The 55,457-nt window shown below is 70.6% G+C and carries 54 protein-coding genes, 1 tRNA gene, 1 pseudogene and 1 riboswitch (1 of these 57 running past the window's edge); of the genes and pseudogenes, 37 read left to right on the forward strand and 19 right to left on the reverse strand.

Going from position 1 to position 55,457, the window contains the following annotated elements; genetic code table 11:
• Positions 1-25 precede the first annotated feature (25 nt).
• From shc to IE136_RS06440, 6 genes are all read left to right on the forward strand, one after another.
• Positions 26-2,050 carry a squalene--hopene cyclase gene (gene shc, locus IE136_RS06415; protein WP_373309030.1) on the forward strand — a complete coding sequence of 675 codons (2,025 nt, stop codon included), beginning with the start codon at positions 26-28 and terminating at the stop codon, positions 2,048-2,050.
• Complete coding sequence (locus tag IE136_RS06420) at positions 2,050-2,703, forward strand: phosphorylase family protein (protein WP_158992284.1); 654 nt, start codon at positions 2,050-2,052, stop codon at positions 2,701-2,703. The genes shc and IE136_RS06420 overlap by 1 nt, the downstream gene beginning before the upstream one ends.
• Before the next feature lie 7 nt (positions 2,704-2,710).
• Positions 2,711-3,733: an adenosyl-hopene transferase HpnH gene (gene hpnH / locus IE136_RS06425; protein WP_158992286.1), complete on the forward strand. Its 1,023-nt coding sequence runs from the start codon at positions 2,711-2,713 to the stop codon at positions 3,731-3,733.
• Positions 3,734-3,952: 219 nt separating this feature from the next.
• Positions 3,953-5,338 carry an aspartate aminotransferase family protein gene (locus IE136_RS06430; protein ID WP_189599776.1) on the forward strand — a complete coding sequence of 462 codons (1,386 nt, stop codon included), beginning with the start codon at positions 3,953-3,955 and terminating at the stop codon, positions 5,336-5,338.
• Positions 5,339-5,410: 72 nt separating this feature from the next.
• Entirely contained in the window at positions 5,411-6,091 is a 681-nt protein-coding gene (locus tag IE136_RS06435; protein WP_158992290.1) for an XRE family transcriptional regulator, read from the forward strand.
• A gap of 52 nt (positions 6,092-6,143) precedes the next feature.
• Positions 6,144-6,299 carry a DUF6126 family protein gene (locus IE136_RS06440; RefSeq protein WP_189599777.1) on the forward strand — a complete coding sequence of 52 codons (156 nt, stop codon included), beginning with the start codon at positions 6,144-6,146 and terminating at the stop codon, positions 6,297-6,299.
• A gap of 17 nt (positions 6,300-6,316) precedes the next feature.
• Here the strand turns inward: IE136_RS06440 and IE136_RS06445 are convergent, their stop codons facing one another.
• Positions 6,317-7,129, reverse strand: a complete 813-nt coding sequence (locus tag IE136_RS06445; protein ID WP_158992292.1) for a tyrosine-protein phosphatase — start codon at positions 7,127-7,129, stop codon at positions 6,317-6,319.
• A 388-nt stretch (positions 7,130-7,517) separates the two neighbouring features.
• Positions 7,518-7,680, forward strand: a riboswitch (cyclic di-AMP (ydaO/yuaA leader).
• 2 nt (positions 7,681-7,682) lie between these two features.
• Between IE136_RS06445 and IE136_RS06450 the strand changes: the two genes are divergently transcribed.
• Together IE136_RS06450 and IE136_RS06455 are read left to right on the forward strand one after the other, a co-directional pair.
• The gene (locus IE136_RS06450) at positions 7,683-8,645 is read left to right on the forward strand and encodes a M23 family metallopeptidase (protein ID WP_189599778.1); all 963 of its coding nucleotides are present in this window, start codon (positions 7,683-7,685) and stop codon (positions 8,643-8,645) included.
• A 149-nt stretch (positions 8,646-8,794) separates the two neighbouring features.
• Positions 8,795-9,589: an SGNH/GDSL hydrolase family protein gene (locus IE136_RS06455; RefSeq protein ID WP_158992294.1), complete on the forward strand. Its 795-nt coding sequence runs from the start codon at positions 8,795-8,797 to the stop codon at positions 9,587-9,589.
• Positions 9,590-9,618: 29 nt separating this feature from the next.
• Here IE136_RS06455 and IE136_RS06460 read toward each other — a convergent pair whose 3' ends face one another.
• From IE136_RS06460 to IE136_RS06480, 5 genes are read right to left on the reverse strand one after another with little or no spacing between them, the layout of a single operon-like run.
• Entirely contained in the window at positions 9,619-10,488 is an 870-nt protein-coding gene (locus IE136_RS06460; RefSeq protein ID WP_189599779.1) for an STM4011 family radical SAM protein, read from the reverse strand.
• Positions 10,489-10,498: 10 nt separating this feature from the next.
• Positions 10,499-11,836: an STM4012 family radical SAM protein gene (locus IE136_RS06465; protein WP_189599780.1), complete on the reverse strand. Its 1,338-nt coding sequence runs from the start codon at positions 11,834-11,836 to the stop codon at positions 10,499-10,501.
• Positions 11,833-12,654, reverse strand: coding sequence for an STM4013/SEN3800 family hydrolase (locus IE136_RS06470; protein ID WP_189600004.1), 822 nt, complete (start codon positions 12,652-12,654; stop codon positions 11,833-11,835). The genes IE136_RS06465 and IE136_RS06470 overlap by 4 nt, the downstream gene beginning before the upstream one ends.
• A 20-nt stretch (positions 12,655-12,674) precedes the next feature.
• A complete protein-coding gene (locus IE136_RS06475) occupies positions 12,675-13,865 on the reverse strand; it encodes an STM4014 family protein (protein ID WP_189599781.1) in 1,191 nt (396 codons plus the stop codon).
• Positions 13,862-14,821, reverse strand: a complete 960-nt coding sequence (locus tag IE136_RS06480; RefSeq protein WP_189599782.1) for an STM4015 family protein — start codon at positions 14,819-14,821, stop codon at positions 13,862-13,864. The genes IE136_RS06475 and IE136_RS06480 overlap by 4 nt, the downstream gene beginning before the upstream one ends.
• Before the next feature lie 166 nt (positions 14,822-14,987).
• Between IE136_RS06480 and IE136_RS06485 the strand changes: the two genes are divergently transcribed.
• The 3 genes from IE136_RS06485 (at position 14,988) to IE136_RS06495 (ending at position 17,320) form a co-directional block, all read left to right on the forward strand.
• The gene (locus tag IE136_RS06485; RefSeq protein WP_158992302.1) at positions 14,988-15,314 is read left to right on the forward strand and encodes a DUF8820 family protein; all 327 of its coding nucleotides are present in this window, start codon (positions 14,988-14,990) and stop codon (positions 15,312-15,314) included.
• 11 nt (positions 15,315-15,325) lie between these two features.
• On the forward strand, positions 15,326-16,378 hold the full coding sequence (locus tag IE136_RS06490; protein ID WP_158992304.1) for a DUF6745 domain-containing protein: 1,053 nt from the start codon (positions 15,326-15,328) through the stop codon (positions 16,376-16,378).
• Positions 16,379-16,477: 99 nt separating this feature from the next.
• Positions 16,478-17,320, forward strand: coding sequence for an SIMPL domain-containing protein (locus IE136_RS06495; protein ID WP_229818668.1), 843 nt, complete (start codon positions 16,478-16,480; stop codon positions 17,318-17,320).
• 94 nt (positions 17,321-17,414) lie between these two features.
• On the opposite strand, the gene IE136_RS06500 is transcribed toward IE136_RS06495, so the two are convergent.
• Positions 17,415-18,068 carry a TetR/AcrR family transcriptional regulator gene (locus tag IE136_RS06500; protein WP_158992306.1) on the reverse strand — a complete coding sequence of 218 codons (654 nt, stop codon included), beginning with the start codon at positions 18,066-18,068 and terminating at the stop codon, positions 17,415-17,417.
• Positions 18,069-18,579: 511 nt separating this feature from the next.
• Here IE136_RS06500 and IE136_RS06505 point away from each other — a divergent pair.
• Complete coding sequence (locus IE136_RS06505) at positions 18,580-19,851, forward strand: MBL fold metallo-hydrolase (protein ID WP_189599783.1); 1,272 nt, start codon at positions 18,580-18,582, stop codon at positions 19,849-19,851.
• Between the two features lie 170 nt (positions 19,852-20,021).
• On the opposite strand, the gene IE136_RS06510 is transcribed toward IE136_RS06505, so the two are convergent.
• The gene (locus tag IE136_RS06510; protein WP_158992308.1) at positions 20,022-20,225 is read right to left on the reverse strand and encodes a DUF2795 domain-containing protein; all 204 of its coding nucleotides are present in this window, start codon (positions 20,223-20,225) and stop codon (positions 20,022-20,024) included.
• A 513-nt stretch (positions 20,226-20,738) separates the two neighbouring features.
• Here IE136_RS06510 and IE136_RS06515 point away from each other — a divergent pair.
• From IE136_RS06515 to IE136_RS06535, 5 genes are read left to right on the forward strand one after another with little or no spacing between them, the layout of a single operon-like run.
• A complete protein-coding gene (locus IE136_RS06515) occupies positions 20,739-22,724 on the forward strand; it encodes a sensor histidine kinase (RefSeq protein ID WP_189599784.1) in 1,986 nt (661 codons plus the stop codon).
• Between the two features lie 7 nt (positions 22,725-22,731).
• Positions 22,732-23,166 (forward strand): roadblock/LC7 domain-containing protein, encoded by a 435-nt coding sequence (locus IE136_RS06520; RefSeq protein WP_158992312.1) that lies wholly within the window; start codon positions 22,732-22,734, stop codon positions 23,164-23,166.
• A gap of 2 nt (positions 23,167-23,168) precedes the next feature.
• Positions 23,169-23,540 carry a DUF742 domain-containing protein gene (locus IE136_RS06525; RefSeq protein ID WP_158994885.1) on the forward strand — a complete coding sequence of 124 codons (372 nt, stop codon included), beginning with the start codon at positions 23,169-23,171 and terminating at the stop codon, positions 23,538-23,540.
• Complete coding sequence (locus IE136_RS06530) at positions 23,518-24,141, forward strand: GTP-binding protein (RefSeq protein ID WP_158992314.1); 624 nt, start codon at positions 23,518-23,520, stop codon at positions 24,139-24,141. The genes IE136_RS06525 and IE136_RS06530 overlap by 23 nt, the downstream gene beginning before the upstream one ends.
• Positions 24,138-24,707, forward strand: coding sequence for a GAF domain-containing protein (locus IE136_RS06535; protein WP_158992316.1), 570 nt, complete (start codon positions 24,138-24,140; stop codon positions 24,705-24,707). Before IE136_RS06530 ends, IE136_RS06535 begins: the two co-directional genes overlap by 4 nt.
• A gap of 253 nt (positions 24,708-24,960) precedes the next feature.
• Here IE136_RS06535 and IE136_RS06540 read toward each other — a convergent pair whose 3' ends face one another.
• From IE136_RS06540 to IE136_RS06550, 3 genes are all read right to left on the reverse strand, one after another.
• Positions 24,961-26,160, reverse strand: a complete 1,200-nt coding sequence (locus IE136_RS06540) for an acyl-CoA dehydrogenase family protein (protein WP_158992318.1) — start codon at positions 26,158-26,160, stop codon at positions 24,961-24,963.
• Between the two features lie 525 nt (positions 26,161-26,685).
• On the reverse strand, positions 26,686-27,579 hold the full coding sequence (locus IE136_RS06545; RefSeq protein ID WP_189599785.1) for a transketolase family protein: 894 nt from the start codon (positions 27,577-27,579) through the stop codon (positions 26,686-26,688).
• Between the two features lie 89 nt (positions 27,580-27,668).
• Positions 27,669-28,415 carry a thiamine pyrophosphate-binding protein gene (locus tag IE136_RS06550; RefSeq protein WP_158992322.1) on the reverse strand — a complete coding sequence of 249 codons (747 nt, stop codon included), beginning with the start codon at positions 28,413-28,415 and terminating at the stop codon, positions 27,669-27,671.
• 127 nt (positions 28,416-28,542) lie between these two features.
• Here IE136_RS06550 and IE136_RS06555 point away from each other — a divergent pair.
• A tRNA-Pro gene (locus IE136_RS06555) sits at positions 28,543-28,616 on the forward strand.
• Between the two features lie 98 nt (positions 28,617-28,714).
• On the opposite strand, the gene IE136_RS06560 is transcribed toward IE136_RS06555, so the two are convergent.
• Entirely contained in the window at positions 28,715-29,947 is a 1,233-nt protein-coding gene (locus IE136_RS06560) for a tyrosine-type recombinase/integrase (protein ID WP_229818669.1), read from the reverse strand.
• Position 29,948: 1 nt separating this feature from the next.
• A complete protein-coding gene (locus IE136_RS06565) occupies positions 29,949-30,200 on the reverse strand; it encodes a helix-turn-helix transcriptional regulator (protein ID WP_189599786.1) in 252 nt (83 codons plus the stop codon).
• Between the two features lie 670 nt (positions 30,201-30,870).
• Between IE136_RS06565 and IE136_RS06570 the strand changes: the two genes are divergently transcribed.
• Positions 30,871-31,731, forward strand: coding sequence for a DUF5655 domain-containing protein (locus IE136_RS06570; RefSeq protein ID WP_189599787.1), 861 nt, complete (start codon positions 30,871-30,873; stop codon positions 31,729-31,731).
• Positions 31,732-31,883: 152 nt separating this feature from the next.
• Here IE136_RS06570 and IE136_RS06575 read toward each other — a convergent pair whose 3' ends face one another.
• Complete coding sequence (locus tag IE136_RS06575) at positions 31,884-32,303, reverse strand: PPOX class F420-dependent oxidoreductase (protein WP_229818670.1); 420 nt, start codon at positions 32,301-32,303, stop codon at positions 31,884-31,886.
• A gap of 281 nt (positions 32,304-32,584) precedes the next feature.
• Here IE136_RS06575 and IE136_RS35375 point away from each other — a divergent pair.
• Both IE136_RS35375 and IE136_RS06580 read left to right on the forward strand, forming a co-directional pair.
• Positions 32,585-32,938 (forward strand): annotated as a pseudogene (locus IE136_RS35375) (sensor histidine kinase); the annotation flags it as partial.
• Between the two features lie 273 nt (positions 32,939-33,211).
• Complete coding sequence (locus tag IE136_RS06580; RefSeq protein ID WP_189599789.1) at positions 33,212-35,296, forward strand: SpoIIE family protein phosphatase; 2,085 nt, start codon at positions 33,212-33,214, stop codon at positions 35,294-35,296.
• A gap of 237 nt (positions 35,297-35,533) precedes the next feature.
• Here the strand turns inward: IE136_RS06580 and IE136_RS06585 are convergent, their stop codons facing one another.
• Complete coding sequence (locus tag IE136_RS06585; protein WP_189600006.1) at positions 35,534-35,983, reverse strand: Fur family transcriptional regulator; 450 nt, start codon at positions 35,981-35,983, stop codon at positions 35,534-35,536.
• A gap of 438 nt (positions 35,984-36,421) precedes the next feature.
• On the opposite strand from IE136_RS06585, the gene IE136_RS06590 reads away from it, so the two are divergent.
• From IE136_RS06590 to IE136_RS36680, 4 genes are all read left to right on the forward strand, one after another.
• Positions 36,422-37,720 carry a tyrosinase family protein gene (locus IE136_RS06590; RefSeq protein ID WP_189599790.1) on the forward strand — a complete coding sequence of 433 codons (1,299 nt, stop codon included), beginning with the start codon at positions 36,422-36,424 and terminating at the stop codon, positions 37,718-37,720.
• The gene (locus tag IE136_RS06595; RefSeq protein WP_189599791.1) at positions 37,720-38,223 is read left to right on the forward strand and encodes a hypothetical protein; all 504 of its coding nucleotides are present in this window, start codon (positions 37,720-37,722) and stop codon (positions 38,221-38,223) included. Before IE136_RS06590 ends, IE136_RS06595 begins: the two co-directional genes overlap by 1 nt.
• 108 nt (positions 38,224-38,331) lie before the next feature.
• Positions 38,332-38,661 carry a hypothetical protein gene (locus IE136_RS06600; RefSeq protein ID WP_189599792.1) on the forward strand — a complete coding sequence of 110 codons (330 nt, stop codon included), beginning with the start codon at positions 38,332-38,334 and terminating at the stop codon, positions 38,659-38,661.
• Between the two features lie 472 nt (positions 38,662-39,133).
• The gene (locus tag IE136_RS36680; protein ID WP_189599793.1) at positions 39,134-39,349 is read left to right on the forward strand and encodes a transposase; all 216 of its coding nucleotides are present in this window, start codon (positions 39,134-39,136) and stop codon (positions 39,347-39,349) included.
• Between the two features lie 405 nt (positions 39,350-39,754).
• Here IE136_RS36680 and IE136_RS06610 read toward each other — a convergent pair whose 3' ends face one another.
• The gene (locus IE136_RS06610; protein WP_189599794.1) at positions 39,755-40,384 is read right to left on the reverse strand and encodes a DJ-1/PfpI family protein; all 630 of its coding nucleotides are present in this window, start codon (positions 40,382-40,384) and stop codon (positions 39,755-39,757) included.
• 356 nt (positions 40,385-40,740) lie between these two features.
• On the opposite strand from IE136_RS06610, the gene IE136_RS06615 reads away from it, so the two are divergent.
• Entirely contained in the window at positions 40,741-41,193 is a 453-nt protein-coding gene (locus tag IE136_RS06615) for a polyprenyl synthetase family protein (protein ID WP_189599795.1), read from the forward strand.
• 240 nt (positions 41,194-41,433) lie between these two features.
• Here IE136_RS06615 and IE136_RS06620 read toward each other — a convergent pair whose 3' ends face one another.
• From IE136_RS06620 to IE136_RS06630, 3 genes are all read right to left on the reverse strand, one after another.
• Positions 41,434-41,865 carry an NUDIX hydrolase gene (locus IE136_RS06620; RefSeq protein ID WP_229818673.1) on the reverse strand — a complete coding sequence of 144 codons (432 nt, stop codon included), beginning with the start codon at positions 41,863-41,865 and terminating at the stop codon, positions 41,434-41,436.
• A gap of 78 nt (positions 41,866-41,943) precedes the next feature.
• Complete coding sequence (locus IE136_RS06625; RefSeq protein ID WP_189599796.1) at positions 41,944-42,189, reverse strand: hypothetical protein; 246 nt, start codon at positions 42,187-42,189, stop codon at positions 41,944-41,946.
• Between the two features lie 238 nt (positions 42,190-42,427).
• On the reverse strand, positions 42,428-43,522 hold the full coding sequence (locus IE136_RS06630; protein WP_189599797.1) for a hypothetical protein: 1,095 nt from the start codon (positions 43,520-43,522) through the stop codon (positions 42,428-42,430).
• Positions 43,523-44,350: 828 nt separating this feature from the next.
• Here IE136_RS06630 and IE136_RS06635 point away from each other — a divergent pair.
• The 11 genes from IE136_RS06635 to IE136_RS06685 all read left to right on the forward strand — a co-directional run.
• The gene (locus tag IE136_RS06635; RefSeq protein WP_189599798.1) at positions 44,351-45,430 is read left to right on the forward strand and encodes a lytic transglycosylase domain-containing protein; all 1,080 of its coding nucleotides are present in this window, start codon (positions 44,351-44,353) and stop codon (positions 45,428-45,430) included.
• Positions 45,431-45,489: 59 nt separating this feature from the next.
• The gene (locus IE136_RS06640; protein ID WP_229818674.1) at positions 45,490-46,554 is read left to right on the forward strand and encodes an RNA polymerase sigma factor; all 1,065 of its coding nucleotides are present in this window, start codon (positions 45,490-45,492) and stop codon (positions 46,552-46,554) included.
• A gap of 98 nt (positions 46,555-46,652) precedes the next feature.
• Entirely contained in the window at positions 46,653-47,585 is a 933-nt protein-coding gene (locus IE136_RS06645) for an ABC transporter ATP-binding protein (RefSeq protein WP_158992326.1), read from the forward strand.
• Positions 47,582-48,352 (forward strand): MlaE family ABC transporter permease, encoded by a 771-nt coding sequence (locus tag IE136_RS06650; protein ID WP_158992328.1) that lies wholly within the window; start codon positions 47,582-47,584, stop codon positions 48,350-48,352. The genes IE136_RS06645 and IE136_RS06650 overlap by 4 nt, the downstream gene beginning before the upstream one ends.
• Positions 48,353-48,362: 10 nt before the next feature.
• Positions 48,363-49,181, forward strand: a complete 819-nt coding sequence (locus IE136_RS06655) for an MlaE family ABC transporter permease (RefSeq protein WP_158992330.1) — start codon at positions 48,363-48,365, stop codon at positions 49,179-49,181.
• A 5-nt stretch (positions 49,182-49,186) separates the two neighbouring features.
• Positions 49,187-50,425: an MCE family protein gene (locus IE136_RS06660; protein WP_158992332.1), complete on the forward strand. Its 1,239-nt coding sequence runs from the start codon at positions 49,187-49,189 to the stop codon at positions 50,423-50,425.
• Complete coding sequence (locus IE136_RS06665) at positions 50,422-51,450, forward strand: MCE family protein (RefSeq protein ID WP_158992334.1); 1,029 nt, start codon at positions 50,422-50,424, stop codon at positions 51,448-51,450. Before IE136_RS06660 ends, IE136_RS06665 begins: the two co-directional genes overlap by 4 nt.
• Complete coding sequence (locus IE136_RS06670; RefSeq protein ID WP_158992337.1) at positions 51,447-52,430, forward strand: MCE family protein; 984 nt, start codon at positions 51,447-51,449, stop codon at positions 52,428-52,430. Before IE136_RS06665 ends, IE136_RS06670 begins: the two co-directional genes overlap by 4 nt.
• Entirely contained in the window at positions 52,427-53,584 is a 1,158-nt protein-coding gene (locus IE136_RS06675) for an MCE family protein (RefSeq protein WP_158992339.1), read from the forward strand. Before IE136_RS06670 ends, IE136_RS06675 begins: the two co-directional genes overlap by 4 nt.
• Positions 53,581-54,912 (forward strand): MCE family protein, encoded by a 1,332-nt coding sequence (locus IE136_RS06680; RefSeq protein ID WP_189599799.1) that lies wholly within the window; start codon positions 53,581-53,583, stop codon positions 54,910-54,912. The genes IE136_RS06675 and IE136_RS06680 overlap by 4 nt, the downstream gene beginning before the upstream one ends.
• On the forward strand, positions 54,909-55,457 hold the beginning of the coding sequence (locus IE136_RS06685; RefSeq protein ID WP_158992343.1) for an MCE family protein. The gene runs 663 nt beyond the window's last position; only the first 549 of its 1,212 coding nucleotides appear in the window; its start codon is at positions 54,909-54,911; its stop codon lies off the right edge, out of view. Before IE136_RS06680 ends, IE136_RS06685 begins: the two co-directional genes overlap by 4 nt.

Consider the following 55,457-nt stretch of genomic DNA (forward strand, 5'->3'; position numbering starts at 1 on the left):
CGACACCGCGCCCGCGGCGGCAGGCCTGCAAGAGGTCGTCGCGCGGGCCACGCAAGGCTCCACCACCGACACCGCGCCCGCGGCGGCAGGCCTGCAAGAGGTCGTCGCGCGGGCCACGCAAGGCTCCACCACCGACACCGCGCCCGCGGCGGCAGGCCTGCAAGAGGTCGCCGCGCGCGCCGCGCAACGCTCCGTCAGCCATCTCCTCGGCCGCCAGGACGCCGAAGGCTGGTGGAAGGGTGACCTGGAGACCAACGTCACCATGGACGCCGAGGACCTCCTGCTGCGCCAGTTCCTCGGCATCCAGGACGAGGACACCACCCGCGCCGCCGCGCTCCACATCCGGGGTGAGCAGCGCGAGGACGGCACCTGGGCCACCTTCCACGGCGGGCCCGGCGAACTCTCCACCACCATCGAGGCGTACGTGGCGCTGCGCCTCGCCGGAGACCTTCCCGACGACCCGCACATGGCCCGCGCCGCCGCCTGGATCCGCGAGCGCGGCGGGATCGCCTCCGCCCGGGTCTTCACCCGGATCTGGCTCGCCCTCTTCGGCTGGTGGAAGTGGGACGACCTCCCCGAACTGCCGCCCGAGCTGATCTTCCTGCCGAAGTGGTTCCCGCTCAACATCTACGACTTCGGCTGCTGGGCCCGGCAGACCATCGTGCCGCTCACGGTGGTCTCCGCCAAGCGGCCGGTGCGCCCCGCGCCCTTCCCGCTGGACGAGCTGCACACCGACCCGGCCCGGCCGAACCCGGCCAAAACCCTGGCGCCCGCCGCCAGTTGGGACGGAGTCTTCCAACGCCTCGACAAGGCGATGCACCTCTACCACCGGGTCGCCCCGCGCCGGCTGCGCACCGCGGCCATGAACGTCGCCGCCCGCTGGATCGTCGAGCGCCAGGAGAACGACGGCTGCTGGGGCGGCATCCAGCCCCCGGCCGTCTACTCGGTCATCGCCCTCCACCTGCTCGGCTACGACCTGAACCACCCCGTCATGCGCGCCGGTCTCGAGTCCCTCGACCGGTTCGCCGTCTGGCGCGAGGACGGCTCACGGATGATCGAGGCCTGTCAGTCGCCCGTCTGGGACACCTGCCTCGCCACCATCGCCCTCGCCGACGCGGGCCTTCCACCGGACCATCCGGCGCTCGTCAAGGCCGCCGACTGGATGCTGGGCGAGGAGATCGTCCGGCCCGGCGACTGGGCGGTGCGCCGCCCCGGACTCCCGCCGGGCGGCTGGGCGTTCGAGTTCCACAACGACAACTACCCCGACATCGACGACACCGCCGAGGTCGTCCTCGCGCTGCGCCGGGTGAAGCACCACGACCCCGACAGGGTCGAGGGAGCGATCGCCCGCGGCGCCCGCTGGACCCTCGGGATGCAGTCGAGGAACGGAGCCTGGGGAGCCTTCGACGCCGACAACACCAGCCCCTTCCCCAACAGGCTGCCGTTCTGCGACTTCGGTGAGGTCATCGATCCGCCCTCGGCCGACGTCACCGCCCATGTGGTGGAGATGCTCGCCTACGAGGGCAAGGCCCACGACCCCCGTACCCGCAGGGGAATCGAGTGGCTGCTGGCCGAACAGGAGTCGAACGGCGCCTGGTTCGGCCGCTGGGGGGTCAACTACGTCTACGGCACCGGGTCGGTGGTCCCCGCCCTCACCGCCGCCGGTCTTTCCCGCTCCCACCCGGCGATCCGCCGGGCGGTCGCCTGGCTCGAATCGGTACAGAACGAGGACGGCGGCTGGGGCGAGGACCTGCGTTCGTACCGGCAACAGGCATGGATCGGCCACGGGGCCTCGACCGCCTCGCAGACCGCCTGGGCGCTCCTCGCCCTGCTGGCGGCCGGCGGGCGGCAGTCCAAGGCCGTGGAACGCGGCGTCGCCTGGCTCGCCGAGACCCAGCTCCCGGACGGCTCCTGGGACGAGCCGTACTTCACCGGCACCGGATTCCCCTGGGACTTCTCCATCAACTACCACCTCTACCGGCAGGTGTTCCCGCTCACGGCGCTCGGCCGCTACGTGAACGGCGAGCCGAACCTCTCCAGGGAGGCCTGATGCGCCCAGAGCCGGGGCCCACCGGCTCCGCGGCTCCGTTGCTGATCGCCTGCGCGCTCGGCATCGAGCAGCTCGCGCTGCGCAGCGGCGGCCGGGACGGGGCGTCCGGCCCGTTCACCGTGGTGCGCACCGGCATGGGCCCCGCCCATGCCGGCCGGGCCGTCTCGCGGAGCCTCGGCCGGGACCCCTGGCGGGACGCCGTCGTCATCGCCTCCGGCTTCTGCGCCGGCCTGGCCCCCGGGATGCACCCCGGGGACCTGATCGTCGCCGACGAGACCCGGGACCCCGAAGGCACCACTCCCTGCACCGGGACGGAGCTCCTGGTGAAGGCGCTGAGCCGGGCGCTGCCCGGGAGGACGGTCCACACCGGTCCGCTGACCGGCTCCGACCATGTCGTACGGGGCCAGGAGCGGGCCGAGCTGAGGGCCACCGGAGCGATCGCGGTGGACATGGAGTCCGCGGCCACACTCCGTACCGCGCTGACCGCCGGGCCTCGCCCGGTTGCGGCCGTACGGGTGGTCGTGGACGCTCCAGAATATGAACTGGTCCGGATCGGCACGGTACGGGGTGGAATATCAGCTTTCCGTGTTCTTCGTGCCGTCCTTCCCGCATTCTTCGAATGGCACCGTTCTTTGCTGCTCCCCAGGAGGTGAGCGAGTTATGGCCATGCCGCTCCGTCAGTCCATCCGGGTCGGGACCTATCTCTTCGAACAGAAGCTCCGCAAGCGGGACAAGTTCCCGCTGATCGTCGAACTCGAGCCGCTGTTCGCCTGCAACCTCAAGTGCGAGGGGTGCGGAAAGATCCAGCACCCGGCGGGTGTGCTCAAGCAGCGCATGCCGGTCGCCCAGGCGGTCGGCGCGGTCCTGGAATCCGGGGCGCCGATGGTCTCCATCGCGGGCGGCGAACCGCTGATGCATCCTCAGATCCACGAGATCGTGCGTCAGTTGGTGGCGAAGAGGAAATACGTCTTCCTCTGCACCAATGCCATGCTGCTGCGCAAGAAGCTGGAGAACTTCACGCCCTCTCCGTACTTCGCGTTCGCGGTGCACATCGACGGGCTGCGCGAGCGGCACGACGAATCCGTGGCCAAGGAAGGGGTGTTCGACGAGGCGGTGGCGGCGATCAAGGAGGCCAAGCGGCGCGGCTTCCGGGTCACCACCAACTCGACCTTCTTCAACACCGACACCCCGCAGACCATCATCGAGGTGCTCAACTACCTCAACGACGACCTCGAGGTCGACGAGATGATGATCTCCCCGGCGTACGCCTACGAGAAGGCCCCGGACCAGGAGCACTTCCTCGGCGTCGAACAGACCAGGGAGCTCTTCAAGAAAGCCTTCGCCGGCGGCAACCGCGGACGCTGGCGGCTGAACCACTCGCCGCTCTTCCTGGACTTCCTGGAGGGCAAGGCCGACTTCCCGTGCACCGCCTGGGCGATCCCCAACTACTCCCTCTTCGGCTGGCAGCGACCCTGCTACCTGATGAGCGACGGCTACGTCCCCACGTACCGGGAGCTGATCGAGGAGACCGACTGGGACAAGTACGGCCGGGGCAAGGACCCGCGCTGCGCCAACTGCATGGCGCACTGCGGCTACGAACCCACCGCCGTCCTCGCCACGATGGGCTCGCTCAAGGAGTCCCTCCGGGCGATCCGCGAGACCGTCTCGGGGAACAACGGCTGATTCCGCGGGGAGCCACGACGTGGTGGTGTCGTGTCTCCCCCTCGGACCGCCGACCGCATCGGACACGCCGTCGCATCGACCGAAAGGGGGCCGAGCGCGGGACGAGAGCAGTTCCCGCCGCACGCGAAGCGCGGCGAGCCGCTCGCCGGCCTCGGCCTCACCCCCGGTGGAGAGCGCCGGACGGATCAGCGCCGCCCTGGCACGTAAGGAGAACGGGCAATGAGCAAGGAGTTCGACCTGGCGGCACTGCTCGCCGAACGCGGCACCGAGCGCTACGAGCTGCACAGCCGGTATCTCAACCACCAGCTCCCGCGCATGCTCCACACGATCGGCTTCGACAAGGTCTACGAACGGGCCGAGGGCGCCCACTTCTGGGACGCCGACGGCGCCGACCACCTGGACATGCTCGCCGGCTTCGGGGTGATGGGCCTCGGCCGGCACCACCCCGTGGTCCGCAAGGCCCTCCACGACGTCCTGGACGCCTCGCTCGCCGACCTCACCCGCTTCGACTGCCAGCCCCTGCCCGGGCTGCTCGCCGAGCGGCTGCTCGCCCACAGCCCGCACCTCGACCGGGTCTTCTTCGGCAACAGCGGCACCGAGGCAGTGGAGACCGCGCTGAAGTTCGCCCGCTACGCGACCGGGAAACCGAGGATCCTCTACTGCTCCCACGCCTTTCACGGCCTGACCACCGGGTCCCTGTCGGTCAACGGCGAGAAGGGCTTCAAGGACGGCTTCGCCCCTCTGCTGCCCGACACCGCGATCGAGCTCGGCGACCTCGACGCCCTGGACCGGGAACTGCGCAAGGGGGACGTGGCCGCGTTCGTCGTCGAGCCGATCCAGGGCAAGGGGGTGCACGAGGCCCCGCCCGGCTTCCTGCGCGCCGCCCAGGAGCTGCTGCACGCGCGCGGGGCGCTGCTGATCGCCGACGAGGTGCAGACGGGGCTCGGCAGGACCGGCGACTTCTACGCCTATCAGCACGAGGAGGGCGTCGAACCGGACCTGGTCTGTGTCGCCAAGGCGCTGTCCGGCGGCTATGTGCCCGTCGGGGCGACGCTCGGCAAGGACTGGATCTTCAAGAAGGTCTACTCCTCCATGGACCGGGTCCTCGTGCACTCGGCGAGCTTCGGCTCGAACGCGCAGGCCATGGCCGCCGGCCTCGCGGTGCTCTCGGTCATGGAGAACGAGGGCATCGTGGCACACGTGCGCCGGGTGGGCGAGCTGCTCTTCTCGAAGCTCAGGGAGCTGGTGCCGCGCTACGAGCTGCTGCACGAGGTCCGCGGACGCGGGCTGATGATCGGGATCGAGTTCGGGCGGCCGTCGTCGCTCGGGCTGCGCAGCCGCTGGACCATGCTCCAGGCGGCCCGCAAGGGTCTCTTCGCCCAGATGGTCGTGGTGCCCCTGCTCCAGCGACACCGGATTCTGACCCAGGTGTCGGGCGATCACCTGGAGGTGATCAAGCTGATTCCGCCGCTGATCGTCGACGAGGCGGACGTGAACCGCTTCGTGACCGCGTTCACGGCCGTCATGGACGACGCCCACGCGGGTGGCGGTCTGATGTGGGACTTCGGGAAGACGCTGGTCAAGCAGGCGGTGGCGCAGCGCTAGGCCGCGGCGGCGAGGGTTTGCCTCTGAGGCAAGAAAGTTGCCTCAGGGGAAAGATCCTGGCGGAATGGCGACATGGAGACCCTCCCCGGGGAGCCGACCCCGGAACCCGCCGCACCGGATTCCGCCGCGCCGGGCGCGACCGACGCACCCGGTGTACCCGACGCGCCGGGCGACGTGCCCGACGTGGCTCCCCGGCTGCGGGGGCTGCGCAGGCGCCGGGGGCTGACCCTGGAGGCCGCCGCGCAGCGGGCCGGTCTCTCCCCGGCCCACCTCTCCCGTCTGGAGACCGGACGCCGCCAGCCCTCGCTTCCCATGTTGCTCGCCCTCGCCAGGATCTACGGTACGACGGTCTCCGAGCTTCTCGGTGAGGTCGCGCCCGAACGTGATCCGATCGTCCGGGCGGGCCGGTCCGAGCCCGTCGAGGCCGACGGCTGGATCTACCACCAGGCCGGCGGCCCCGGCCGCGCTCTGCAGGCGCTCCGGGTCCTCGTGCCGTACGCCACCCGGGCCGACATCGTGCGCGTCCACCCCGGCGAGGAGTGGCTGCACGTCCTCGACGGCCGGGTGCGGCTCGCGCTCGGCGACGCGGTGCACGTCCTGGACCCGGGGGACAGCGCCCACTTCGACTCGCTCACCCCGCACCGTATCGGCGCCGCCGCGCGTGGCGGCGCCGAGCTGCTCTTCGTCCACACCCTGATGCAGAGCCCCGTCGCCGACCTGTGCCTCGGCACCGGCGCTCCGCGTCTCCGCTGAACCGGTCAGAAGCCGAGCCCGACCGATGCTGAGCCCAACCGAAGGGGCAGATATGTCCGAAAAGTCAGTTACGACCACCGGTGAGGAGCGCGGGGGCGGGAAGTTCCCCAAGGGGCTGGTCCTCCGGCTCTTCGCCTACCTGGTGGCCGGCCACCTCTTCGCGGGCTTCCTCTACCTGCTCTTCATGCTCGGTGGCCAGAACCAGTAGCGGACGGGCCGCGCGGGCTACGCCTCGGTGACGAGGCGCTCGCGCAGCCGCTCACGCGTCGCGGGGGAGAGCTTCAGTCCGTCCGAGAGGTAGCTCTCGACCGTGCCCCAGTTCTGCTCGATCGTCTCGAACGCCGCCCGCAGGTACTCCAGACGCGCGTCGAAGAGGGGGCTGAGCAGTTCCATCACCTCGGGCGACAGGGCGTCGGCGTCGGTGGAGCTGCGGCGCACCTTGTAGCGGCGGTGCGGGTCGTTCGACTTCACGTAGTCGGCCTCGATCGCCTCGCGCTCGACGCCCACCGCGAGCAGCGAGATGGCGATGGAGAGGCCCGCCCGGTCCTTGCCGGCCGCGCAGTGCATGAGGGCGGGGATGCTGTCCTCGGCCATCGCGTGCAGGACGCGGCTGTGCTCCGCCGTCCGCTCGGCAATCATCTTCCGGTACGAATCGGACATTCGGGCCGCCGCCTTGCCGTCGGCGAGCACCGAGCGGAGCTGGTCGAGGCTGCCGCTGCTGACCAGCTTCCAGAACTCCTTGCCGTCGGCCGGGTCGTTGAGCGGTATGTTCACATTTCGCACACCCGGGAGCTCGACGTCGGCCCCCTCGACCTTCCGGTCCGCCTGATTGCGGAAATCGAAGACGGTGTGCAGGCCGAGGCCGGCGAGGAACGCCGCGTCCTCCTCGGTGGCGTGCGCCAGGTGGCCGCTGCGGAAGAGCCGACCGAACCGCACCGACCTGCCGTCCACGGTCGGCAGGCCGCCCACGTCCCGGAAGTTGCGTACCCCGCTCAGCTCGGGCTCGGTCGACGAGACCTGCGGCAGCTGTTGCGTCACGAGTGCTCCTGAGTGTTGTGAGGATGTTCGACGATACGAGATCGGTTCCTGGGGCAATCATCCCGGGTCGGCTCGCCCCGCACACCCCTCGGGCGGGAATGAGAGTTCTGTCCGAATTGAGATGTTAGAGATAACGCGCCCTGGTTACAGGGGAGATGGTCTCCGGCGCGTGAGCAGCGTCATAACCGTGACGGAACGTGCCTGATCGTCTCGCGCAATTGCCCAGCGTGAAAAGGAGATCGAGGTTCCGTCATCGACGGAGGGTGACCGGAATTCCGGGTGAATTCCGCGCCGGAGAATGCGAGACGAATCCGGCGGCTTGTTCGCGCCGACCCCGCTCGTCTACGGTCACCGTCAATCCGGTCGGACCGCCGAATCCTGCCACCGTCCGGAATCCGCACCCACCCCACGTACGGCAGGAGCGGGGGACCCAGGTAGTACGCCGTTCCGGTCGTTTCCGGACGGCTTGGGGTCAAGCCGCGTGAAAGCGCGGCCGGACATCTCCAGTCCGAACCCGACAGCTCACCTCGCAGGCGACGGAGAGGAATTCGCCATGCCCGCCAAGGGTAAGCACCGCCGTCCCAAGGTCAACCCGCTCACCCGCGGATTCGTCGCCGCCGGTACCGGTGGCGCCGTCGTCGCCCTCCCGCTCTTCGGCGCCACCGGCGCCCACGCCGCGGAGAAGGCCGCTCCCGCCGTGACCCCCCAGCAGGCCGTCGCCGCCGTCGCCGCGACTCCGGCCAAGGCCCCGGCCGCGCCCGCCGCCAAGGCCAAGCCCACCACGTACTCCGTCGTCGCCGGCGACTACCTGTCCAAGATCGCCGCCGAGCACCGCCTGGCCGGCGGCTGGAAGAAGCTCTACGCCGACAACCGCCAGGTCGTGGGCGAGAACCCCTCGCTGATCCTGCCGGGCATGAAGCTCACCCTCGGCGCCAAGTCGCCGGCCAAGGCGTCGGCGCCCAAGGCCGCTGCGCCGAAGGCGGCCCCCAAGGCCGCGCCCAAGGCGGAGAAGCCCTCCTCCGGTTCGGAGTCGCGCAGCTCGCGCTCCACCGAGCGCAGCACGGTGGAGTCCGCCCCGGCGCCCCAGGCCGCCCCCGCCCAGGCCGCGTCCTCCGGCTGGGTCGCCCCGGTCTCCGGCGGCGTCTCCACGCCGTACCGCGCCTCCGGCTCCATGTGGTCCTCTGGCTACCACACCGGTGTCGACTTCATGGCCTCCTCCGGCACCTCCGTGAAGGCCGTCGGCCCGGGCACCGTCCACTCCGCCGGCTGGAGCGGCTCGTACGGCAACGAGGTCGTCATCCAGCACGCGGACGGCACGTACTCCCAGTACGCGCACCTCTCCTCGCTCTCCGTCTCCGCCGGCCAGAGCGTCGGCGGCGGCGACCAGATCGGCCTGTCCGGCTCGACCGGCAACTCCAGCGGTCCGCACCTGCACTTCGAGATGCGCACCGGGCCGAGCTACGGCTCCGACATCGACCCGCTGGCATACCTGCGCCAGCACGGCGTCGGCGTCTGAACCGCCTGCGTCAGAGAGGCCCGGCACGTGTGTGCCGGGCCTCGGCGTATTCCGGCTTGGGACAATCTTGACCGGTGGCGTATCTCACCTGTCGTCAACCCCTCCTTACGGTCGCGTAGGTCACAGTCGTAAGGGAAAGATGTGCTCCCGTGGCAGACGATTCGAGATCAAGAGACACGCACGTATTCGGGTCGTACACGGCGATCGGTGACAGCTTCACCGAGGGCGTCGGTGACCCCGGGCCCGACGGAAGGTACGTCGGCTGGGCGGACCGCTTCGCGGTCCTGCTGGCGGACCGACTGCCGGAGCCCGACGCTTTCCGTTACGCCAACCTGGCCGTACGCGGCCGCCTCCTCGACCAGATCGTGGCCGAGCAGGTGCCAAGGGCGAAGCAACTCGCCCCCGACCTGGTGACCTTCTGCGCGGGCGGCAACGACATCATCCGCCCCGGCACCGACCCCGACGACGTCGCCGAGCGCTTCGAGCGCGCCGTCGCCGAGCTGACCTCCGCCGTCGGCACGGTCATGGTGACCACCGGCTTCGACACCCGTGACGTCCCCGTGCTCCGGCACCTGCGCGGCAAGATCGCCACGTACACGGCCCACGTCCGCGCCGTCGCCGACCGCTACGGCTGCCCGGTCCTGGACCTGTGGTCGCTCAAGTCCGTACAGGACAGGCGGGCTTGGGACGCCGACCGGCTGCACCTGTCGCCCGAAGGCCACACCAGGGTCGCGCTGCGCGCCGCCCAGGTCCTCGGGATCGAGATACCGGCCGACCCGGACCAGGCATGGCCGCCGCTGCCGCCGCGCGGCCAGCTGGAGGTCCGCCGCGACGACATCTACTGGGCCAGGGAGTACCTGGTGCCGTGGATCGGGCGGCGGCTGCGGGGCGAGAGCTCCGGAGACCACGTGGCGGCCAAGCGCCCGGACCTCCTGCCTCTGTAGCGAGCCCGGCGAGCTTCACGAGCCACGTGCTAGGCGCCGGCTCCGGAGGTACGGACGCCCGCCGCGGGAATCCTTTCGAGTACCCCGCCCGCGAACACGTCGTACAGCGGCAGCGTCTCCAGGTGGACGTAGCCGATGTGGCAGTCGCAGACGGTCAGGGGGCAGGCGCGGGGGCCGAGCGCGGCGCGGTACGAACCGTCGTAGAGGTTGCCCAGCTCGGTCTTGACGAAGTGGCAGCGCCGCACCGCTCCGTCGCCGTCCACCGAGATCACCGTCTCCCCGGTCCGGCAGGGGAGGCCGGCCGAGGGGTGCGGGTGGCGGCTGTACGGGAAGAGGGGGTCGAGGGCCGTCCAGTCCTCGGCCTCCTCGTCGGTGTACGTGTGACCTTCCGCCGCGTTCACCCAGAGGTAGACCTGGGACGGGAGGTCGGCGCGCAGCCGCCGGGCGTGCTCCCGATGCTCCGGCAGACCGACGATGCCGACGCTGAACCGCGTTCCCCGGCCGTCCAGCTCCCGGCACTTGGTGAGGAAGCGGTCGTACGGCGTCTGCCCGGGGTGGTACGTGCACCAGAGCGCGAGGGTCTCGGGATCGGCCTCGGCGAGCCAGTCGGTCCGGCAGCTCAGGTTGGTCTGGATCGCGACCCGTTCGATGTGCGGGAGGCGGGACAGCTCGCTGAGCGTCCGCCGGTACCAGGACCGGACGAGCCCCTCGCCCCACGGGGTGAAGAGGATCCTCAGGCGGTCGCCGGTCTGCGCGGCGGCCCAGGCGGCGAACCGTTCCAGCGCGGCCCGGTCCGCGCGCAGCTGCTCGCGGCTGTCGCGGCGCTTGGCGAAGGGGCAGTAGGGGCAGTCGTAGTCGCAGGAGGCGAGCGGTCCCCGGTAGAGGAGCGTGAGGTCCATGCGGGCGCCTCTACTTCGGCTCGTAGGCGGCCATCGCCGCCCGCACGGCGGGGGAGAACAGCGCGGGCCCGAGCGCGTCCGAGTGGGCCAGGCCCTCGGGCGAGAGCCGCAGGAGCCCCGCCGCCGCCTCCCGGTCCAGCCAGCCGAGCGCCTCGAACCGGCCCAGCTCGGCGGGGAAGTCGGCGAAGGGCGAGGTCCCGAACCGCGTTTCGTACTCCCGGACGGACATGCCCCGGGCCTGCAGCAGCGACTGGAGCAGATGGCGGCGCCGAGCCTCGTCCGCGTCGACCCACCGCCCCACCTGCGCCCGGGCGAAGCCTGCCGCCTCCGTCTCCGTGTACGTGTCGATGATCGAGCGGATCTCCCGCATGTCGACGGCGTAGTCGAAGGAATAGTGGAGCGACGACGTGTACGAACGGGCGCCGCAGCCCAGGCCGATCATCCCGTCGGTCTGGCAGGCGTAGTCGTCGGCGCCCTGCGGCGGGGCGTCGGCGCGGCGGAACATCCGCATCGACACCTGTTCGTAGCCTCGCGCCCGCAGATGGTCCCGGCCGCGCCGGTAGAGGCGCAGTCGCCGCTCGTCCCACTCGCGGTCGGCGGTGGGGGAGAGACGGCCGAGGCCGGTGAGCGGGCGGACGTAGAGCGGGTAGAGATAGAGCTCCTCGGGCCGCCAGGCCAGCGCCGCGTCGAGGGAACGGACCCAGCTCTCCTCGGTCTGACCGTCGATGCCGTAGATGAGGTCGATGTTGAGGACGGGGACGCCGGCCTCCCGGATGCGGGAGAGCGCCGCCTCGACGTCCGCACGGCGCTGCGGCCGGACGGCCGCGCGGGCCTCGGCCTCGACGAAGCTCTGTACGCCGATGCTGAGCCGGGTGGCCCCGCGCTCGGCCAGGACCGCGAGCCGGTCGGCGGTCGCCGTGGCGGGGGAGGTCTCGACGGAGAGCGGCACGGCCCGCAGGTCGACCCCCATGCGCTTCTCCGCGATGTCGCAGAGCCGCTCCAGCTCACCGGCGCTCAGGTACGTGGGTGTGCCGCCGCCGAAGGCGGCCGTGGCGAAGCGGACCGGCGCCCGGTCACCGAGCGCGTCCCGGACCGCCGACGCCTGCCGGTCGAGAGCGTCGAGGTAGCGGGTGGTGAGCTCGTCCGGGGCGCCGATCCGGGTGAAGAGATTGCAGAAGCCGCAGCGGACCTCGCAGAACGGTATGTGCGCGTAGAGGGAGAGCGCGTCCTTGGGCTCGTCCGCCCACAGCTCCGCGAGCGGCGGCGCGGGGTGGGGGAGCGGCCGGTACGCCGTCTTGTGCGGGTAGGCGTAGACGTAGCTCTGGTAGGGGCGCGGGGCATCGGTCATGCGACTTCCTCCCGCTTTGGGCCGTTCAGGAAGAAGTGGACGTACGGGACGGTCCACACGACCTCGTGACCGAGCCGGTGACCGGTGAAGCCGTCCTCGCCGTACGCCGTGCCGTGGTCGGAGCAGACGATCGCGAAGCAGCGCCGACGGCTGCTCATGGCGGCGAAGAGCCGGCCGATGTGCCGGTCGACGTACTCCAGCGCCGCCGCGTGCGAGGCGCGGGTGTCCCCCGATTCACGGGTCGCGCCGGGCAGATGGAACCAGTTGGGCTGGTGCAGCGCGGAGACGTTGACGAAGAGGAAGAGGCGCCGGTCGTGCGCGAGCCCGGCGACGATCTTCTCGGCGCGGGCCACCTGGGACTCGAAGGAGGTCGGGGAGGTGACGCCGAAGCCGGGCTCCCAGTGGCTCTCCTGGAAGAGGCCGGGCAGTACGGAGCCGAGGGGACCCTGGCCGTTGAAGAAGCCGACGCCGCCGACGCAGACCGTGCGGTAGCCCTCCTTCGCCAGCCCGGAGACCAGGTCAGGGGTGTCGTGGACGAAGGTGCCGTCGGCGGTGCTCTCACTGCCCGCGAACCGCGCGGCGAAGAGGCGGGGATGCGGACCCTGGGCGTCCGGAGTCGGCAGGAAACCGGCGAAGATCGCCTGATGGGAGGCGTAGGTGAAGCTGCCGGGGGCGTGCCGGCGCTCCCAATGCCCGTCGGGGAGGTGGCGTGCCAGGTTCGGGATGCGGCCGGCGGCCGCCAGCTCGGCGGCCACGTCGTACCGCAGGGTGTCGAGTGTGACCAGGAGGAGATCGTGGCTGCCCACGATCTCGTTCATGTCGGGTGCGGGCCGCTGGTTCACGGGGTGCTCGTTCCTGTGGTGCTCATGGTGGTTCGGGTGGTTCGGGGCGTCGTTCCGGTCGCGGGGGCGCGGAGGAGCGCGGCGAGCTGCGCCGCGTAGGTGTCCAGGTCCTCCGCGCCGCTGCCCGGAAGCCCGGTGAGGCCGGGCAGGAGATCGCCGAAGGCGTTGACCTCGCCGACGGCGAAGCGCCGCCAGCCGGACGAGGGCAGCAGATCGACCCCCACGCAGTGGGTGCCGGGGAAGGCGGCGGCGGCTCGCTCGCAGACCTCCAGCGCCTCCGACCACCGGCCGCCCGCGGCCCTGACCGCCGTGCGGACCGCGTCCAGGTCCCCCCGGGCTCCGCCCAGATGGAGATTGGTCATGGGGGAGCGGCTGGTGCGGACGACGGCGTGGGTGGCCCTGCCGTCGATCACCACCACCCGCAGATCGGCCGCCCGGCCGGCTTGCGACGCCTTCGGCATCCAGCGCTCGACGTGCAGCCCGTCCGGGGCGAGGGCGTTCACGATCGCGGCCACCTCGTGCTCCGTGCGATAGCGGCGCAACCGCAGCGAGTTGAAGAGCCGGCCGTCCGGGCCGCGCTCCACGGAGGTGGTCGCCTGGACCCGGCCGGACGGGGCCGACTCCACCGCGAGCACCCCGGAGGCGGAGGAGCCGTGCGCGAGCTTCACGAACGCCCGGCGCGTCCCGATCTCCGCCATCAGTGACCTGACGTCGTCCCAGCCGTGCACGGGCGGTGCGTCGGGACCCGACGTCGGCGACTCCGGTACGGGCACCGAGGCCTCGTGCAGCCGGCCGTGGCCGAGCCGCTTGTCGAAGAGGACGGCCAGCTCGTCCGGGTCGTCGACCAGGGCCGCCCCCGCCGACCGGACGCCGACCGCCAGCGCCGACACCGCGGCGGTGAACCGCTCGTACCACAGGCCCGTGCCCTCGACCCGGGTCGTGTCGGGCGTACCGCGCAGCAGCCGCTCCACTTCCGGGTCCTCGCCGGGCGAATCGAGGCGTACGGTCTCGCCGTCGAGGAAACGCGCCCCGCCCCGCAGGACGTCGAGCCACGGCACGACCCGCGCCTCCGGCAGCAGGGCCGCCCGCACCGCGTCCTGGAAGAACCGGACGCGGCGGTTGGCGGGGTTGCCGACGACGGCGAGGCGCGCGCGGCGCGCGTGTGTGAGGGGCGGGGGCGAGGTCATTCGGCGACCGCGACGTACCGGTAGATCTCGCCGTCGCCGTCGTCCTCCGGCTCCTGGGCGTCGCCGACGTCCACCGTCACGCCGTGCGGCGCCAGCGCGTCGACGACCCGCTCGCTCATCTCCTCGGAGAGGTAGTGGTGCGAGAGGTCGAGGTGCGCCAGGTGCGTCAGCGGCTGCCCGGCGAGCAGGGCGGCGGCCCCCTCGTCGGTCAGGACGCCCATCGACAGGTCGAGGCGCTCGAGCCGGGCGACGACCGGGGCGCTCGCCACGGCGGCGGCGATCTCGTCCTGGATCACGCTGTTGCGCAGCCCGAGACGGCGCAGGGCGGGGAACCCGGTGCCGGCGAGCAGCGGCTCCAGGTCGCCGACCGTGCTGTCGCCGCCGTACTCGTCCGTGCCGAGCCAGAGCTCCAGGTTCTCCAGGGAGGGCAGGTCGCTGCCCACCACACCCCGCACGACCTGGGCGCCCAGACCGCCCGACTCCACGACGAGCGTGCGCAGTCCCGAGTGGTGGATCGCGGGGAAGGCGAGCTCCGAGCCGCCGCGTACGCCGAACTCCTGCAGCTGCGGGTACGCGGTGAGCAGCGGCGTCACGTCGGACTGCTGGATCCACGAGATCTCGCAGTCCTCGAAGCCCATGTCGCCGAGAAAGATCGCCCGCAGGCCGGTGAGCCGGTCGTTGGCGGCGATGAGGGCCGTGACGATCTGCGCCGACGAGGTGTCGTACGCCTCGTCCCAGCCGCCGACGACCAGTGCGCGGACGCGGGCGGTGTCGACCGTCGCGAGAAAGCGGGCGAAGGCCTGCTCCCACTGCTCCTGGCCCGGATCGCAGTACGTCGGCGTGGAGACGCGCCAGGCCACCGAGGCGGCGTCGGGGAGTTCGACCGCGGCGTCGCTGTCCGGGAAGTCGAACACGGGCAGGCCGTTCAGCTCCTGCAGATGGCCCGAGATGGTCATGAGTGCTCCAGACACCGGACGGCGTTGGTCGGTTGATGCGAGAAGTTGTACCAAGGCGCACTGACAGCGCCGTACGCCGGGGGCGGCCGGGGAGGCGTTGTCAGTGCCGCCCTCTAGCGTCGTACGTGTGGTCGGCGCACCTCGCGCCGCAGGGGAGGGGAGAGCCATGTACCGGCAGGGCGACGTGCTGATCGTGCCCGTCACCGAGAGCGCGGTGCCCCCGCGTGCGAAGGACGCGGCGGGCGAGCCGCGAGACGCACGCGGGCGGCTGGTCCTGGCGCTCGGAGAGGTCACCGGGCACGCCCACGCGATCCCGGGCCCGGGGCGTCTGGTGCGCGAGCCCGGACCGTTCGGGCCGCTGCTGCTCGAACTGCCCGCGGGCGGACGGGTGGTGCACGAGGAGCACGCGCCGATCGCGCTGCCGAAGGGCTGGTACCGGGTGGTGCGCCAGCGGGAGTACACACCGGGCGCGTACCGGATCGTCGCGGACTGACGGGGGAAGAGATGAACGGGACCACGGCACTGGACAAGTGGCGGGCCGTCGCGGCCGCCACCGGCGCGGCCGACCGGGCCGCGGCCGAGGCGGGGGTACGGCTCGCGTACCGCACGGCCGGACTCGTCGAGCCGGAGCGGGTCGTCTGGGCGGACTCGCCCCGGGCGGCCGTGACGGCCGTACGGGAACTGACCGACGCCGGACGCTCGGTACGGGACGAGGTGCGCACCCGGCCCTGGGCCGAGGAGCGGCGCCGCGTGCACGACGCGCTCGGCCCGAGCGGCTGGGCGGAGCTCTGGACGCGTACCGGAGCCCGGCTCTGGGAGACCACCCGGGCGCTGGCGGACCGGATACGGTCCGGAGTCACCGAGGACCTCGCCGACGCGTCGGACGAGGGCACGGCCGTCCGTCTGGTGCTGCTCGACGCGGTCCTCGGCCAGCACGACGCGGCCTGGCTCGCCGCCTTCGACGGCCGTGACGGGGGCGACGGCTACGACGGTCGTGACGGGGGCGAGGGGGGCGGGCGGCTGGCGGGGCTCGCGGCCGTCGCCGAGCACGCGGGCTGGTGGTGGCCGTACGAGAAGGCCGTCGTGCTCTGCGAGCGCCCCGTCGAGCTGCACCGCGACGAGGCGGGGCGCCTGGACCGGGGTGACGGCCCCGCGCTCGCCTTCCGGGACGGCTTCGCCCTGTACGCCTGGCGGGGCATGCCCGTGCCGGCGGACTTCCTCGGCGGACTCGGCACGCTCACTCCCGAGCGGATACGCGCGGAGGAGAACGCGGAGCTGCGTCGCGTGATGCTCGAGTACTACGGATACGACCGCTATCTCGCCGAGTCCGGTGCCCGACCGGTGCACCGGGACGGTACGGGGGTGCTCTGGCGGATCGAGCTGGTGGACGACGAGGACGTGGCCATGGTGGAGGTGGTCAACGCGACCCCCGAGCCGGACGGCACCTTCCGCACGTACTGGTTGCGGGTGCCGCCGCAGACCGAGACCGCGCGGCAGGGGGTGGCCTGGACGTTCGGGCTCGCGGCCGAGGCGTACGAGCCGCTTGTGCAGACCTGAGCGGGTGACCGGGCAGGAGTGGCGCGCGGGAGGGGGAGTCCCCGGGTGCTGGGATGTCGGCGCCGGATCTTCCGGCATCCACCGCCGAAGGGACCGCATGTGACGACCCGCCACTTCCCGACCGCCCGCGCCGCCCTGCCACCCGTCGCCCGTCCGCCCCGCCGTGCGGTCCGCCGCGCGGTCGCCACGGGCGTGGTGCTCGGAGCGCTGGTGCTCGCCGGAGCGGGCCCCGCGCTCGCCGCGACCCCCGGAAGCGCCGCGCCCGCCGCCGTCGCCACGACCACACCCGTCCCCGGGGCGGCGCCCGGCGTCGCGGCGGGCACGGACCCGACGTCGGCGACGCTCACCGTGACCGGTACCGGCCGGGCCGCCGCCCCGCCCGATCTGGCCATCCTCTCGGTCGGCGTGGAGGTGGCCCGGCCGACCGCCAAGGAGGCGATGACGGCCCAGCGCACGGCCGCCGAGGCGCTGCTCGCCGCGGTGCGCAAGCAGTCCGTCGCCGACCGGGACATCAGGACCGACAGCCTGTCACTCTCGCCGGTCTACACCCAGAGCGCCGGCGGAGAGAGCCGGGTGACGGGTTACCAGGCCGGTCAGACCTTCTCCGTCAAGGTCCGGGACGTCGGGAAGGCCGGCCAGGTCATCGGGGCCGTCACCGGGGCGACCGGCAACGCGGGCCGGGTGAACAGCGTCACCTTCGACATCGCCGACCCGACCGCCCTGCGCTCCAAGGCCCGCGAGGCCGCCCACCGGGACGCGTACGAGAAGGCATCCCAGCACGCCAGGCTCAGCGGCCACCGCCTCGGCCGCCTCGTCTCCCTGACCGAGGGCGAGAGCCTGCGCCCCGGGGCCGGCATGCCCGCCGACGCGCCGGAGGTACCCCTGGCACCGGGTGAGATCGAGGAGCAGGTGACGGTCACGGCGGTCTACGAACTGCTGTGAGCCGTGGTCCTCGAAATGAGTCGGACCGGCCGGAGGTCCGGTCGGCCCGCCCAGGTGGCGTGCCGCCGACGGGGCCCGACCGCGGCACCGCGGGCTATGCGCCGCCGGGGTCGATCGGCCCGGGGCGGGGGGCGGCCGAGGCGGGAGCTTCCTCGGGGGGCAGACCGAGTTCGCGGACGAGGGCCGCGTCGGCCCACTCCAGCATGGCGGCGCGGGAGAGCGACCCGGCGTAGGACGTCATCTGCACGGCGAGCCCGTCCAGGAAGGCCGTCAGCCGCCAGGCCGCCGCGGCCGGGTCCTCGCAGGGGAACTCCCCGGCCTTCGTGCCCTCGGCGATCACCTGGGCCAGCGCCGCCTTCCACTGCTGGTCGAGCGCTCCGGCGACCTCGCGCAGGGCCGGCTCCCGCAGCCCGGCGGCCCAGCCCTCGATCCACAGTCGCCAGCCCTTGGCCTGTCCGGTGGGGGCGTACCAGCGCACGGCCGCGCGCAGCCGGCGCAGGGCGGTGGTGCGCCGCCCGAGGAGCCGGCGCAGATGGGCGAGGTCGGCCTCGGCGGCGTAGGCGAAGGCCGCGGCGACGAGCTTCTCCTTGGTCGAGAAGTGGTAGAGCACGAGCGCGTTGCTGACCCCGAGGGCGGCGGCGACGTCGGCGATCCGGACGGCGGCCACTCCCCGGGCCTCGATCTGCTCGACGGCGGCCCGCAGCAGTTCCTCTCGCCGCTCCGCCACGCTCAACCGCACTCTCGCCACGGCGGCCAGCCTACACAGAACATGACACGGGCATGATCAAACTGCGCGCTCCGGGCGGGGCCGGAGCGTCGGCCCGGAACCCCGCACCCGGAGGCGCGCAGCCCAGGCCACGCGCCTCAGTACCAGTCGCAGCGCTCGGCGATCTCCGGCACGCCGCTCCTCCACCATGCCGTGCGCCACCGCGTGCGGCATGCCGCCGTCCGCAGCCGCGCGGCGCCGCTCCGCGCTCCGGCGTCCGGCGCCCCGGGCGCCCCTCCCGTCCGGCGTCCGGCGCCCTCGGCGCCGCCCCCGGGGACGTACCGGACGGCCGGGGTAGTGCAGCGCCTCCTTCATGGTCACGCCCCACGCCGGCCCGGCCACCTTCCCCGACATGCACCCCGCACGTACCCGCGGCCCACTGCCGGCCACACCGCGCCTCAGGCGGTCCAGGACGAGAACGAGTGGCCGTCGTACTGAACGACGGTTCAGTATCGCCGGTCTCCCCGGCCGTAACCGGCGAGGGCCGCCCATAATGGAGTCCCGACCCTCAGGAGGCCCCGTGACCGGCACCGGCTCCGACCATTCGCTGCGGGCCCGTCTGCGCGCCCGGCGGCCCGAGGCCTTCGGCGCCGACCCGGCGGGCGAGCGTCTGGAGCGCATCAGGCGCTCGCCGAACTTCGCGGACGGCGTCTTCCAGAACCCCGTGGCGTCCCGGACCGTGCCCTCCGGCTCCGCCGTCGAGCTCGCCAAGGTCTTCTTCCAGAAGGAGGCGCGGGCGCGCCGAGCGCCCACCGGCACGGTCCCCGTCCACGCCACCACGCTGGCCGACCTCGCCAAGCTCCCCGTCTCCGGACTGCGGCTCACCTGGATGGGGCACTCCAGCGTCCTCGTCGAGATCGACGGTCACCGGGTGCTCTTCGATCCCGTGTGGGGAGACCGCTGCTCCCCGTTCTCCTTCGCGGGACCCAGGCGGCTGCACCCCGTGCCTCTCCCGCTCGCCGCGCTCGGCCCCGTGGACGCCGTCGTGATCTCCCACGACCACTACGACCACCTCGACCGGCCCACGATCAAGGCGCTGGCCTCGACCGACACGGTCTTCGTGGTGCCGCTCGGCGTCGGCGCCCATCTGGAGCGCTGGGGGGTGTCCCCCTCACGCCTGCGCGAGCTGGACTGGAACGAATCCACCGAGATAGGTCAGACGCGGTTCACCGCGACGCCCGCCCGCCACTTCTGCGGCCGGGGTCTGCGCAACCAGCAGCACACCCTGTGGGCCTCGTGGGTCGTCGCGGGCCCCGAGCACCGTGTGTACCACAGCGGCGACACCGGGTACTTCCCCGGCTTCCGGGAGATCGGCGCCGAGCACGGACCCTTCGACGCGACCATGATCCAGATCGGGGCGTACAGCGAGTACTGGCCCGAGGGTCATACGGACGCGACGCCGGTTCCCGGAGCGTGGCCGGACATTCACATGACCCCCGCGGAGGGCGTGGAGGCCCACCTCGATCTGCAGGGACGCAGCCCGCACGGCGTGCTGCTGCCGATCCACTGGGGGACCTTCAACCTCGCCTTCCACGCCTGGGCGGAGCCGGGCGAGTGGACGATGGACGCGGCCGTGGGCGCCGGACAGTCCGTCGCGCTCCCCCGGCCGGGCGAGCCGTTCGAGCCCGAGGGGCTCCTCCCCGTCGACCCCTGGTGGCGGGCGGTGTCCCGGCCCGTCTCCCGCCCCTGGCGCGGCCCGAAGACGCTGACCGTCGCCGCGGACCCCGCCCCGCGAGGCGACCTCGACCTCGCCGGCGAGCGTTGAGGGATGAGGGATGAGGGGCGAGAGGTCGCCGGGAGCGGTCGGGCGGTGACCTGACCGGCACAACCGGACCGGACCTACGGCCGTGGGCCCGCGGGCCCACGGGCCTCGACCCCTTGACCGGGACCGAGGGCGCGCGGGCCGGTTCCGGGTATACGGAGCTGCCCAGCCGGTCAGCTCTTGCCACCGCTCCCGAAAATGGCCTTCTGTACCTCATCGGGACCGTCGTACCGCTTCGAACCGGAGCTCTGGAGCTTCTTCACGACGGTGTCCTCGGCGCCGTTGCTCTTGGCCACGGAGACCAGGTCCTCGCCGCTGGCGGGGTACTCGGCACCCTTGAGAGCCTTCTGGACATCGATAGGACTGACGTCGGCCATGGTGGTGACCTCTCTCCTCGTCCGTGGGAACACCGGTCTCGTGGCCGCTGCCCAGAATCCGGTCGCCGATTCGGCGGCGGGCCGGGTCCTACGGACGGTCATGGTGACCCGCGCCTCCGAAACCGGGGCTCTCGCGCGTCCAGGGGCCCTCGGGCGCCGTACGGCGCCCTCCGCGGCGCTCCCCGCCTCGTGCGTCCCGTGCCGGCTCCCGGATCGCGGCAGCGGATTCCGGTCGGGGGTGATTTCCCCGGCGGAGGGTGGCGTACGCCCCCTTCCGTCCGCTTCCGCTCTCGACGTTCGCATCCTTCGTCGAGTTCCGGCCAAGCGTTCTCGGCCTGTTGGGCAAGGGGCAATACCAGAGTGGGCCGCCCTACGGGTAAGTTTGCCAACTCCGCACCCCGCCTGAGCGGTTGACGACTACAGTGTGTGGCTGGTGATCATCGGTAGGCTCATCAAACCCACGTAGTACACCCCCGTAGTACGCCGATTCCTGGGCACGCACCAAGGACACTCATGTCTCAACTTCGCGCACCCGCCCCGCGGTCCGAACGCCGCGAGGGCGGGCGGCACGGCCGGTCAGGCGCCCGCTCCGCCCCCAGCGCGGGGACTCCCAACCCCGCACCGCTCTCGACGGAAGCCCGCATACGACCACAACTCCTGCGCACGTCCGTGCTCCCGGCCATCGCGGTGGCACTCGGCGGCGCCGCCGCCGTCCTCTTCACCCTCCGCTCCACCGGGGCCTCTCCGACCCCCGGCCTCTGGGCCGCGCTGACGGGCGCCGCGGCCCTGACGGTCGCGTCCGTGACCGCGGCGGCCCTCGGCGCCGACCGGGCCGCCAAGGCGGTCCTCGACCGATGCAACGCCCTGCGCCGCTCCAGCGCCCGGAGCCAGAGCGAACTGCGCACGGTCGTCGAGCAGCTGCGCAGGGGCGAGGGCCCGCCAGCCCGCCCGGTCGTCCCGCCCGCCACCGCTTCCGGGGACGAATTCGACCTCCTGTCACAGGAGTTGACCCGCTCGCACGAGGCCGCCGTGGCCGCCGTGGTGCAGGCATCCCGGCTGTCGAGCAGCGTGGGCAACGAACAGAAGGTCGAGGTCTTCGTCAACCTCGCCCGCCGTCTGCAGTCCCTCGTGCACCGCGAGATCCAGCTCCTCGACGAGCTGGAGAACGAGGTCGAGGACCCCGAGCTGCTCAAGGGTCTGTTCCACGTCGACCACCTGGCGACCCGCATCCGCCGCCACGCGGAGAACCTCGCCGTGCTCGGTGGCGCCATCTCCCGTCGCCAGTGGTCCAATCCCGTCACCATGACGGAGGTGCTCCGCTCGTCCATCGCGGAGGTCGAGCAGTACCCGCGCGTGAAGCTCGTCCCGCCGATCGACGGTACCCTCCGGGGCCATGCCGTGGCCGACGTCATCCACCTGCTCGCCGAACTGGTCGAGAACGCGACGCTGTTCTCCGCTCCGCACACCACGGTGCTGCTGCGCGCCCAGTACGTCACGGCCGGCCTCGCCATCGAGGTCGAGGACCGAGGCCTGGGCATGCCCGTCACCGAGCAGAACAAGATGAACGCGCTGCTCGCCGACCCCGACCAGGTCAACGTGGCCCACCTGCTGCAGGACGGACGGATCGGACTGTTCGTGGTCTCCGCGCTCGCGCGGCGCCACGGCATCGCCGTACGCCTCCAGTCGAACATCTACGGTGGCGTCCAGGCCGTTCTCGTGCTGCCGCAGGGGCTTCTCGGTGCCGACCCGGAGGGGCTCGCGCGCAGCGAGAACCAGGCCGGAGCTGTGGCCGCGAGCCAGACGGCGCAGGTCCAGGCGGCTCAGGCTCAGGCAGTCCCGCCCCAGCCCCACCCCCAGCCCCACGCGGTCCAGGCCCCTCAACCTCAGGCCGCTCAGCTCCAGCGGCAGTCCCCCCTCCAGGCGCAGCCTCTCGCGCCGGGAGTCCCGGCGGCACCCGCGGTCCCCGCACCCGCTCCCGAACGCGTACCGCGGGAGGCCCCGCGGCCGCAGGCCGCTCACGCCCAGGGCCAGGCGCAGGGACCCGGCCACGGTCAGGGACACGGCCCGGGTCAGGCGCAGGGACCCGGCCACGGTCAGGGACAGGGCCCGGGCCGGGGCCACACGCCCGAGCCCGGCCACCGCCCGGTGACGTACACCCCTTCGTCACCGCCCGCCCTGCCGCACCAAACGGCGTACTCCGGTGAGTCCTCCCCGGCCACCGCGAGTGCCCGTGCCGGAGGCGCCCCCCTGCCCCCTCAGGCGCCCCCGTCCCCCCCGGCCCCGCGCGCGGAAGCGCAGAGCCGCCCCCTCCTCCCCAAGCGGCGCGCCCAGGAGCACCTCGTCCCGCAGCTGCGCGACGAGCCCGTGGCCCGCAAGCCGGAGGAGCACGCCCTGCACGACCCGGGCCTGATGGCCGCGTTCCAGCGCGGCATCGGACTCGCCGAATCCCAACCCTCCCCCCAAGAACCGCTGCGTCCCGGCGACGCGCACAAGGAGTAGATGCACCATGGCGAGCAATGTGCCGAACGGCCATTCCTCGGATCTCGACTGGCTGCTGAGCGGTCTGGTCCAGCGGGTCCCGTACACCCGCAACGCGGTACTGCTCTCCTCCGACGGCCTGGTCAAATCGGTCCACGGCCTCGACCCCGACGCCGCCGACCACATGGCGGCGCTGGCCTCCGGCCTGTACTCGCTCGGGCGCAGCGCCGGCGCGCGGTTCGGCGACGGCGGCGAGGTGCGGCAGGTGGTCGTCGAGCTCGACTCCACTCTGCTGTTCGTCTCCACTGCCGGGTCCGGCACGTGTCTGGCGGTGCTCGCCGGACGCGAGGCCGACGCCGCCGTCCTCGGGTACGAGATGGCGATGCTGGTCAAGAGCGTGCGACCGTATCTGGTCACGCCCGCCAGACAAGCGGCGGGCGCGGCGGGCAGAACGGGGCAGTGAGCGTGACGTCCCCGCAGGAGGGGCCCTGGCTCGACGACGCGGCCGGCCGGCTGATCCGTCCGTACACCGTGAGCGGCGGCCGGACCAAGCCCACCACCGCGCTGGACCTCCTCTCCATGGTGATGGCGACAGGCTCCTCTCCGCAGCCGCACATGGGTCCCGAGCACAGCGTGGCCCTCGGGCTGTGCGACGGACCCACCTCGGTGGCGGAGATCGCCGCGCACTTACGGCTCCCGGCGGTCGTCACCAAGGTTCTGCTCTCCGATCTCGTGGACTGCGGGGCGCTCACCGCCCGGGCGCCCCGTTTCCACGCCAACCCAACCGACCGTTCTCTGCTGGAGGCAGTGCTCGATGGCCTACGACAACGGCTCTGAGCGCCACGAGAGCGTGGCGACCGATCCGTTCCCCACCGCGCTCAAGATCCTGGTGGCGGGCGGCTTCGGCGTGGGCAAGACCACCTTCGTGGGCGCGGTCAGCGAGATCGAACCGCTGAGCACCGAGGAACTGCTGACCCAGGTCAGCGCGGCCACCGACAGCCTGGAGGGCGTGGAGTCCAAGACCACGACCACGGTCGCGATGGACTTCGGGCGCATCACCCTCGACGACCGCCATGTGCTGTACCTCTTCGGCACACCGGGCCAGGAGCGCTTCTGGTTCATGTGGGACGAGCTCTCCGAGGGTGCGCTCGGAGCGGTCGTCCTCGCCGACACCCGCCGCCTGCAGGACTGTTTCTCCGCGGTCGACTTCTTCGAACGGCGGGGCATCGGATTCGTCGTGGCCGTCAACGAGTTCGACGGTGCCTACCGCTACGAGCCCGACGAGGTGCGGGCCGCGCTCGACCTCAGGCCCGAGGTGCCGGTCGTGCTCTGCGACGCCCGGATCTCCAGCGCCGGCATCCGCACCCTGCTCACCCTCGTCCAGCATCTGCTCACCACCATCCCGGCCCCCGTGCCGAGCTACGGAGCACCGACATGACCTACGACCCGACCGGGCATCTGCTGCTGACCCCCGTCGACCGGGAGGCGCCCGCCCGTGTGCAGCGGCTGCGCGAACTCGGCCTCGGGGAGCGGCCGGAGCCGGCCTTCGACGAGTTCGCCCACCGGCTCGCGGAGGTGACCGGGGCGCCGTACTCGATGGTCAACTTCATCGATGAGAACCGGCAGTTCTTCGCCGGTCTGCACACCCCGGCGGGCACGCACACAGGCAGCGACCTGGGCGCGGCGGCGGCCGGCGGCAACGTCGGCCGGTTCATGGCACGTGACCACGGCTACTGCCCGCACGTGGTGGTGCGCCGCAAGGCGCTGGTGCTGGAGGACGTCTGCGACTACCCGCGGTTCGCGGGCAACCCGGTGGTGGACGAGATCGGCATCCGCTCCTACATGGGCGCCCCGCTGATCGACCGTACGGGCATCGCGCTCGGCACGATCTGCGTGGTCGACACGGACGTACGGCCGTGGGGCAGGGCCGGCCTGGAGAAGATCAAGACGCTCGCGGCGGAGTTGGTGGAGCAGATCCACCGCCGTGAGGACAACCTGATCTGAGTACTGACGGGGCGCCCCGGAACGGCTCACGGCCGGGCCGGGGCGCTTCTTCCGTCCCCGGCTGGGTCGTGTCCGGAAAGCAGCGCCGTCTGGCCGCAGGGCAGGGCCCGCGGCGTCCGGTGCGTTGGGATCGCAAGGCGGAGGGTCGCCCTCGTACGGGGCGTACTCGGGTGATCCCGACAACGCGGCGAGCGTGCGCGCCGGGCGTCGCGGGCCAGGCGGGACTTCACGGACACGGCCCAGGGCCGGGTGGTCAGAGGGGGGCCGACTCGAGTTTGACCAGGTCCGACAGCTTCTCCGACCAACTGCCCTTGTCCTGGCCGATGGCGACCTCCGCCAGGCGCAGCAGCTGGATGTCCGAGGTTCCGGCCGGGGCGAAGATGTGGTGCGCGTCGCGCACATAGCGCTCGATGGAGCGGTTTGTGAAAAGCCCGGCCGCGGCGTGGATCTCCATCGCGTTGCGCCCCGAGTCGAGGGCGGATTCGACGTTGACCAGCTTCGCGTTCATCAACTCCGCGTCGCAGGACATGCCCTGGTCCAGCAGGTGGACCGCGTGGTACGCGGCGAGCCGGGCCGTCATGAGACGGGACTGCATCTGACCCAGCTTCAACTTGACGGTTGGAAGGTCGTACAGGGGCTTTCCGTAGCGGTGTCGCTCGGCGCAGAACCGGGTCGTCTCCTCCAGCATCGCCTGGTGGATGCCGAGTGAGACGGCGGTGAGGTTGGCCCGGCCGTACAGCACGCTGGAGGAGTACGCCACGGACAGTCCGTCGCCCTCGTCTCCCAGACGGTTCGAGGCGGGGACCCGGCAGTTCTCGAAGATGAGCTCGCCGAAGCTGAAGCCGTGCAGACCCATCGCCGGCTGCTGGGGACCGGTACGGAACCCCGGGCGATCGGATTCGACCAGGAAGGCGGTGAGTCCCTTCGATCCGGGACCGGTCCTGACCACCACACCGTGCAGATCGCCCACATGGCTGTTGCCGACGAACACCTTGCTGCCGTTGAGGATGTAGTCGTCCCCGTCGCGCACGGCGCTCGCGGTCATGCCCAGGACGTGACCGCCCGACTCGGGCTCGGTCACTGCGATGGTCGGCAGGCACTCACCGGCCGCGATGGCCGGAAGCCATGTCTTGCGCTGGTCGTCGCTGCCGAAGTGCACGATCTTGGCGGTGCCGAGCTGCGAGGCCTGGACCATGGCACCCATCGCGCCGCTGACCCGGGAGAGCTCCTCGATGATGATGGTTTTGGCCAGGTGCCCGGCCCCCATGCCGCCGTACTCCTGGCTGATAGTCGCTCCCAGCCAGCCCTGCTCGCAGATGCGCCGGGAGAGTTCGTGGTGCACCGACCGGGACGTTTCCATCTCGGGTATACGTGGCCGGACCTCATTCTCCGCGAAGGCGCGCACCGTTTCCCTGAGCTGATGATGCAGCCGACTGCTGAAGTAGCCGTCCATTCGAGTCCTCCCCTGCGAAACCCTGCTCGTTCGATTGTTCGAGCAGATGGTGCATCGGCAGTGGTCCCGTCCCGAACAGGCCGACACTTCATGGTGTTGATCTTTCTGGGGCGGATCAATATCGCCACCGAGTTTGTCCGAAAGCTGAGTGGTTGACGTTTGAATCTGACTGTGTTTCGCGAGGACTTGGCCTGTTCGCGCGGGCCCCCTGGGCATTCCCCGTGGGCATCTTTCTGCCACATGCCAAGGGCAAGCAGTTCATGGGCATATGGTTTTGCGGCGCACCTGATCACCTCATGCGTCACTTCCTCCCCACAGGAGGGGCATGCCGGAAGTCCCCGCGAAACCCGCCGGGGCCCTGACCACCGGGATGCGGCCTCCTCCGGCCTGAGGCGGGGGCCTCGCGCGCAGCGCACGGGTGCGCCCGGCGGCGCCCCGGCGCGTCACGGGGAGTGACCGGCGTGCGCTCCGGCGTATACGCCGGCGGGGGCGCCTGCAGGGGTGAGAGCGCCTACGCGTCGGCGGTCAGTGGTCGAGGAAGGCTGTGACGCGTTCCCGCAGGGCGGCCGGGGCGAGGCCTTGGCCCCTCAGGTGTTCCTCCATGCTGCCGTAGGTGCGCAGCTCTCGGCGGGAGACGCCGAGGCCCAGCACCCGATGGGGCGTCTCGGCGAGGGCGTCGTTGGCGGCGGTGGTCGAGGTTCCGGCGAGGTAGGGCTCGACCAGGACGACGTCGGCGCGGGCCCCGTCGACCGCCCGGCGCAGGGCCTCGGCGTCGAAGGGGCGGACCGTGGTGGCGTAGAGGAGGGTCACGTCGAGGCCCTCGGTCGCGGCGAGGACGTTGTCCAGCATGGGCCCGACCGCGACGACGACCCCGTCACGGCCCTCGCGCAGCGTGGTGAAGCCGGGGGAGACGGGGCGGGCGGAGGCGTTGGACTGGAGGGAGAGCCGGACGTAGACGAGATCGTCGCCCGCGACGGCCCGTCGCAGCAGCGCCTCGGCCTCGTCCGGGTGGCCGGGGACGTGGACCGTCCAGCCGTCGAGGGTGTCGAGCAGGGCGACGTCACCGGGCGACATATGGGTGAAGCCGCCGGCGGGCCAGTCGTACGAGGCTCCGGCGCTGACCAGGACACCCGAGACGCCCTGATGGCCGAAGTCCAGCTTGACCTGCTCGAAGGGGCGCTCGACGAGAAAGCTCGCGAAGGTGTGCATGACCGGCCGCATCCCGGTCAGCGCGAGCCCGCCGCCCACGCCGATCATCAGCTGCTCGCGGATCCCCACATTGATCACACGGTCGGGGTGTCGGCGCTCGGCCTGCTGAAAGCCGTCCCTGCTGATCTCGGCGAGGACGAGCGCGAGCCGGGGATCGTCGTCGAGTAGGCGGCTGGTGGTCGAGATGAATCGGTCACGCATGGTGTCCATGGAAGGGCTCCTCGGGCTTCTCTGGCTGCTACGGCCTGTACGGCTTCTCGGGCTCAGGCGCTCGCTCTCGGGCGACGGCGCTCTTGGGCTCAGGCGCTCTTGGGCTCGACGCGGGCGACGACGGCGCGCGGACGTCCGGGGTGGGGGGCGGTGAAGGCGGCGTACAGCGCTTCGTGGTCACGGCCGTCGACGGTCTCGGCAGACCATCCCGCGGCTTCGAACCGCGAGGCGATCCCGCCGGGCCAGCCGTAGGTGGCGGAGCTGTTGTCGATCACGAGCGTGTGCAGCTGCTCCAGACCGGCGGGCCCGGCGTAGGCGAGGGCCTCGTGATTGCTTCCCTCGTCCAGCTCGGCGTCGCCGATCAGGACCCACACCCGCGGGTCGGTCAGCCCCTGCGCCCGCAGTCCCAGCACGCTCCCGACGGCGAGGGGCAGCCCATGCCCCAGCGAGCCGCTGCCGATCTCGGCGCCCGGCACCAGGGTCCGGTCGGGGTGGTGCCCGAGCGGCGAGTCGTACGACCCGAAGCCGGTGAGCAGCTTCTCCGGGAAGAACCCCTTGGCGGCGAGCACGGCGTAGTACGCCATCGGCCCGTGCCCCTTCGACAGCAGGAACCGGTCCCGCCCCCGGTCCCCGAAGCTCTCGGGCGAGACCCGCAGGACTCGGTCGTAGAGGACCCACAGCGCGTCGAGCGTGGACGTGGCGGCGGGCGAGTGCTTCTCGTCGCCGGTCATCAGCCCCATGAGCCGCTGAAGCCGGTCGAGGTCAGGGCCGGGATCGCGCGGGTCGAGGGCGTCCGCCGTGCCTGCCACGTCATGCCTGTCTGCCGTGTTCGTCATGCGCCCCACCGTGCTACCTCAAGCGAGGTTGAGGTCAAGCACGGAAAGGGGTTCGTGACCACTCGGGGAAGTGCGGTATTGTTCTCATGCACGTCCGGCAGGGGGAAACCCCAGGTCAGACGGGCACCGGGACGTGGCGCAGCTTGGTAGCGCACTTGACTGGGGGTCAAGGGGTCGCAGGTTCAAATCCTGTCGTCCCGACTTGCTTTTACGCAGGTCAGAGGCCGTATCGGAAGTATCCGATACGGCCTCAAGATCGTTTTTGGGGACCAGTTGGGGACCAGGACGGTCGGTGGGGCTCAGACGGCGGCAACTGCCGTGAGTGGCAGCGAACGAGGTGCACGGAGCACCATGAGGTGCGCGGAGAGGGCTGCACCGGCTGCGGTGATCTGGTCTGCGTCGGGGTGCAGGTAGCGCTGGGTGGTGGTCAGCGAGCCGTGTCCGGCGATCTTGCGCAGGACGTGCAGGGGGACTCCGGCGTCGGCGAACCACGTCAGCCCAGTGTGGCGCAGGTCGTGTCGTCGGAGGTGCTCGAAGCCGAGTTCGGTCACGACGTTGTCCCAGTGCGTGGCGTCACGCAGGACGGCGGTGGAGATGCGTCCACCGCGAGGGCCGAAGAAGATGCGGGCGTCGGGGCTGTCACCGGCCGCGAGCAGGCGTTGGGCGACCATCGGGCGGACTTCTTCGATGAGGGGCACCTTGCGGGCACGTTTGCCCTTGGTGGCCTTGTCGATGAGCCCGCCACGGGCGGGGGTGGTCTGCCGGCGGACGGTCCAGATCCAGTTGTCGGTGTCGATGTCCCGGACGCGGACCCCGGAGACCTCGCCGATGCGCGCTGCCGTGGACGCGGCGAAGGTGACCACGTCGCCCCACCCCTGGTACTGGCCGTGTGAGCGCGCGACCAGGGTCTTGGCGAGGGCCTGGAGAGTTTCCCAGTCGGGCAGAGCGAGCGCGCGAGGATCATTCAGCTCGTCCTCGACCTGCTGGTACTGACGCTGCCAGCCGCTGACCCGGGCAGGGTTGACCTTGATGAGGCCGTCGCGGACCGCCTGCTCCATGACGCGTACGAGGACGGCGATGGTGTTCTTGACGGTCGAGCGGCTGTACTCGTCGGCGATCCACCGGTACACGGTGCGGTCGACAGCACCGTTGGTGATCATTCGGACCGGCAGATGACCGAGGGCCGGCACAACTCTCAGTCGCCAACCAGCCAGATAAGGGTCGAGAGTCTTGAGCTCCAGTCCACGGAGCGCGAGTTCCATATTCGCGGTGCCGTAGTCGACCAGAGGCATGGTGGCGAGCGAGGGGTTGATGCCAGCTTCCGCCGCCTCGACGAGCGCCGTGATCCACTCCTGCGCTTCGTCCTCGGTGTCCTTGGCCTCGGAGAGGGACTTGCGGGACTTTGTCTCGGGGTCCCACCAGCGCACGCGGGCCCGGTAGGGAGAAGGGCGGTTGGGGCGGTATTCGACGTCGGCGGTGAGGCGGACGCCGATCGGAACGCTCTCAGCAGCGGGCGGTGTTGCTATCGCCACCTCAGGCCGCCTGCCCTGGGACGACGCGGCGACTGCGCAGCCAGTGCTCGACGTCGTGAGTGCTGTAGAGGGTCACGCGATCGGACACGGGGACGAAGGGCGGCCCCTGCGGAGGGCGGGCCGAGCGCCAACGACGGAGGGTGGAGGGGTCGACGTTCAACATGCCCGCGAGCTCATCGGTCGTGAACCACTTGCCGACGACCAGCTCAGGGGAAACGTTTCGTCCGTTCGCGGTGGATTCCTTGGATGGCATGACTTCCTTGCGACGGCGCAGCGCGCCGACTTGGTGGGGCGATGTATGAGGCAGGTCAGTCAGCTCCCTTGATCAGAGGAACGCCGGGACGACGACCATAGGGGCAACGGCGGAGAAGTCCAGCGGGAAACCCGTGGATTCGCACACGGAGAACAACCTGTTCCGATAAGTGCGGTTGACGCGATACGCGTCTCCCCGGGAGATCGTTCCCGGTCGGGCGGATTCAGCCCCGCTGATTTGCGGAGTGGTTGTGACCGATTTCAGCGAGGCTGCGCAAAGGTGATGCACCGTCGATCGTGGAGGGCGAGCAGGCTGGCAACCTGGGCGTCATGAACACACATGAGGCGGGCGAGGGCCTTTCAGGGATGGCGGACAGAACCGTTGCTGTGGAGGCTCGATCTTCCGAGCGAATCCCCGGTTTCGGAAACCGGGGACTGTGCGCTATATATCGCCCAGCCGTGATGTCGGGGGCAGCCCCGCGAAGGCGTGACCGTCATGATCATCATCAACCCGTCTGTTTACTCGGGAAGATGGCCGGTGGCGAAAGGCTGTAGCGGTTTCGGCGCCCTGCCCACGGACCGGTAGGCCTGGAAATAAACCCAGTGCATTGGGCGTTCATACTCGGCAGCCACAAGCACGGGGGTGTTCTGATCTGAAGCTGTTTCACACGATGAACGGCGTGCTCGAAGTCGTGCCGCGTCTGGCCGAGACCGAGGCCGATGTACAGGCGCTCGTCGAGAGCGCGATGGAGCCGATGCTCGGGGTCCGCTTCCTGGCGACCGAGTACAGCACCGGTCCCGTCCACGGCGGGCGTATCGACTCGCTCGGGCTGGACGAGAACGGCTCGCCGGTGATCGTCGAGTACAAGCGGGCGACCGACCCCGGTGTTCTGTCGCAGGGCCTGTACTACATGGCGTGGTTGATGGACCACCGGGACGAGTTCCAGGCCCTGGTCCATGAACGCCTCGGTGCGACCGCGGCCTCGGCCGTCCTGTGGAGCTCGCCGAGGCTCATCTGCATTGCCGGTGACTTCACCCGGTACGACTTGCACGCGGTGCGCGAGCATCGTCGGTCGATCGACCTCGTGCGGTATCGGCTGTTCGGCGAGCATCACATCGCGCTGGAGACGGTCGCCACGGGCGCCGCCCAGAGTAGGCCGGCTCACCGGCGGGGCCGTGCGTGCGGCGGGTGGGGGCAGGCGCCCCGCCGGCAGGCCGGCGGCATTACGGAGCTGGCGACGGTCGTCGACGAGGTGCTGCGAGGGCTGGGGGAGGACGTGACGAAGGTGCCACGCAAGCAGTACGACGCGTACCAGCGGCTGCGGAACTTCGCCTGCGTCACCGGACGACAGGACAAGCTCCTCGTCTACCTCAAGTGCGCGCCGGCGGTGGTCGACGTCGTGCCGGGTTTCACCCGGGACGTGACGGGGCTGGGGCACCACGGCACGGGGGACTTGGAGGTCCAGCTGCGCTCGGAGAAGGACGTGGAGCGGGCGCTGGAGCTGTTCCGGCTGTCGTACGCGGCGGCGTAGCCGGTGTGACGGGTGTGGATGTCTCGGTCGAGGCGCCTTTTCGACGAAGGGGCGGGGGAGTGGCGGTGGTGTCGTCCATCCTCCGCAGGATCCCCGGTTTCGGAATCCGGGGATCCTCGCCTATATTCCGCCCGCGCCTGGGGCGGGCGGGGTCACCAGCCGGAGGGCTTGGTGGGTCCCAGGGCGCGGGTGACGGTGATCTCGATAACGACCCGGTTGGGGTTCACGCGCGGGGGCTTGTACCGCTCGGTGTACCGACGCTCGGCGTCGGCCACGGAGGCGGGGTCGTCCTTGATGACTGCGGTGCCTTCGAGCGTGCACCAGCGCCGGCCCTCGGCCTGACTCACGGCGACACGAGCTTCGGTGCCAGCGGCCAGGGCGGCGCGGATGTTGCGGACCTTCTTGTTGCCGCCGTCGGTGATGACGCGGGCGATCCGCGTCTCAGGGTCGTACGTGATACCGACCGGGGTGACGTGCGGGGTGCCGTCGGGCCGGAGGGTGGTGATGAAGCACACGCGGCGCTCCTGCCAGAAGGCGTCGTCCCCGTCGGCGGGCGGGGTGGCGGTTTCCAACGGTCGGTCTCCTCGTTGCGAACGGCTCGGCACAGCACCCTCCGGCCTGGTAGTGCGGTGCGTGATGTGGGCCTCGACCGTAACGCGAGGACGAACGACGCCTGCGCCGGGCCCCGGCGGCCGCTTCAGACGGGATAGGGCTGGTCAGGTCAGGCGTCGTTCTCCGCGGGTCTTTAAATGTGGTCGAGGCCGCGCTCGCCGTATGGCTGTACATCGGAATCCTTGCGAAGACTCCGCGCAGATCGCTGACTCGTCCGGCGGCAGCCGACTCCCGCAGGCTGGCCGTCGCCAACATGGTCGAGCACGCGGTCAAGTACAGCCCGCCCGGGAGGCCTGTGCTGGTCGCGGCGAGCGCCCTGGCGGACCGCGTCGAGCTCAGGATCGTCGACGAAGCCCGGGCGTCCCCCACGAGGCCAAGCCCCGCATCTCCGGTGCCTTCCAGCGCTACGGAGACGCGGCGCGTGGCGAGGGCGTCGGCCTGGGCTTGGAGGTGGCCCGAGGCTTCCTGGAGGCGATGGGCGGCACGGTGACGGCGGAGGACCTCTGGGGGCGGCCTGACCATGACCCTCACCGTGCGAACGGCTGAGGGCTCCCCGCGGTCCGTTCCTGGCCCGGCGGCCGGGACGACCACCTGACACCGGAGTGCCGGGCACGTCGATCCCGAGGCCCGTCATCCGGCGGAGCCCAGCAGCCGCGCCGGCCCGTGGCCCGTCGGGAGTTGACAGCTGCATAGAGCCTTCAGCTTGGAGCGGGCCTCGACGCAGCGGCGACCAGGATTATCAACGGCAAGAGCGCTCGCTGCTGGTGTACCCGGGGGCGCGAAGCGGTGCCGAGGGCGACCATGGAGGCATGGAGGCCGCAGCCGCGACTCATGCGGCGGCACGGCGCGCGCCGAGGGATGGCATCGGATGAGTGAGCGACTGCCGATCGAGGAGCTGATCATCGGGGCCGCGCAGGACGCCGGTGGCTGGCTCGGCTCCTTGGCGGTGGCGCAAGTGGCCACGGCGGCTGACGGGACAGTGGTGCGCTGGAACCATGCCGCTCAGGAGCTCCTCGGTTACGCTCCGCCGCACGTGGTGGGGCGGCACATCGCCGACCTCCTCCATCCGGGGGCCGACCGCAGCCTGGGCCGTTCACTGTGGGAGGCGGCATCCAGCGGACGCGGGGTGATGGGTACAGTCACCGCCTGGCACCACGACGACTACCCCCTGGAACTGGAGATCTGGGCCTGCCCCGTTCCTGACCGGCACCGCGGCGCCTCAGCCGTGCTGATCTTCGCCGCCGACGCTCACACGACTCGCCGGATCCGCGGAACCTCGGCAGTCTGGGACGGGCTGTTCGCCCGCTCGCCGGTCGGCATCGGGCTTCTCGACACCAAGCTGCGCTTCCTCAGGGTCAACGCCGCTCTGGAGAAGATGAACGGCCTGGCCGAATCCGCGCATGTCGGACGACGCCTCGCCGAGCTGCTGCCCGAGGTCAACGCGGGCGAGATAGAGGACGCGATGCGCCAGGCCCTGGCCTTCGGAGAGCCCGTTCTGGACAGGCACCGCACAGGTCGTACACCGGCCGACCCGGAGCACGACCACGTCTGGTCGTGCTCCTACGTGCGGATGGAAGACCCGACCGGCCAGCCGATCGGTGTAGTGGCCACCCTCGTCGACATCACCGCCCAACATCGCGACCATGTCGATGCGGAGGCGGGGCGTCGCCGGCTCGCTCTGCTCAGCGAGGCCAGCGCCCGCATCGGTGGCAGTCTCGATGTGGAACGCACCGCGCAGGAACTGGCTGATCTGGCTGTTCCGCAGCTGGCTGACGCCGTCACCGTCGACATCCTGGACACCCTCGCCCGCGGAGACGAACCAGGCCCGGGGCTGGCCCGCGGTGTCGCTGTACGGCGCTTGGGCAAGGCACCTCTGACCGGCTCCGCGATCACGCGTCTTCTCGCCCCGCTCGGCCGTACGCTCACCTTCCCGGCCGGGGCCCCCTACACGCAGGCCCTCAGGGCCCGCCGGCCGTTCCTGATCGCCCACCTCGACGAGCAGACCATCGCGCCGGCGGCCCGCCACTCCGCCGTGCCCGGCCAGTTGCTCAGCAAGGGCGTGCACTCGTTCATGATGGTGCCGCTCATCGCCCGCGACCTCGTCCTTGGCGTCGCCACCTTCTGCCGCACCCGGCCTGGGGACCCTTACGGGTCCGAGGACGTCACTCTCGCCGGCGAACTCACCACCCGCGCCGCTGTCAGCATCGACAACGCGCGCCTTTACCAGCACGAGCACGAGACCGCCGTCGTCCTCCAGCGCAGCATGCTGCCGCAACACGTCACACCGCCGCCCGGCATCGAGATCGCCCACCGCTACCTGCCCGCGAGCGACATCAACGAGGTCGGCGGCGACTGGTACGACGTCCTGCCCCTGCCCGGCGGCAAGGCCGCTCTCGTCATCGGGGACGTGATGGGACACGGCATCGCCGCAGCAGCCGTGATGGGCCGCCTCTCGGCGACCGTGAGAGCCCTGGCACGCCTCGACATGGCCCCTGTTGACCTGCTCCACCAGCTCGAAGCAGCCCTGGCCGACCTCGCCGAGCCGATGCTCGCCACGTTCCTTTGCGTCGTCTGTGACCCCGCCACCGGGCACTGCACCATCACTCGCGCCGGCCACCCGCCCCCCGCAGTCCTGGAGCCCGACGGCAGCGCCTACCTCTTCACTGCCCCGGCCGGCGCGCCCCTGGGCGTCGGCGGAGTCGACTTCACCACCGCCGAAGCCACGCTGCCCGCCGACAGCCTCCTCGTCCTCTATACCGACGGCCTCATCGAAGGCCGGGACAGCGACCTCGACGATCGCCTCACCGAGCTGACCGGCCTGCTCAGCGAACCCCAGAGGTCACTCGATCACCTTTGCGACTCCCTACTTGCCCGCCTCGTGCCCAGCTCGGCCGACGATGACATCGCCCTGCTGGTCGCTCGCATCGCACCACCGGCGGGCAGAACGGGCTAAGGAGCCCGTGCGGCGAGTCAGGAGTATGGACATGAGACAGCCACTGCCCCCCGTCGGGGTGGGCGTTCGTGGTCGTCAAGAAGGGGCCGCGAGTTACCGCGACCGACCTCGATGACTCGCTGGGGCGTCGATATCTCTCAGACGGGAAACGCGTCTTCGTTCGACCAGAAGGAGCGGGTTCGTCTCCGGCTGCGCGCTAGAAGTCGGAGCGCCGCACCCGATGCGCTGCCGTTCCCGTCAGCAGGCGGTTGCGGACGGGCGTCGGCAGTCTGCGCAGACGCCCGTGAGTTCCAGGGTGTGGTGGATCTCGGTGAAGCCGGATGCCGCCGGTACGTCGGCGACCCAGCGTTCGACGACTTCGGTGTCGACCGGGTGGCTCCGGCCGCAGTCGCGGCACATGAGGTAGTGGCGGTGCTCGCCCGCGGAGCGGATCCGGTACAGGCGTTCCCCTGCCTCGTCACGGACGATGTCGACCTGCCCGGCGCGTTCGAGGGCCTGGAGCGCGCGATACACCGTGGTCAGGCCCGTAGGCGCCCCTGTCTCGATCAGTGAGGCGTGCAGCGCCTTGACGGAGACGAAGTCGGGCGAGTGCGCCAATGCGGTGTGCACGGCTTCGCGCTGACGGGTCGTACGTCTCCACGCGCCGGGCTGAGGTGGGGTCCGCGGCCCGGAGTCAGCCGGACTGATCCCTGCCGCCGGGCACCCTCGGTCACCCTCACGGGTGACGCGAGCATCCTGACTTTGAAGCGAACGCCGATGGGCATGCACCAGCGACGCCGAGTCAGTCCTGACTCGGACCGCAGGATTTGGCAGGCGATTTTTCCGGCAGTCCACCTCAATGTCGGTGGATCGTGTAGCAGTTGACAGGTGAAAACCCCGCCGAGGCGCTCAATGGGCCGACGGGGTGCGGCCGAGGTCATGGATGCGTAGGACCGTGCCAGGCCCGCCCAACCAGAGCACGATGGTTGAGTCGAGGCCGAGTGTGCGGCCCTCTCAGTCGATTCCCGGAAGTACTGACTACTCCGGACGCGCCGCTGGCTTGCGGTGTCCTTCCGAACCTCTGAGTCTGGCACCTGAAGATAACAGCGGCCTGCCCGCTGCGTCTGTCCCCCCAATGGAGGCAAAATGCCCACGGTTCGCAAAGACATCAACGCACTCACCGACGCGGAACTGGACGACTACATTCACGCGCTCGACATCCTGCGGCAGCGATCGGAGGTGAACGAGGACGATCCTACCGGTTACGCATTCCAGGCGGCGCTGCACAACGGTTTCGTGGGACCGGACGGCGTCGCCATCAGATGCGAGCACAACAGTGACCGCTTTCTGCCGTGGCACCGGGCGCATCTGTACTACTTCGAGAAGCTTCTCCAAGAGGCCGACCCACCGCGCACCCAGAACGTGACCATTCCGTATTGGGACTGGATCAGCGAACAGACCCCCGAGAAGTTTCCCCTCGCGTTCAAGAAGCCCGGCCTGAAGGCCCCGCGCAGCTCCGCAGCAGCGTTGCTGCCACCGGACACGCTGGAGATCGTCACGACGGAGACGGATCAGAAGGAGTTCGCCGGCTATCCAGTGGGGGACCTCTCCGGAGACGACGGACGGCTCGAAGGGGGCCCGCACAACAGGATGCACGGCTTCTACATCGGCGGGGCGATGGCAAACCCCTCGTCAGCGGCCGAGGACCCCATCTACTTCAGCTTCCACACCTTCATCGATCTGATGTGGGCGGAATGGCAGCGCCGTAACGGCATGCCGGCCCTGACGTCGCCGGACGAGGTGCTGCTGGGGTTCGCCTCGCAGCCCAAGAACAAGATCTCCGCATTCACCGACATCGCGGACCTCGACTACGAGTACGAGTACACGGAGCAGCTCAAGGCGGCCTTCGGAGCGCCCCCGTCGCCGGTGCCCCCGGCGCCGCTCAAGCTTCTGGCGACCGAGTTGCTCTCACCGCTCGACGCGAACGTCGACATCGTGACCGAACTGCGTGACAAGGAGGTCGTGCAACTCGGGTTCAAGGTGCCCGAGACCAAGGGGCGGCAACTGCGCGTGCGACTCGACGAGCTCAAGGTGCCGAACACCGGAAGCTACATGCTGCGCGCCTTCCTCCATCCGTCCGACGTGCCTTTCCAGCCCGACGACGGCGAGTTCGCACGTCGGTTCGGAGCTGGGTACGTGGCCCTGTGGCGATCTCACCAGCACCTGCACGGCGGCCACAACGGCCACGACGACCACCACCACGTCTCCCGCAAGGCTCGCTTCGACGTGACACCCGTCTTGGAGTCGCTGGGAGCGGACGACAGCGACCTGGTGTTCACCCTGCAGTTCATCCCTGCGCCCAGCGCGACAGGGCTGCCCCCGCATCCCCTGCCGCCGATCGACGAGGTCGACTTCGCGGACGTGCGCATGGAGGTCTACTCCTGATGCGCACCCCGGTGTACGAGCTGCACATCCGGCCCATGTTCACCGCGACCGACCGCGACCACATGATCCCCCACGGGCTGAACCTCTGGTCGTACGACGAGGTGGTCGAGCACGCCGAGCACATCCTCGACCGTCTGGAGGCCGGGACCATGCCGCCGACAGCCTTCGGCGGGCCGTGGCCACAGGAGTGGATCGATCTCTTCCGACGCTGGAAGGAGGGCGGTCTCAAGCGCCTGGAGCTCGGTACCGCCGTGATCACGGTCAACCGCTCGCCCAGCACTGTCACGGTCAAGGCGGTAGGCACGTTTCCCGCCGCGGGCTACCAAGGTTGGCTCCAACTGGAGAGCGAGTCCGACACGGCGAAGACCTACGTCCTGTACTTCGAGCCGCCCGACTCCCCGGTAGCTGGTACAGCCGATGACTTCGAGCTCAAGGAACGCTACAGCGCCTCTGACACCCGGGCCCTGTTCGTCCATGACAACACCGGCGTCCAGGAGCACTGAACACGTCTACGGATCGCTCGCCCGGATTTCCCAAACCGACGGGCGATCCATCACGGACCCTGTCGTCGATCCGCTCACCCGGAATCGCGGCATGACCGAGGAGGGACAGTGCAGGCGACAGACCTCACAGGCACCTACACCTATCGAAGTTTCCTCGACAGGCCGGAGCCCATCGACGACTTCAACGATCTCAGGTTCGCTCAACTGGAACTCAGGCTGACAGCCACTTCGGCGGGCAGTGTGAGCGGTCTGCTGGTCTTCCCAGCGCCGGCGGGCGTGGAACCGTTGGCGATGGAGATGGTCGGGCAGGCGGACGGGACGCCCTTGGCAATCACGCTCACGGGCGAGGGGGTTCCGGGAACCCCGATCGAAGACTTCCACTACGAGTACGACGGCGTGGTCCTCCGGCACTGGCCGACGGGAGTGGGCAGCGGATGACGCTCGCCGGAACCGTCCTTCGTGCCAAAGACCACGGCAGCGGCGCCAACCTCGCTAAGCCGGACAGACAGCGAGCTTCCTCGCGGTGAAGAGGGCGTCCTGACCTGCCCGTGGGACTGTAATCGTCGGCCCTGTCACGTAATCGGTGGTAGCGCTGGGCGTCCGTCAGCGTAGGAGGATGCGGTGGCGGAGGAGATTGAAGCCGGCACGTCCGTGCATCTGTCGCCTGATCCTCTTGGTGCGGGTGTTGACGCCTTCGGGGTGGGGCAAGGTAAGGCCGGCGTTCACGGCGGGTCGGTCGATGACGCCGTCTGATCGGCGAGTACTTCGCGGCCGAGCAGCCACTTGTTGGCGCCGCTGCCGGAAGAGCCGTTCGAGACGGGCAGGCTGTCCACACCGCGGGTCGACCGCTACAGCCAGATCGTTCAGCGCCATCGCCCGAGAACGCCGCGGTCAGGACCTCGCAAGCTGGATGACCCGAGCTCTCGACCAGGGCCCCTCACCAGTCCAGGGCTTCGCCGCTTTCCTCCAGAACGACTGGGACGCTGTTGTCAACGGCCTCACCCTCCCCTGGAGCTCCGGCGCCATCGAAGGCCAGGTCATACGCATCAAGCTGAGCAAACGCCGGTCATACGGCAGGGCGTCGTTCGCTCTCCTGCGGACCCTCGTCCTGGCCCAGCCGCCATGACCATCACGAAATTTCCGCCACAGCCGTTTTCCAGGAATCGCCATCAGCGTTGCGGACACCCACTTCGACACCGCTGTAGTCCGGGATCCGGTTGGTCATAGTGATCCGTACCAGAGCTCCCCTGAAAGCCAGCGGCCCCGCGAGTAGCTCAGCTCCAGGGGCAGAGCGGGGCCCAGGTTGCGGTTGCCGACCAAGTGGCCTGCCCAGTGTGATCCGGGCAGTGAACTGGCCGGTACGCTGGTCGACTCCGCCTGCCACCGCGCTGGCGAAGTTCCCGGCCTGGGTGAAGAAACTCGGCGAACTCATGATGCGGACTCCCTGTGGAGGGGCCGGCATGCGGGTCCTACGAGGTGGGAGCTGATGGCCAAAACTGAGCTGCCGCGCGCACGCTGGAGCTGAGCGGGCTCAGCCGCCGCTGACGAGTTCCCGGGCCCGGGCCACGACCTCGGGCGTCGCCGTGGCCAGGGAGCCGCTGTCGTACGGCGGCTGGGGGCCGTACTCGGTGAGGAGCTGAATGGCCCGGGCGGTGAGTTCGTCGCTCAGCAACGCGCACAGCCCCAGGGCCATGTCGATACCGGCGGAGATCCCGGCCGCGGTGATGATCTTGTCGTGCCGGACGACGCGTTCCGCGGTGTAGGTGGCGCCGAACGTCTCCAGGTCGTCCATCGCCATCCAGTGGGTGGTCGCGGTCTGCCCCTCGAGCAGCCCCGCTGCCCCGAGGATGAGCGCCCCGGTACAGACCGAGGTGGTGAAGCGGGTCGTCTGGTGAATCCGGCGCACCCAGTCGATGAACTCCGTGTTGTTCAGCATCAGTCGCGCCCCCGCACCGCCCGGGACGAGCAGCACGTCGCAGGACTCGACCTCCGTGTACCGGTTGGGCACGTCCACCCGCATGGCGCCCAGCACGTCGGCGATCCGCCCCGGTTCGGGCGCGACGAAGCGCACCCGGGCGTCGGGGACGTTCGCCAGGAGCTGGTACGGGCCGATGGCGTCGAGCGGCTCGAAGAGCCTGAAGAGCGGGATCACGATGTCCATGCCGGGGAGCTTATGCAGGCATCTTCGTTACCTGAGGACGCATCTGCGGACACGCCCAGGCGTGCGCGGCAGGTTCACGAGAACGGGTGCCGGGCCGCCTCAGCCCGGCTCGACCAGCCAGCCGCCGTGCTGCCGTCGCCTGGTGCACGGCATCGGGGCATCCGGGGATGGCTGGGCCGGTTGCGCCGCCATGACACCGCACATCTCCGCAGAAGGGCCCGACTTCCCTGCTACGGGCTGGGGGAGTCGGGCCTGGTGGTCTGACGCGTCCTTGACCGTCTCCCGCACCTAGCCCGGCGTCTGAACCCGCCCCCAGAGTTGCTACGGCCGGCCGCCATACCGTCCCAGACGGCCGGGTGTTCCTCCTCGGTGTCCCAGACGATGACGGCGTCGACCGCTCCAGACTTCAGCTCCTTCGCGACTTGATCGTTCTGCCTCTCGGGGAAGCGTTTCAGCTGCGCGACGATCTTCTCGGGGTGTTCGGCGACCCGAAGAAGACAGGCAAACCCGTCCTGGACGACCCGCGGGAGGGCAAGAACACCGTCCTCATGGCGCTGACCCGGCATAGCGCCACCCCCGGCCAGAACCGCATCCTGCTAAATCTGGTGGAAAACCCGAAGCTGGACGGTGCCGGAGCGGCAAGGGTGCGGGAGGTCATCACCTCGACCGGAGCACAGGCCCACGTCGAGGACGTGATCCGCTGCCGCCACCGCGACGCCGTCGAAGCCATCGACGGCGCCCCCATGCCGGAGCCGGTCAAAGCCTCGCTGCGGACGATCGCTGAACGCGTCGTGGACCGCGCCACCTAGGAGAGAGTGGTGTCAGGCACAGGTGACAACGCCCTCGTTCCCTCCGCCAGGCTGTGACGGAACGGCGTGTGCGCCGGAGGCCTACGGCTCTGAGGCGAGGGATGCTCCAGCGGAGTGCCCTTTCGAGGAATGGGGTTACTGTGCCCATGGGTCCTGGAACCTGACCGGTGTGTGGGCTGCCATGAGAGGCACCATGCCCATGCTGCGGGGCGCCGAGGCGTTCCATCCTGGTAGCCGTGGTCAAGATCGAAGGACGACGTCCAGGTGTCGCTGGACCGGCTTGAAGAGTCCGTACGGGATGTACCGCGGGATCTCCGCCAGGGTCACCCAGGCGATCTCGGCGACTTCATCAGCATCCGCCACATGCGCGGTCCCGCCGACCACCTCGCAGGCCGTGTACGACACTTGCCGACCGGTGATTGGATGGACCCGCTCGCCCAGCCGAACAACGGCGACCACGTCCAGGCCGGCCTCCTCCTTCGTCTCGCGGACCGCCGCTTCCTCGCAGGACTCGCCCGGTTCGACTTTGCCCGCCGGGAACTGCCATGAGAGCTGGCCCTCTGCAACTCGTCGCCGTACGAGCAGTACGCGACCCTCGTGAACCACAACGGCCCCGGCGACCCGACGCTCAGGTTGAGCATTGCTATGCAGCGACGCCTCTCGGTCACTCACGGCAGGCGCCGTCGTTCGTGACTTTCGCGAGCCCCTTGTTGTTCTGTGATGAGTTGCATGGGCGGGGCTGTCCGATCCTCATCCCTCGAAGAGCATTTCTTCCACCGCGGCCGGCGCCGCTGCCTCCTGCTGTGCGCGCTCGAACTCGAGCTGCCACGCTCGCGCCTCGGCGTAAGCGACGTGGACCATGCTGCCCGGACACAGCACCAGTGCCCGGGGCTCGGTCTTGTGGTCCTTGACCGATCCGTACCCGATGCGTTTGGTAGGCAGCAAGGCGTGCGGAACGGAGCAAGAGGGGCATGGAGCCTTCGGGAGGGTCGCCATGTCAGCAGGATGGCCTAATGAGCCCCGGCGCGGCAGGGAGCGCATGAGCGCGCACTGTGGCACGTCGGGTCCATCCGTACCTAGGACAGGGGTGCCGATGGATCCAGAGGACTTCTTCGTGAGCCGCCCAGGTGGTTGGTTCGGCGGACAAGGTTCCCCGACGCTCGACGTGCAGCTGGTGAGGACTTCACCGCCTGTGTTGGCGACCACCTGACGCTGCCAAGGCCCCTGACAGTGGCTATCGCCACGGGGCCTGGGCGCTCTGGGCCTGCCGGCGGGCGGAGGCGGCGTCGGCGCGGGCCGTGGCCAGGAGGTGGGGGAGTCGACCGGCTGCGTTGGTGTTCCACCAACAGTGGGCGTCGGGGGAGAAGGCAGCCTTCGGGACGTTGTCGATGGCTTCTTGGTAGACGGTTGGTGAGTCGTGCCAGTCGGTGTCGGCGATCACGTCGAGGGAGCGGCGTGAGAGGCCGTCGAGGAGGGTGAAGAGCCGGGGGAGGGCGGTCAGGTGGTGCTGGCTACGGCTTGTCTCGCGGACACCGCCCGGGTATTGAACCCAGAGGAGTTCCTGGGCTGCCCAAGGCAGATCGATCACCTCGCGCCCGTCGTAGGCCACGACCACCCGATCGGCCATCGGCGCAGCGATGCCGGCCACCAATCCTCGGCCGGTGTGGTGCAGGCGGTCGGCCAGCCGCACCGCCCAGGGCTCGTCCTGAAGATCACGCTTGATCGCATGCTCCAGCACGTCGTGGGCGCGGGCCCATCGGGCCGCGACAGGTGAAGGACGGTCGTGCTGTTCGGCATGGGAGAGGTCCATGAGGGCCGTGAGCCACTTCTCGCACCACCGGTCGAAGCCGTACCGGTAGTCGTAGCGGAGCTGGTCTGACGAAGGGTTCTCCAGTTCCTGTGCCTCGAGGGCTTCTTCGCAGATCTCTTCCCAGGTCTCCTGCCAGGGCAGCCGGAACTTTCCAGGCCGGCGACGATGGAAGTCGGAGTGGAGCAGTGAGGCCGTGCCGATCAGCAGGAGTTCTTCCGTGGCCTCCCCGCCGCGGTAGTTGTGGGCGTGGCGCTCCGCCACCCGGTCCCGGGCCGCTGCCAGGGCCGCGAGCGGTTTGCGTAGGAGGCGGTGGGCGTCTTTCGGGTCACGCCCTCCCGGCCCGCGCATCCCGAACGTGAGCACCCCGCAGTAGGCGTCCAGGTCGTGTCCGGCCTCGAGGCGAGCGGCCAGCTTGCCGAGGTCTTCCATGCGTGAGACCAGGTGGCGGGCCTCGGTGTAGTAGTCCGGAAACGGGTTGGGGCAGCTCTGGCAGCCTCCCGGCTCGGGAACGTCGGCCATGCTGTCGCGGTCCGGAACGCGCAGACTGACCCCGGCACGCTGGGGAGGTACCCGGAACGCTCTGCAGTCGGCCGACAGGTGGAGCACTGCACCGGTAGCTGCCTTCCACAGTGGTACGTCCATACCAGCCAGGGGGCCGAGCGGAACGTCATGGGCCGTCGGAAGGGATGCCTCGTTCTGTGCTGCAACGCTCGCGGACACGCTCGTGCGCTCCTGCCCTCGGGATGTCGGATGGGTGCCGCATCAGCCTGTCGTACGGCTGAGGACCGCGGTGTGCCTTTCGCCGATCGAGTGACGGGACAGGCCATCGTGCCGACGGCCGGACCGGGCTGCGCGTCCCGCCGCAGCACACGGCTCAGCTCACCCGAGCGAGTGGCGAGTGTCACAATCGAGGGAGGTGGCTCCCATCTCGCCGGGGAGTCGAGCAGTGGAGGTGACGCCTGGTTGGGGACCACGTGGGGACCAGCATTGCCGCACGCTGGTGCACGGCACGTGTGTTCATGCACGTTAGCCGTCCTCAAATAGCGGCACATGTCCCAATTGTGGCCCTGGCGCAGCCATCTGGGAGTCAAGGGGTCGCAGGTTCAAATCCTGTCGTCCCGACTCGAAAGAGTCGCAGATCAAGGGGCCGTTTCAGAGCAATCTGAAACGGCCCCTTGATCGTTCTGGGGAGGCTCGGCGGCAGCGGTGGCCTCTTGATCGATTTCGGGTCCGGCTGCGGCATCAGGGCCGTGCGTCGGAAGAAATCCGGTGACGCGTGCGACGGACGCGTCCCCTCGCCCCGTAGAGCAGACGGCAGGAGCCGAGCGATGGGGAGGGGACCGACATATGGCGCGGCAGATTACGGGACGAGTACACAGGCGGGTCGGGGCCACGGCGGTCGTCGCGGCGGCCCTGGCGGCGCTGACCGGGTCGCAGGCGCCGGGGATCGCGGCGCGGGCCGCCGCGCCGCAGGTCGGTGCGGCGTCGGACGCGGAGACTCCGGGGGACGCGTACTACTTCAGCGAGCTGCCCCCGCTCCGGGTGCACAACCCGGTGCCGTCCGAGCCTTCCGTGCCCGGGGCGCGCTCCGCCGAGGGCTCCGGCTTCGTGACCGGCCGCGGGGCGCTGCCCGCCACCGTCCTCGCCGCGTACCGGCGGGCGGAGGCGGCGCTCGCGCGGAGCGCCCCGGGCTGCGCTCTGCGCTGGCAACTGCTCGCCGCCGTCGGCCAGGTGGAGTCGGGCCAGGCGCGGGGCGGCAGGGTGGACGCGGACGGCACCACGTACGCGCCCATCATCGGGCCGCAGTTGAACGGTCGCGGCTTCGCACTGATCCGCGACACCGACGACGGCGCCCACGACGGCGACCCGTCCTACGACCACGCCGTCGGACCGATGCAGTTCATACCCTCGACCTGGGCCCGGTGGGGGGCCGACGGCAACGGCGACGGCCGGTCCGACCCCCACAACGTCCACGACGCGGCGCTCGCGGCGGCGGGCTATCTGTGCGCGGGCGCCCGAGACCTCTCCCGGCCCCTGGACCTGGAACGCGCGATCCTCTCCTACAACCGGTCCCGGGCGTACCTGCGGGTCGTCCTCGCCTGGTACGGCTATTACAGGGGCGGCCACCAGGTGGTTCCGGACGCGGGCGGCGCCGGCTCGGGTACGGATTCCGGTACGGGTACGGGTACGAGTTCGGGCTCGCGTACCGGCGGGGCGTCACCCTCACCCTCACCCACGCCCTCGCCCTCGCCGCCTACGCGTTCGCCCTCGCGCCCGGAGGCGCCCGAGCCGTCGTCCTCGCCCTCGTCGCCGAAGCCCTCCCCGTCCGCCCCGAAGCCTCTTCCGTCCCGGATCACCGTCCCCGACGTGGGGCTGCCCACCGGCGGCGTACCGACGGAGCCGGACGCCCTCCCCGGCAACGTTTAGGCCTCACTCGCGTACACCCCCCTCCCAACAGCCGATACTCGGCGGTAACCTCCCCGGGCATGACGACGGACATGCATCCCTCCCACTCGACCGGACCGGGGGACCACACGGCCCACCTGCGGTGGCAGCGCATGTGGAGCCATCGTGAGCAGTTGCTCAAGGTGGCCCGCCGCAGGTCCATGAGCGCCGAGGACGCCGAGGACGCCGTCCAGGAGGCCATGCTGCGCGGCGCGCAGAACACCCACCTGGACGAGGCGCGGCTCGGCGCGTGGCTGACGACCGTGACCATGCGGCTCTGTGTCGACCGGCACCGGCAGGTCCGCCGGGAGGCCGAGGTGGGCAGCGCTCCGAAGCTCATGGCCCCCGGCCCGGTCCCCGTCGAGGAGGTCGTGTGCGACCGGGCGGAGGCCCGGTGGGTGGCGTACCGCAGCAGGGAACTGCCCGCCCGCCAGGCCGAGGCGCTCCGGCTGAAGTCGGAGGACCGGGACGTCGAACAGATCGCCCGGGAGATGGGGCTGAGCAGCAGGGCGGTCGAGTCCCTGCTGGCCAGGGCCCGGCGCACCCTGCGCAACTCGCTGGCCGGCACCCTCGCGCTCGCCCTGTGGCTCATCGGGCGCGGGCGGGATCAGGCGGGGCACGCCGGCCCGGCGGGTGTCCACGTCCAGGCCCTCGCCGCGACGTCGGCGGCGGCGGCCCTGGCCGTGGTGGGCCTGCTCGCCCCCTTCACGTACGAGAGGGACGCCCCGAGGCCCGCCCGCCCGGCCACCTCGGAGGAGGTGGGGGAGGAGAAGGCGGGGTACGCCGCACCGGCCGTCACGCCCGCGCCTCCCTCCGCTTCTCCGGTCTCCGCTTCCTCCGCTTCCGCCTCTTCGTCACCTTCCTCCGCGGCTGCCGCTCCCTCCGCGCGCCCGCACGCGAAGGCCTCACCCACCGTCCTCACACCGGTGGTGCCGACGCCGACGCTTGTACCGCTGCGGATCGCGGTGCCCTCCCAGCCCCCGGCGGCCGTGCCGGAGGTCCCCCTGCCGGAGGTGCCGGCCTCGCTGCCCTCCCCGTCGGCCACCCCCGCCGCGTCGCTGCCACCGCTGCCGCCGGCCCTGCCGCGCCTCCCCGCGCACCCCTGATGTCCGCCACGTAAAAATCTTCGATTTCCCGCGACGGACCCGGCGCCCCTCGCCGTAGAGCAGATGTACGAGCTGCTCCCCGCTGAAGGGTGAACCGGATGGGTGTCGAGATCCACGTGGAAGGGTTGACCAAATCCTTCGGGGATCAGGTCATCTGGCAGGACGTCTCGCTGACGCTGCCCGCCGGTGAGGTGTCCGTCATGCTCGGGCCCTCGGGCACCGGCAAGTCGGTGTTCCTGAAGACGCTCGTGGGTCTGCTCAAGCCGGAACGCGGATCGATCCGGATCGCCGGGCAGGACATCACCCGGCTTCGCGAGCACGACCTCTACGAGGTGCGCAAGCTCTTCGGTGTCCTGTTCCAGGACGGCGCCCTGTTCGGGTCCATGAACCTCTACGACAACATCGCCTTTCCGCTTCGCGAGCACACCCGCAAGCCGGAGAGCGAGGTCAGACGGATCGTCCTGGAGAAGATGGACATGGTCGGTCTGATCGGCGCCGAGGAGAAGCTGCCGGGCGAGATCTCCGGCGGTATGCGCAAGCGGGCGGGGCTGGCGCGGGCGCTGGTGCTCGACCCGGAGATCATCCTGTTCGACGAGCCGGACTCGGGGCTCGACCCGGTGCGCGTCGCCTATCTCAACCAGCTGATCGTGGACCTGAACGCGCAGATCGACGCCACCTTCCTGATCGTCACCCACGACATCGCCTCGGCCCGGCAGGTCCCCGACAACATCGGCCTGCTCTTCCGCCGCGAGCTGGTGATGTTCGGCCCGCGCGAGCAGCTGCTCACCAGCGACGAGCCGGTCGTACGGCAGTTCCTCAACGGCCGGATGCAGGGGCCCATCGGCATGGCCGAGGAGAAGGACGCGGCCCAGGTCGAGCAGGAGCTCGCGGGCCTCGACGGCGGGGACGAGGATCAGCCCGCGATGACCCCGCGCCTGCTGCCGAGCGCCGGCGTCACCCGGCCGCCCCGCTGGCAGGCGATCGCCGACCGCGAGGCGGTTCTCCGCAAGCGGCAGGTGGCGGACGCATGAGCCTCTCCCCGACCGGCGCCCTGCGCCACTCCGGCAGCCTCTTCGCGATGGCCCTGGACGTCCTGCGGACCCTCCCCCGACGCCCCTTCCAGGTGAGGGAGTTCATCCAGCAGGCCTGGTTCGTCGCGAGCGTCACCATCCTGCCCACCGCCCTGGTCTCCATCCCCTTCGGCGCCGTCATCGCCCTCCAGATCGGCAGCCTGACCCGCCAGCTCGGCGCCCAGTCGTTCTCCGGCGCCGCCTCCGTGCTCGCCGTCCTGCGCGAGGCGTCCCCCATCGTCACGGCCCTGCTCATCGCCGGGGCCGGCGGCACCGCGATCTGCGCCGACCTCGGGGCGCGCAAGATCCGTGAGGAGATCGACGCCATGGAGGTCCTCGGCATCGACCCCATCCACCGCCTCGTCGTCCCCCGCGTGCTCGCGACCATGCTCGTGGCGGTCCTGCTCAACGGCCTCGTCTCGGTGGTCGGCGTGGCCGGCGGCTACTTCTTCAACGTCGTTCTGCAGAACGGCACCCCCGGCGCCTACCTGGCCTCCTTCACCACCCTCGCCCAGCTCTCCGACCTCTGGGCGGCCGAGCTGAAGGCGCTGGTCTTCGGCGCGATCGCCGCGATCGTCGCCTCGTACAAGGGGCTGACCGCCAAAGGCGGTCCGAAGGGCGTCGGCGACGCCGTGAACCAGTCCGTGGTCATCACCTTCATGTTGCTGTTCGTGACGAACTTCGTGCTGACCGCGGTGTACTTCCAAATCGTCCCGCAGAGAGGTTGAGAGGTCGGACGTGCGAGGACTTCTCCATCGCCCCCTGCGCTCCCTGGAGGAGCTGGGCACCCAGCTGGTCTTCTACGGGCGTTCGCTCGCCTGGACCGGCCGCACCCTGCGCCGCTACAAGAAGGAGGTCCTGAGGCTGCTGGCCGAGGTCAGCTTCGGCCGCGGCGCGCTCGCCGTCGTCGGCGGCACGGTCGGCGTCATCGCCTTCCTCTCCTTCTTCACCGGCACCGAGGTCGGCCTCCAGGGGTACGCGGCGCTCAACCAGCTCGGCACCTCCAACTTCGTGGCCTTCCTCTCCGCGTACTTCAACACCCGGGAGATCGCGCCGCTCGTCGCCGGGCTCGCGCTCTCCGCCACCGTCGGCGCTGGGTTCACCGCCCAGCTCGGCGCCATGCGGATCAGCGAGGAGACGGACGCGCTGGAGGTGATGGGCGTCCCGTCGCTGCCGTTCCTGGTCACGACCCGGATGATCGCGGGCTTCGTGGCGGTGATCCCCCTGTACGTCGTCGGGCTGCTCTCCTCGTACTTCGCCGCCCGGACCATCACCACCGGCTACTACGGGCAGTCGGCGGGGACCTACGACCACTACTTCCAGCAGTACCTGCCACCGGTCGACGTGCTGTGGTCCTTCGGCAAGGTGATCGTCTTCGCCCTCGTGATCATCCTGGTCCACTGCTACTACGGCTACCACGCGAGCGGCGGCCCGGCGGGTGTCGGCGTCGCCGTCGGCCGCGGCGTGCGGACCTCCATCGTGGCCGTCAACCTCCTCGACTTCTTCCTCTCCCTGGCCATCTGGGGCGCCAACACGACCGTACGGATAGCGGGGTAGGGCCGATGCGTCGCACCATCAGACTGAGGCTGTACGGGATCGTCTTCGTCACCTTCATCGCCCTGCTGCTCTCGCTCTCCGTCGCCGTCTACCAGCAGGCGTTCACCCCCGTCGTACGGATCACCCTGGAGGCCGACACCCTCGGCAACCAGCTCGAACCGCGCGCCGACGTCAAGCTGCGCGGCCTCCTCGTCGGAGAGGTCCGCGAGGTGCGGGCCGACGGCGCGAAGGCGACACTCGGCATCGCGCTCAAGCCGGAGCACGTCTCCCTCATCCCGGCCGACGTGCACGCCCGGCTGCTCCCGAAGACCCTGTTCGGTGAGAAGTACGTCGATCTGGTGGCGCCGCCCGGCACGTCCTCGGCGCGGCACATCCGCGCGGGTGACGTCATCACCCAGGACCGCACCACGGTCGGCATCGAGGTCCAGCGGCTGATGAACGACCTGCTGCCGCTGCTCCGTACCGTGCAGCCCGCCGAGCTCAACGCCACCCTGTCCGCGTTCGCCACGGCACTCGAAGGGCGCGGCGACGACATCGGGGAGAACCTCACCCGCCTCGACGCCTATCTGCGCCGGCTCAACCCGCACATGCCGTCCCTCAAGGAGGACATCTCGCGCTTCGCGGACGTCGCCGAGGTGTACGGCGAGGCCGCCCCCGACCTGTTGCGGATCCTGGACAACACCCTCACCACCAGCCGCACGCTCGTCGAGAAGAAGGACCAGCTCGCCTCGCTGCTCGGCTCGACCGCCGCCGCCGCGAGGACCACGAAGGGCGTGCTCGACGAGAACGCGGCACGGCTCATCACCCTGGGCCGCGTCTCCCGCCCCACGCTCGCCCTCTTCGCCCGCTACTCCCCGGAGTACCCGTGCCTCCTGGCCGGTCTCGTACGCCAGGAAGCGGCGTCCGAGGAGGCGTTCAGGGGCGGGAAGATGCGCATCACCCTGGAGTTCGTCCGTCCCCGACCCCCGTACCGACCCGGCGAGGAACCGCGCTATGCCGAACGCTCAGGCCCGAACTGCCGAGGTCTGCCCCATCCCCACGTACCGGCGCCTCCGACCAAGCTCGACGACGGCACGTCGGCGTCGCCCGGTTCAGGAGGTCCGGTGTCCGGCACCTCGGCCGAGCACCGCGCCGTCGCCTCGCTCGTGGCACCCGTCATGGGCGTGCCCGCCGACGACGTCCCGGCCGTCGCCACCCTGCTCTTCGGCCCGCTGGCCCGCGGAACGGCGGTGAGTCACGCATGAACGCCCGCTCCACAGCGCCCCAGTTGACCAAACTCGGCATCTTCGCGGTGGTGACGATCGCGGCGACCGCCGTCCTCGCCGCCACCATCGTCAACCTCTCCTTCACCCCCAAGGAGACGTACACCGCCGTCTTCAGCGACGTCACCAGCCTGGAGGAAGGGGACGACATCCGGGTCGCCGGCGTCCGCGTGGGAGAGGTCGAAGAGATCCGGGTCAAGGACCGGACCCTGGCCGAGGTCACCTTCACCGTCTCCCGTGACCGCCCCCTGCTCACCACCACCCGCGCCGTCATCCGCTACCGGAGCCTGGTCGGGCAGCGGTACATCGCCCTCACGGAAGGGGCGGGGAACGCCACGCGGCTCGACCCCGGCGGCCGGATCCCGCTCTCCCGCACCGAACCGGCCCTCGACCTCAACGCGCTGCTGAACGGCTTCAAGCCGTTGTTCGCCGCGCTGAGCCCCGAGGACGTCAACCAGCTCGCCACCGAGATCGTCAAGACCCTTCAGGGGGAGGGCGGCACGGTCCGCAGCCTGCTCGCGCACACCGCCTCGCTCACCACGACGCTGGCCGAACGCGACAAGCTGATCGGGTCGGTCATCACCAACCTCAACACCGTCCTGACGACCGTGGACCGGCGCAGCACCCGCTTCTCCGACCTGATCACACAGCTGCAACGGCTGATCTCCGGTCTCTCGGCGGACCGCAGACCCATCGGTGAGTCGCTGGCCGGCATCAACGCTCTGGCGGCGGCGACATCGGGCCTCCTCAAGGACGCCCGGCCGCCCCTGAAGACCGACATCGCCGAACTGGCCCGCCTGACCGGCACACTGGGCGACCACGAGAAGACCGTGGAGGGCGTCCTGCGACGGCTGCCGAACAAGCTCGACAAGCTGACCGCCACCGCGTCGTACGGCTCCTGGTTCAACTTCTACCTCTGCGACTTCGACGGCCGGATCGTGCTGCCGAGGACGGACGAGGTCATCACCCCCGAACTCCACGTCGCCCGGGCGAGGTGCGGACGATGATCCCCTTCCGCGAACGCAACCCCGTGACGATCGGCGCCGCCGGCCTCACCACGCTCGCGCTGCTGATCGCCGCCGCGTTCAACGTCGAGAGCCTGCCGCTGATCGGCGGCGGAGACACCTACAGCGCGGCCTTCTCCGAAGCCGGCGGCCTGCGGCCCGGCGACGAGGTCCGGATCGCCGGCGTCAAGACCGGCAAGGTCGACGAGGTGGAACTGGCCGGCGACCACGTCAAGGTGACCTTCCGGGTCGAGGGCGACCCGGAGCTCGGGACCGGGACCGGCGCCTCCATTCGTATCAAGACGATCCTGGGCGCGAAGTACCTCGCCCTGGAGCCGAAGGGGCCCGGCAGGCTGGAGCCGGGCAGCGAGATCCCGCTGAGCAGGACCGTGCCCGCGTACGACGTGGTGGAGGCGTTCAGCGACCTCACGACCACCACCGAAAAGATCGACAAGCAGCGCCTGGCCACCGCCCTGGACACCCTCTCCGCCACCTTCGAGGACTCGCCCGCCGAGGTCAGGGCCTCCCTCCAGGGCCTGTCGAAGATCTCCCGGACCGTGGCCTCCCGCGACGAGGCGCTACGGGAACTGCTCGACCACGCCAACGGCGTCACCGGCGTACTGGCAGACCGCAGCGGCCGGTTCACCACGCTGGTCAAGGACGGGGACAAGCTGTTCAGGGAGATCCACGCGCGGCGCCAGGTCGTCCACGCCCTGCTGCGGAGTTCCGTCGCCCTCGGCCTCCAGCTCTCCGGTCTCGTACGGGACAACCGGGCGGCGATCGGGCCGGCCCTCACCCGGCTCCACACCGTGGTCGCCATGCTCGAACGCAACCAGGCGAGTCTCGACCGCAGCGTCCAGCTCCTCGCCCCCTTCGCCCGGGTCTTCACCAACACCCTCGGCAACGGCCGCTGGTTCGACAGCTACATCCAGAACCTGGTGGCCCCCACGCCGGTCGCCCCACGCCCAGGAGGGTCACGATGACCAGGCGGACCGTTCGCCGCGTCGCACTGGCGACGCTCCTCGTGGTGGCCGCGGTGCTGGCCGTCGTCCACCTGTCGCGGGAGGACACCGTCCGGGTGACCGCGTACTTCCCCCGTACGGTCGGCGTCTACCCCGGCTCGGACGTACGCGTCCTCGGCGTCCGTATCGGCGAGATCAAGGAGATCGTGCCGGAGGGGGACCGGGTACGCGTCGTGCTGGAGTACGCGGCGGAGCACAAGGTCCCGCCGGACGCCAAGGCCGCGATCATCAACTCGTCGGTGGTCAGCGACCGTTACCTCCAGCTGCTGCCCGTCCACCGCGGCGGCCCCGCGATGGAGAGCGGCGCCGTCATCCCCCTGCACCGCACCGCCGTGCCCGTCGAGCTGGACCGCGTCTTCGACAGCCTGCGGACCACGTCGGACGCCCTCGGTCCCCAGGGTGCCAACAAGGACGGCTCGCTGTCCCGGCTGCTCGCCGTCAGCGCCGACAACCTCCAGGGCCAGGGCGGGCAGCTGCACCAGACCGTCCGGGACCTCTCGCAGGCCGTCACCACCCTGTCCGACGGCCGTCAGGACCTGTTCGGGACCGTACGGAACCTTCAGGTCTTCACCGCCGCGCTGGCAGCCGACGACGCCTCCGTCCGGTCGTTCAACGCCAGCCTCGCCAAGGTGGCCGAACAGCTCGCCGGGGAGCGCAAGGACCTCGCCGCCGCGATCACCCACCTGGCGGCGGCGCTCGCCGACGTGTCCGACTTCGTGAAGAAGAACAAGAAGGCGCTGACCGCGGACGTGAAGGGCCTCGCCAAGGTGACCGGCGTGCTCGTCACCCAGCGCGCCGCCCTCGAAGAACTCCTCGAGGTCGCCCCCGCCGGCCTCTCCAACCTCCAGAACGCCTACAACCCGGCCTCCGGAACGCTTGACACCCGCGGCAACCCGGAGCAACTCCACAACCCGGCCGACCTGCTGTGCTCGCTGTTGAAGACGACCGGCGAGGAGGCCGGGGGGAAGGCCGCCGACTGTCAGAACCTGAAGAAACTGTTCGACTCCCTGCCCGATCTGCCCGAGGCCGACCCGGTCACCGGAGCGGCGCTTCCGGCGGCCGGAGCGCCCTCGACGGACAAGACCCTCGGCGGAATCCTGGAGGCCCGTACATGAGAGCTCCCCGAAAGGCCGCGCTGTGGGCCGCCGCCGGCTCACTCCTGCTGACCACCGGCTGCGAGTTCAACGGCCTCCACGACGTTCCCCTGCCCGGCGGCGCGGCCGCCGACGGCGACAGCTACCGGGTCACGGTCGAGTTCCGCGACGTCCTCGATCTCGTACCGCAGTCCACGGTGAAGGTGAACAACGTCACCGTCGGCGCGGTCGAGAAGGTCGAACTGGTGGGCTGGCACGCGCGCGTGCGGCTGCGTGTCGCCCGGTCGGTCACGCTGCCCGGCAACGCGATCGCCGAGCTGCGGCAGACCAGCATGCTCGGCGAGAAGTACGTGTCGCTGTCCGCGCCGCCGGCCGAGAAGCCGGTCGGCAGGCTCACCGACGGCGCGAGGATCCCGCTGTCGCGCTCCGGCCGCAACCCCGAGATCGAGGAGGTCCTCTCGGCCCTGTCGGCCCTGCTCAACGGCGGTGGCGTCGCCCAGCTCAAGACCATCACCACGGAGCTGAACAAGGCCCTGGACGGCCGCGAGGACCGGGTCAAGTCCCTCCTGACCGAGCTGAACACCTTCATCGGCGGCCTCGACGCGCAGAAGAAGGAGATCGTCCGGGCGCTGGAGGGCATCGACAAGCTCTCCGCGACCCTCGCCAAGGAGAAGGAGACGATCGCCCAGGCCCTGACCACCGTGCCGCCCGCCCTGAAGGTGCTCGCCGACCAGCGGACCAAGCTCACCACCATGCTGACCTCGCTTTCGGCACTCGGCACGACCGGCACGAAGGTGATCGAGGCCTCGCGCGCCGACCTGATCGCCAACCTGCGAGCGCTCCAGCCGATCCTGCGGCAGCTGAACAAGGCGGGTTCCGACCTGCCCAACGCGCTGGAGCTGCTGACGACCTACCCGTTCCCGCGCAACGTCGTCGACGCGATCAAGGGCGACTACGTCAACCTCGAAGTCACCGCCGACCTCGACCTCCGCGGCGTGTACGGAAATCTGGCCGACGAACCCGCGCGTCCGGGGACCCCCACGAATCCCGGGACACCCGCACTGCCCGGAAAGCCGCGGCCGCCGGAGGTGCCGGGACTGCCGGGTCTCCCCGCCCCCGGGCTCCCCGGCGTACCCGCCCCCGAGCCGCCCGGGACCCCGTCGCCTTCCCGCACCCCCGGCACGCCGGTGCCCCCGGGAACGGGCGGCGGCGGTGACGCCGACCTCGGCTGCCTGCCGCTCTGTTCCCCGGCCGACCCCGTCGCGTTCCGGCCGCAGGGCGACAGCCGCTTCCCGCCCGGCGTCGACCTCGCGCTCGCCGAGCTGCTGATGAAGGGACTGGTCCCGTGATCACCCGTACGGTCAAGGCACAACTGCTCGCGTTCGCGCTGGTCACCGCGGTCGGTGTCTCCTACGTCGGCGCCGAGTACACCGGCATCGTCGACCGTCTCCTCGACCGCGGATACACCGTACGGGCCGACTTCGCCGACTCCGGAGGCATCTACGAGGGGGCCGAGGTCACCTACCGGGGAGTACCCGTCGGCCGAGTCGGCGACCTGCGGCTGACGGAGTCGGGCGGGGTGTCGGCGGCGCTCGTCCTGGAGGACTCCCCGAGGATCCCGGCGGACAGCCTCGCCGTGGTGGCGAACCGCTCGGCCGTCGGTGAGCAGTACGTGGACCTCCAGCCGCGCTCCGCGAGCGGCCCCGCACTACGGGACGGCGGCACCATCCCGCGCCGCCACACGCGGGTGCCGGTGCCGGCCACCGAGATGATTCTGAGCCTGGACCGGCTGGTCGGGTCGGTGGACAAGCGGGACCTGCGGATCACCGTCGACGAGCTGGGCGAGGCGTTCTCCGGAACCGGGCCGCATCTGACCCGTCTGGTGGACTCGGGG

The sequence above is a fragment of the Streptomyces lateritius genome, assembly GCF_014649715.1.
Lineage (GTDB): Bacteria > Actinomycetota > Actinomycetes > Streptomycetales > Streptomycetaceae > Streptomyces > Streptomyces lateritius.

Excerpts from the sequence above, each read along its gene's own strand:
- IE136_RS06645 (WP_158992326.1), top strand. The coding sequence starts at position 46,653 with ATGGGTGTCGAGATCCACGTGGAAGGGTTGACCAAATCCTTCGGGGAT.
- IE136_RS06610 (WP_189599794.1), bottom strand. The coding sequence starts at position 40,384 with ATGGACATCGTGATCCCGCTCTTCAGGCTCTTCGAGCCGCTCGACGCC.
- IE136_RS06485 (WP_158992302.1), top strand. The coding sequence starts at position 14,988 with ATGTACCGGCAGGGCGACGTGCTGATCGTGCCCGTCACCGAGAGCGCG.
- hpnH (WP_158992286.1), top strand. The coding sequence starts at position 2,711 with ATGGCCATGCCGCTCCGTCAGTCCATCCGGGTCGGGACCTATCTCTTC.
- IE136_RS06510 (WP_158992308.1), bottom strand. The coding sequence starts at position 20,225 with ATGGCCGACGTCAGTCCTATCGATGTCCAGAAGGCTCTCAAGGGTGCC.
- IE136_RS06435 (WP_158992290.1), top strand. The coding sequence starts at position 5,411 with ATGGAGACCCTCCCCGGGGAGCCGACCCCGGAACCCGCCGCACCGGAT.
- IE136_RS06430 (WP_189599776.1), top strand. The coding sequence starts at position 3,953 with ATGAGCAAGGAGTTCGACCTGGCGGCACTGCTCGCCGAACGCGGCACC.
- IE136_RS06545 (WP_189599785.1), bottom strand. The coding sequence starts at position 27,579 with ATGGACACCATGCGTGACCGATTCATCTCGACCACCAGCCGCCTACTC.
- IE136_RS06460 (WP_189599779.1), bottom strand. The coding sequence starts at position 10,488 with ATGGACCTCACGCTCCTCTACCGGGGACCGCTCGCCTCCTGCGACTAC.
- IE136_RS06660 (WP_158992332.1), top strand. The coding sequence starts at position 49,187 with ATGCGTCGCACCATCAGACTGAGGCTGTACGGGATCGTCTTCGTCACC.
- IE136_RS06480 (WP_189599782.1), bottom strand. The coding sequence starts at position 14,821 with ATGACCATCTCGGGCCATCTGCAGGAGCTGAACGGCCTGCCCGTGTTC.
- IE136_RS06680 (WP_189599799.1), top strand. The coding sequence starts at position 53,581 with ATGAGAGCTCCCCGAAAGGCCGCGCTGTGGGCCGCCGCCGGCTCACTC.
- IE136_RS06650 (WP_158992328.1), top strand. The coding sequence starts at position 47,582 with ATGAGCCTCTCCCCGACCGGCGCCCTGCGCCACTCCGGCAGCCTCTTC.
- IE136_RS06640 (WP_229818674.1), top strand. The coding sequence starts at position 45,490 with ATGACGACGGACATGCATCCCTCCCACTCGACCGGACCGGGGGACCAC.
- IE136_RS06540 (WP_158992318.1), bottom strand. The coding sequence starts at position 26,160 with ATGGACGGCTACTTCAGCAGTCGGCTGCATCATCAGCTCAGGGAAACG.
- IE136_RS06590 (WP_189599790.1), top strand. The coding sequence starts at position 36,422 with ATGCCCACGGTTCGCAAAGACATCAACGCACTCACCGACGCGGAACTG.
- IE136_RS06465 (WP_189599780.1), bottom strand. The coding sequence starts at position 11,836 with ATGACCGATGCCCCGCGCCCCTACCAGAGCTACGTCTACGCCTACCCG.
- IE136_RS06595 (WP_189599791.1), top strand. The coding sequence starts at position 37,720 with ATGCGCACCCCGGTGTACGAGCTGCACATCCGGCCCATGTTCACCGCG.
- IE136_RS06530 (WP_158992314.1), top strand. The coding sequence starts at position 23,518 with ATGGCCTACGACAACGGCTCTGAGCGCCACGAGAGCGTGGCGACCGAT.
- IE136_RS06565 (WP_189599786.1), bottom strand. The coding sequence starts at position 30,200 with ATGCCATCCAAGGAATCCACCGCGAACGGACGAAACGTTTCCCCTGAG.
- IE136_RS36680 (WP_189599793.1), top strand. The coding sequence starts at position 39,134 with ATGACCCGAGCTCTCGACCAGGGCCCCTCACCAGTCCAGGGCTTCGCC.
- IE136_RS06470 (WP_189600004.1), bottom strand. The coding sequence starts at position 12,654 with ATGAACGAGATCGTGGGCAGCCACGATCTCCTCCTGGTCACACTCGAC.
- IE136_RS06670 (WP_158992337.1), top strand. The coding sequence starts at position 51,447 with ATGATCCCCTTCCGCGAACGCAACCCCGTGACGATCGGCGCCGCCGGC.
- IE136_RS06550 (WP_158992322.1), bottom strand. The coding sequence starts at position 28,415 with ATGACGAACACGGCAGACAGGCATGACGTGGCAGGCACGGCGGACGCC.
- IE136_RS06535 (WP_158992316.1), top strand. The coding sequence starts at position 24,138 with ATGACCTACGACCCGACCGGGCATCTGCTGCTGACCCCCGTCGACCGG.
- IE136_RS06630 (WP_189599797.1), bottom strand. The coding sequence starts at position 43,522 with ATGGCCGACGTTCCCGAGCCGGGAGGCTGCCAGAGCTGCCCCAACCCG.
- IE136_RS06450 (WP_189599778.1), top strand. The coding sequence starts at position 7,683 with ATGCCCGCCAAGGGTAAGCACCGCCGTCCCAAGGTCAACCCGCTCACC.
- IE136_RS06475 (WP_189599781.1), bottom strand. The coding sequence starts at position 13,865 with ATGACCTCGCCCCCGCCCCTCACACACGCGCGCCGCGCGCGCCTCGCC.
- IE136_RS06570 (WP_189599787.1), top strand. The coding sequence starts at position 30,871 with ATGAACGGCGTGCTCGAAGTCGTGCCGCGTCTGGCCGAGACCGAGGCC.
- IE136_RS06675 (WP_158992339.1), top strand. The coding sequence starts at position 52,427 with ATGACCAGGCGGACCGTTCGCCGCGTCGCACTGGCGACGCTCCTCGTG.
- IE136_RS06520 (WP_158992312.1), top strand. The coding sequence starts at position 22,732 with ATGGCGAGCAATGTGCCGAACGGCCATTCCTCGGATCTCGACTGGCTG.
- IE136_RS06440 (WP_189599777.1), top strand. The coding sequence starts at position 6,144 with ATGTCCGAAAAGTCAGTTACGACCACCGGTGAGGAGCGCGGGGGCGGG.
- IE136_RS06515 (WP_189599784.1), top strand. The coding sequence starts at position 20,739 with ATGTCTCAACTTCGCGCACCCGCCCCGCGGTCCGAACGCCGCGAGGGC.
- IE136_RS06505 (WP_189599783.1), top strand. The coding sequence starts at position 18,580 with ATGGAGTCCCGACCCTCAGGAGGCCCCGTGACCGGCACCGGCTCCGAC.
- IE136_RS06665 (WP_158992334.1), top strand. The coding sequence starts at position 50,422 with ATGAACGCCCGCTCCACAGCGCCCCAGTTGACCAAACTCGGCATCTTC.
- IE136_RS06420 (WP_158992284.1), top strand. The coding sequence starts at position 2,050 with ATGCGCCCAGAGCCGGGGCCCACCGGCTCCGCGGCTCCGTTGCTGATC.
- IE136_RS06625 (WP_189599796.1), bottom strand. The coding sequence starts at position 42,189 with ATGGCGACCCTCCCGAAGGCTCCATGCCCCTCTTGCTCCGTTCCGCAC.
- IE136_RS06580 (WP_189599789.1), top strand. The coding sequence starts at position 33,212 with ATGAGTGAGCGACTGCCGATCGAGGAGCTGATCATCGGGGCCGCGCAG.
- IE136_RS06490 (WP_158992304.1), top strand. The coding sequence starts at position 15,326 with ATGAACGGGACCACGGCACTGGACAAGTGGCGGGCCGTCGCGGCCGCC.
- IE136_RS06635 (WP_189599798.1), top strand. The coding sequence starts at position 44,351 with ATGGCGCGGCAGATTACGGGACGAGTACACAGGCGGGTCGGGGCCACG.